Annotated in this window: 41 protein-coding genes; 31 read left to right on the top strand and 10 right to left on the bottom strand. The window is 65.1% G+C overall.

What is annotated here, in order from left to right; genetic code table 11:
* From GXY33_19945 to GXY33_19875, 15 genes are all read left to right on the top strand, one after another.
* The coding region (locus GXY33_19945; protein NLX07419.1) for a hypothetical protein at positions 1–826 on the top strand (826 nt) is incomplete at its 5' end.
* A gap of 220 nt (positions 827–1,046) precedes the next feature.
* Entirely contained in the window at positions 1,047–2,030 is a 984-nt protein-coding gene (locus tag GXY33_19940) for a hypothetical protein (protein ID NLX07418.1), read from the top strand.
* A 260-nt stretch (positions 2,031–2,290) separates the two neighbouring features.
* Positions 2,291–2,998: a FadR family transcriptional regulator gene (locus GXY33_19935; GenBank protein ID NLX07417.1), complete on the top strand. Its 708-nt coding sequence runs from the start codon at positions 2,291–2,293 to the stop codon at positions 2,996–2,998.
* 11 nt (positions 2,999–3,009) lie between these two features.
* Positions 3,010–3,771 carry a 3-oxoacyl-ACP reductase FabG gene (locus tag GXY33_19930; protein NLX07416.1) on the top strand — a complete coding sequence of 254 codons (762 nt, stop codon included), beginning with the start codon at positions 3,010–3,012 and terminating at the stop codon, positions 3,769–3,771.
* Positions 3,771–4,754, top strand: coding sequence for a branched-chain amino acid aminotransferase (locus GXY33_19925; GenBank protein ID NLX07415.1), 984 nt, complete (start codon positions 3,771–3,773; stop codon positions 4,752–4,754). The genes GXY33_19930 and GXY33_19925 overlap by 1 nt, the downstream gene beginning before the upstream one ends.
* A 5-nt stretch (positions 4,755–4,759) precedes the next feature.
* On the top strand, positions 4,760–5,287 hold the full coding sequence (locus GXY33_19920; protein NLX07414.1) for a D-lyxose/D-mannose family sugar isomerase: 528 nt from the start codon (positions 4,760–4,762) through the stop codon (positions 5,285–5,287).
* Positions 5,288–5,320: 33 nt separating this feature from the next.
* Positions 5,321–6,148, top strand: a complete 828-nt coding sequence (locus GXY33_19915) for a hypothetical protein (GenBank protein ID NLX07413.1) — start codon at positions 5,321–5,323, stop codon at positions 6,146–6,148.
* Between the two features lie 52 nt (positions 6,149–6,200).
* Entirely contained in the window at positions 6,201–7,241 is a 1,041-nt protein-coding gene (locus tag GXY33_19910) for an alcohol dehydrogenase catalytic domain-containing protein (protein NLX07412.1), read from the top strand.
* Positions 7,238–8,005: an SDR family oxidoreductase gene (locus tag GXY33_19905; protein NLX07411.1), complete on the top strand. Its 768-nt coding sequence runs from the start codon at positions 7,238–7,240 to the stop codon at positions 8,003–8,005. Before GXY33_19910 ends, GXY33_19905 begins: the two co-directional genes overlap by 4 nt.
* Positions 8,006–8,114: 109 nt before the next feature.
* The gene (locus GXY33_19900) at positions 8,115–9,680 is read left to right on the top strand and encodes a sugar ABC transporter ATP-binding protein (GenBank protein NLX07410.1); all 1,566 of its coding nucleotides are present in this window, start codon (positions 8,115–8,117) and stop codon (positions 9,678–9,680) included.
* A 10-nt stretch (positions 9,681–9,690) separates the two neighbouring features.
* Positions 9,691–10,758, top strand: coding sequence for an ABC transporter permease (locus GXY33_19895; protein NLX07409.1), 1,068 nt, complete (start codon positions 9,691–9,693; stop codon positions 10,756–10,758).
* Positions 10,759–10,894: 136 nt separating this feature from the next.
* Complete coding sequence (locus tag GXY33_19890) at positions 10,895–11,335, top strand: DUF2203 domain-containing protein (GenBank protein ID NLX07408.1); 441 nt, start codon at positions 10,895–10,897, stop codon at positions 11,333–11,335.
* A gap of 157 nt (positions 11,336–11,492) precedes the next feature.
* A complete protein-coding gene (locus GXY33_19885) occupies positions 11,493–13,142 on the top strand; it encodes a hypothetical protein (GenBank protein ID NLX07407.1) in 1,650 nt (549 codons plus the stop codon).
* Positions 13,143–13,340: 198 nt separating this feature from the next.
* Positions 13,341–14,636, top strand: coding sequence for a replication-associated recombination protein A (locus GXY33_19880; GenBank protein NLX07406.1), 1,296 nt, complete (start codon positions 13,341–13,343; stop codon positions 14,634–14,636).
* Positions 14,617–15,285 (top strand): 5-formyltetrahydrofolate cyclo-ligase, encoded by a 669-nt coding sequence (locus GXY33_19875; GenBank protein NLX07405.1) that lies wholly within the window; start codon positions 14,617–14,619, stop codon positions 15,283–15,285. Before GXY33_19880 ends, GXY33_19875 begins: the two co-directional genes overlap by 20 nt.
* 462 nt (positions 15,286–15,747) lie before the next feature.
* Here the strand turns inward: GXY33_19875 and GXY33_19870 are convergent, their stop codons facing one another.
* On the bottom strand, positions 15,748–16,884 hold the full coding sequence (locus tag GXY33_19870) for an alanine--glyoxylate aminotransferase family protein (GenBank protein NLX07404.1): 1,137 nt from the start codon (positions 16,882–16,884) through the stop codon (positions 15,748–15,750).
* Positions 16,885–17,202: 318 nt separating this feature from the next.
* Between GXY33_19870 and GXY33_19865 the strand changes: the two genes are divergently transcribed.
* Genes GXY33_19865 through GXY33_19850 form a run of 4 tightly spaced genes read left to right on the top strand, consistent with a single transcriptional unit; the run spans position 17,203 to position 22,891 of the window.
* Positions 17,203–19,386 (top strand): 4Fe-4S binding protein, encoded by a 2,184-nt coding sequence (locus GXY33_19865; GenBank protein ID NLX07403.1) that lies wholly within the window; start codon positions 17,203–17,205, stop codon positions 19,384–19,386.
* 7 nt (positions 19,387–19,393) lie between these two features.
* Positions 19,394–21,154: a 2Fe-2S iron-sulfur cluster binding domain-containing protein gene (locus tag GXY33_19860; protein ID NLX07402.1), complete on the top strand. Its 1,761-nt coding sequence runs from the start codon at positions 19,394–19,396 to the stop codon at positions 21,152–21,154.
* Positions 21,151–21,726, top strand: coding sequence for an NADH-quinone oxidoreductase subunit NuoE (nuoE, locus tag GXY33_19855; protein NLX07401.1), 576 nt, complete (start codon positions 21,151–21,153; stop codon positions 21,724–21,726). The genes GXY33_19860 and nuoE (GXY33_19855) overlap by 4 nt, the downstream gene beginning before the upstream one ends.
* Before the next feature lie 31 nt (positions 21,727–21,757).
* Positions 21,758–22,891 (top strand): Gfo/Idh/MocA family oxidoreductase, encoded by a 1,134-nt coding sequence (locus GXY33_19850; GenBank protein NLX07400.1) that lies wholly within the window; start codon positions 21,758–21,760, stop codon positions 22,889–22,891.
* 5 nt (positions 22,892–22,896) lie between these two features.
* Here the strand turns inward: GXY33_19850 and GXY33_19845 are convergent, their stop codons facing one another.
* Positions 22,897–23,685: an NAD-dependent protein deacylase gene (locus tag GXY33_19845; GenBank protein ID NLX07399.1), complete on the bottom strand. Its 789-nt coding sequence runs from the start codon at positions 23,683–23,685 to the stop codon at positions 22,897–22,899.
* Between the two features lie 171 nt (positions 23,686–23,856).
* Between GXY33_19845 and GXY33_19840 the strand changes: the two genes are divergently transcribed.
* Positions 23,857–25,665, top strand: a complete 1,809-nt coding sequence (locus tag GXY33_19840; protein ID NLX07398.1) for a HAMP domain-containing protein — start codon at positions 23,857–23,859, stop codon at positions 25,663–25,665.
* A gap of 9 nt (positions 25,666–25,674) precedes the next feature.
* On the opposite strand, the gene GXY33_19835 is transcribed toward GXY33_19840, so the two are convergent.
* The 3 genes from GXY33_19835 to GXY33_19825 all read right to left on the bottom strand — a co-directional run bounded on the left by GXY33_19835 (position 25,675) and on the right by GXY33_19825 (position 29,236).
* Positions 25,675–26,430: a thiazole biosynthesis protein gene (locus tag GXY33_19835; GenBank protein ID NLX07397.1), complete on the bottom strand. Its 756-nt coding sequence runs from the start codon at positions 26,428–26,430 to the stop codon at positions 25,675–25,677.
* A gap of 63 nt (positions 26,431–26,493) precedes the next feature.
* Entirely contained in the window at positions 26,494–28,845 is a 2,352-nt protein-coding gene (locus tag GXY33_19830) for a glucosamine-6-phosphate deaminase (protein NLX07396.1), read from the bottom strand.
* A 181-nt stretch (positions 28,846–29,026) separates the two neighbouring features.
* Positions 29,027–29,236 (bottom strand): hypothetical protein, encoded by a 210-nt coding sequence (locus GXY33_19825; GenBank protein ID NLX07395.1) that lies wholly within the window; start codon positions 29,234–29,236, stop codon positions 29,027–29,029.
* Between the two features lie 337 nt (positions 29,237–29,573).
* Between GXY33_19825 and GXY33_19820 the strand changes: the two genes are divergently transcribed.
* The 11 genes from GXY33_19820 (at position 29,574) to GXY33_19770 (ending at position 42,908) form a co-directional block, all read left to right on the top strand.
* Positions 29,574–30,209, top strand: a complete 636-nt coding sequence (locus tag GXY33_19820) for a redox-sensing transcriptional repressor Rex (protein NLX07394.1) — start codon at positions 29,574–29,576, stop codon at positions 30,207–30,209.
* A 2-nt stretch (positions 30,210–30,211) separates the two neighbouring features.
* Positions 30,212–30,688 (top strand): NADH-quinone oxidoreductase subunit NuoE, encoded by a 477-nt coding sequence (gene nuoE / locus GXY33_19815; protein ID NLX07393.1) that lies wholly within the window; start codon positions 30,212–30,214, stop codon positions 30,686–30,688.
* A gap of 46 nt (positions 30,689–30,734) precedes the next feature.
* Positions 30,735–33,953, top strand: a complete 3,219-nt coding sequence (locus tag GXY33_19810) for an FAD-dependent oxidoreductase (GenBank protein ID NLX07392.1) — start codon at positions 30,735–30,737, stop codon at positions 33,951–33,953.
* 35 nt (positions 33,954–33,988) lie between these two features.
* The gene (locus GXY33_19805) at positions 33,989–35,710 is read left to right on the top strand and encodes a 2Fe-2S iron-sulfur cluster binding domain-containing protein (protein NLX07391.1); all 1,722 of its coding nucleotides are present in this window, start codon (positions 33,989–33,991) and stop codon (positions 35,708–35,710) included.
* A gap of 42 nt (positions 35,711–35,752) precedes the next feature.
* The gene (locus GXY33_19800) at positions 35,753–36,175 is read left to right on the top strand and encodes a response regulator (protein ID NLX07390.1); all 423 of its coding nucleotides are present in this window, start codon (positions 35,753–35,755) and stop codon (positions 36,173–36,175) included.
* A gap of 10 nt (positions 36,176–36,185) precedes the next feature.
* Positions 36,186–38,183 carry a 4Fe-4S binding protein gene (locus GXY33_19795; GenBank protein NLX07389.1) on the top strand — a complete coding sequence of 666 codons (1,998 nt, stop codon included), beginning with the start codon at positions 36,186–36,188 and terminating at the stop codon, positions 38,181–38,183.
* A gap of 100 nt (positions 38,184–38,283) precedes the next feature.
* On the top strand, positions 38,284–38,658 hold the full coding sequence (locus GXY33_19790; protein NLX07388.1) for a response regulator: 375 nt from the start codon (positions 38,284–38,286) through the stop codon (positions 38,656–38,658).
* 21 nt (positions 38,659–38,679) lie between these two features.
* Positions 38,680–39,864, top strand: a complete 1,185-nt coding sequence (locus tag GXY33_19785) for a HAMP domain-containing histidine kinase (protein NLX07387.1) — start codon at positions 38,680–38,682, stop codon at positions 39,862–39,864.
* Entirely contained in the window at positions 39,821–40,897 is a 1,077-nt protein-coding gene (gene hydE / locus GXY33_19780) for a [FeFe] hydrogenase H-cluster radical SAM maturase HydE (protein ID NLX07386.1), read from the top strand. Before GXY33_19785 ends, hydE begins: the two co-directional genes overlap by 44 nt.
* 22 nt (positions 40,898–40,919) lie before the next feature.
* Positions 40,920–42,326 (top strand): [FeFe] hydrogenase H-cluster radical SAM maturase HydG, encoded by a 1,407-nt coding sequence (gene hydG, locus GXY33_19775; protein ID NLX07385.1) that lies wholly within the window; start codon positions 40,920–40,922, stop codon positions 42,324–42,326.
* A gap of 156 nt (positions 42,327–42,482) precedes the next feature.
* Positions 42,483–42,908 carry a hypothetical protein gene (locus tag GXY33_19770; protein ID NLX07384.1) on the top strand — a complete coding sequence of 142 codons (426 nt, stop codon included), beginning with the start codon at positions 42,483–42,485 and terminating at the stop codon, positions 42,906–42,908.
* Here GXY33_19770 and GXY33_19765 read toward each other — a convergent pair.
* The 5 genes from GXY33_19765 to GXY33_19745 form a co-directional block, all read right to left on the bottom strand.
* Positions 42,881–43,564, bottom strand: coding sequence for an HAD family hydrolase (locus GXY33_19765; GenBank protein ID NLX07383.1), 684 nt, complete (start codon positions 43,562–43,564; stop codon positions 42,881–42,883). The genes GXY33_19770 and GXY33_19765 overlap by 28 nt on opposite strands.
* Positions 43,565–43,596: 32 nt before the next feature.
* Complete coding sequence (locus GXY33_19760; protein ID NLX07382.1) at positions 43,597–44,811, bottom strand: YbfB/YjiJ family MFS transporter; 1,215 nt, start codon at positions 44,809–44,811, stop codon at positions 43,597–43,599.
* Positions 44,808–45,482 (bottom strand): HAD-IA family hydrolase, encoded by a 675-nt coding sequence (locus GXY33_19755; GenBank protein ID NLX07381.1) that lies wholly within the window; start codon positions 45,480–45,482, stop codon positions 44,808–44,810. The genes GXY33_19760 and GXY33_19755 overlap by 4 nt, the downstream gene beginning before the upstream one ends.
* Before the next feature lie 110 nt (positions 45,483–45,592).
* Positions 45,593–46,603 carry an anthranilate phosphoribosyltransferase gene (gene trpD, locus GXY33_19750; protein ID NLX07380.1) on the bottom strand — a complete coding sequence of 337 codons (1,011 nt, stop codon included), beginning with the start codon at positions 46,601–46,603 and terminating at the stop codon, positions 45,593–45,595.
* Positions 46,600–47,360, bottom strand: a 761-nt coding sequence (locus tag GXY33_19745) for a galactokinase (GenBank protein NLX07379.1), incomplete at its 5' end; no start/stop codon positions are given. The genes trpD and GXY33_19745, both read right to left, overlap by 4 nt.

Here is a 47,360-nt window from a genome sequence, read left to right as displayed (position 1 = left end):
CGCACCCGTCATCGCCACCGCCAAGAGCGGCGTGTACCGCCTGCAAAACGGCGAGTACCAGATGTTCATCTCCAGCTACGATAACCACCTTTTTAGCGTCGACCGGATCCGCTTCGTCAACGGCCACTACTACATCGGCCAGGATTCGAGCGGCAGTCCGGCCATCCAGCTCTTCGACGCCGATGGCGGGTTCGTCGCCGAACTGATCGACCCCAATGACCTCCGACGGCTCGGGGGCGGCGCGATCGAGGACATGGTCGTCGACGCCCAGGGCCGCGTGTACTTCGCCTTCGACCGCGGCCGACAAAGCCGAAGAGGCAGCGGTGGCCTTGTCTACCGGATCGACGCGGACGGGCTCAACGAGACGGTGATCGTCAGCGACGGCGAGGCCGGCGCCCCGGGCGCGGTTGGCCTGGAACTGGCCGCCAACGGCGACCTGTACGTGGCGACGCGGACCACCATCGAACGCTTCGGCCCCGATGGGAATTTCATCTCCACGGTGGTGGAAAGCGGCCAGTCGGGGTGCGAGTCTCCGGCGCGGCTGGCCGTCGACGTCGCGGGCAACCTCCACGTGTGGGACCAAGGGTCCGGGCTTCGAGGCGACATCGGTTCGTCAGTGCTGACGTTCGACTCGACCGGCGGCTTCATCGAAATGAGGCTTTCGCCGGAAACGATCGGCAACGGAAGGCTTGATCAGTACGCAGCCGACCTGGTGGTCGGACCAAATGACCGGCTCTACGTAATTGACCTGTACGGCGACGTCTTCGAGATCACTGACGACGGTCAACTCGCGATCTTCGCCGACTACGGTTCGGGCGGCCGCTAAGACGGAGACGGTCGATCCCGGACTCCGCCCCAGGACCGGCAACGATAGGCGACAGCGTTGCACTCCGACGGAAAGGTTGCAGCCGTCCGGCAACGCCGGTAGAATGGCAAAAAATCGGGGAACAACGCGGTCGCGGATGCCAGACGCAACACCGGCGAAGGAGGTTCCGGACCCGAGGCTGCGGTTCGGTCGTTCAGCACAGCCATACAGGAGGCTCTTCATGGTTCGCAGACCCTATCCGGTGTTTCTGACCGCGGCGATGCTGTGCGCTCTCGCCGGCTGTGGCGCAGCGCCGGCCGACCCCAACGCCGCCGCCACCTATCCGCCCGAATTCCCCTACAGCCTGACGTTCGACGCCGACGGCGAGCTGTACGCGCTGTCGGCGATGAAGGGAGTCTTCAAGCGGCAGTCCGACGGGACGTTCGTCCAGTTCATCGCCAACGACGACCAGCGGATTTCCGGCGCGAGCAAGATCCGTTTCGTTTCGGGCAGCTTCTTCATCTTCGGCAACGACTACGCCGTCCGCTACGACTCCGCGGGCGAGTTTCAGAACACCGTGTTCGATCCGAACGACCTCGACCGCCTCGGCGCCCTCTGGACGACGGACTTCGCCGTCGACTCCCAGGGCCGCGTGTACGTGAGCCTGGACTACCCCGCCGGAGTCGAGGACACGGTCGTCTACCGCTACGACGCCGACGGAGCCAACGAAACGGCGATCATCGACTACGATGAGGGCAGCGTCATCATCGGCGAGTTCCTGGCGATCGGTCCGGACGACTCGCTCTACGCGGCTGATCCGTTCAGCGTCCACAAGTTCGACGCCAACGGCAATTTTGTCGCCATGGTGGTGGAGCAGCCGGAGCACGGCCTGGACAGGACCGGGGGCCTGGCCGTCAACTCCGACGGCCAGGTATACGTCTGGAACGCCGACCAGACCGCCGACGGCGTCAACCGCAGCAGCCTCATGCAATTTGACGCCGCCGGCGAGTACCAGGACAATGCCCTGGAGGCCCAGGCGATCTTCGACGCCCAGGTCGGCGGCATCGTCTGGGACCTCGTCCCGGACCCTCAGAATCGCCTCTACCACATCGACGCCTACGGCAACATCTATCGCATCGTCAACGGCCAGTTCGAAATGGTGGCGGATTTCCCCGAGTTTGACACCAAGCAAATCGCCGAACCGGCGGAGCAATGGGTCGAATAGGGCTCACCCGCCATCCTCTTGGGCTGCCAACGTCAAGACGAACATCGCCTTCGCTTCGTCCGCCCCATCCCTGCCCTCACAGCCTCTGAACAAGACCGGTGAAGCAAAGATAGCGTAGCCGGCCTGCATTAACGTCCGGCAGTCATGGCTTGCAATTACTTTTTAGGTATATCATTACTCAATGCTGCCGAATAATGAGCCATTGACACCGACGCGTTCGATCTGTAGATTATCATGTCATGAAAAGTATTAAAGATGGCATGATAACGGCCAGTCGCGATCAACTGGCCGAACGGCTCCGTGCGTTGATCGACCAGGAGGGCCTGGGCCCCGGCGACCGACTGCCCACGCACGAGGAGCTCTCGCACCGGCTGGGGGTGGGAATCCGCCGTCTGCGAGAGGGTCTCAGCGTCCTGCGCCAGCAGGGGCTGATCGTGACCAAGCGAAAGGGCGGCACCGTCGTGGCCGCCCCCTCGATCGAACGGCTGGGCGACCCGATCGCCTGGCACCTGGAGCGGAAGGGCTACACCTTCCAGGACATGGTCGAGGCCCGGGCCAGCATCGAAAGTTCGATCGCCGGTATGGCCGCCGCCAGGCGCAGCGCCCGCGACCTGCTCGGGATGCTGGACGCCATCGAGCAGATGGAGAAATCGGAAGGGGACTGGCGGGCGGCCGAACAGGCCGACCAGCTCTTCCACCAGGCGCTGCTGCGGGCCACCGGCAATCCGATCATGCAGGTCTTCGGCCAGCTCATCGCCGCCCAGTTCCGTCGCAAGGCTCAAGAACCGATGATCCAGGGGCTCGACGTCGTCGCCAGGGGCGTCGCCGAACACCGGGCCATCTACCACGCCATCGAACGGGGCGACCGTCCACAAGCCCAGAAGCGGATGCACGACCACGTCGTCGGACAACTCGACGAGTGGCGCGCCGCCCGGATGCAAAACGCCGGCACAGGAGAATTCACGTGACGCAAGCGAAACTGACCGTCGATCTGACGGGAAAGACCGCCCTGGTGACCGGGGCGGGCACGGGCATCGGCGCGGCGATTGCCGACGCCCTTGCCCAGAACGGGGCGACGGTGATCGTGCACTACAACGCCAGCGCCGCTGCGGCCGACCAGGTGGTCCAGCGGATCGCCGCCGCCGGCGGCAGCGCCTGGTCCGTCCAGGCCGATCTGACCGAGCCGGCGCGGATCGAAGCGATGTTCCGCCAAATCGACGAGAAGGCCAGCCGAGTGGACATCCTCGTCAACAACGCGGGCACGCAGCTCGAACTGGTCGCCTGCGAAGACATGGACCTGGCGCTGTGGAACAAGGCGATCGCGCTCAATCTGACCAGCGCGATGCTCTGCGCCAAGCATGCGGTCGGGGGCATGAAGCGAAACGGCTGGGGCCGGATCGTCAACATCTCCTCGATCTCCGCCCGCTCCGGCGGCGGGCCCGGCGGCGTCTCCTACGCCACGCCCAAAGGCGGCGTCAACACGCTGACCAAGGCCCTGGCCAAAGAACTGGGCCCGTACGGAATCACCGTCAACGCGGTCTCGCCCGGCGTGATCCTGACCGCGATCCACGATAGGTTCTCGACCAAAGAGAGTCTGGAGAATCTCACGAAGATGACCGCCCTGGGCCGCCTGGGCCAGCCGCGCGACGTGGCGGGGGCTGTGCTGTTCCTGGCTTCGGACGCCGCGGCCTACATCACCGGCGACAACATCGCGGTCAACGGCGGATTGAGGATGGACTGATGAACGATCAACGATTGGTGTACTTCAACGGCGAATTCGTGCCCGAGCGCGAGGCGAAGGTCTCGATCTTCGACTCGGCCCTGATGTTCGGCGACATGGTCTTCGAAATGACCCGGTCGTTTGGCCGCGTGCAGTTCCGGCTCGAGGAGCACGTCGAGCGGCTCTACGCCGGCGTCCGGATGCTCAAAGTCCCGCTGGCGATGACGCCGCAGGAGATGATCGCCGCGGTGCACGAGACGATCGAGGCCAACGCCTCCGCCTTCGCGCCCAACGACGAGCACCGCGTGATGATCGACGTGACCCGCGGGCCGCTCTCGATGTACGCCCGCGTCTTTGACGGCAAGACCGGGCCGAACGTGATCATCAGCGTGTTTCCGTTCAAGTGGACGATCGCCCCGCTGGCCCCGCTGTACGAGACGGGCGTGCACGCGGTGATCCCGTCGCAGCGGGCCATTCCCGCCGATCTGCTGGAGCCCAAGATCAAGAACCGCAGCCGCATGCACTACCTGATGGCCAACCTGGAGGTCTCGCTGGTGGCCGACAAGACGGCCTGGGCGCTGCTGCTGGACCCGGATGGCTTCATCGCCGAAGGTACCGGTTCGAACTTCTTTATCGTCAAGGACGGCTGCGTGCTCACGCCCGAGCCGCGCAACATCCTCCGCGGCACCCGCCGCAAATACACCATCGAACTGGCCCGCCGGATAGGCCTGGAGGTCCGCGAGACCAACCTCAACGCCTACGACGCGATCACCGCCGACGAGGCGTTCTTCACCTCGACCGCCTTCACCCTCATGCCGTGCGTCAAGGTCAACGGAAACGTCCTGGGCGACGGCGCGACCGGCCCGATCACGCAAAAGATCATCGCCGCCTGGAACGAATTGATCGGCCTGGACTTTATCGCCCAGGCGCGGGATTATCTGGCCGAAATGGGCAGCGACGCCTACGAAGGCACCACCATGTACCGATTTGGAAAGAAGGACTGATCGCCATGCTCACTCCCGAACAACACGAACGGGCCCGCCGCCGGACGCTCGAATACTTCGCCCAAGCCGGCATCGTCGTCACCGACGAAGAGGCCCAGCGCATCGAAATTCTCGATTTTGAACTGAACGACTTCGAGCACGTCGGCTTGGAGATTCTCGTCTACGTCAACACCGACCGGGTCTGCGCCAAGGAGCTGGTGCTGTTTCCCGGCCAGACGTGCGTCGAGCACTGCCATCCGACCGTCGCCGGCGCACCGGGCAAGGAGGAGACGTTCCGCTGCCGATGGGGCAAGGTCTACCTCTATGTGCCCGGCCCGGCCACGCCGAGCATCCAGGCAACCGTGCCCGAGTCGATCCGCGACCACGTGACGATGTTCCACGAAATCGAACTGACGCCCGGCCGCCAGTACACGCTCTTGCCCGACACGCCACACTGGTTCCAAGCCGGCCCGGACGGCGCGGTGGTCTCCGAGTTCTCCACCACCAACACCGATCATCAGGACCGGTTTACCGACCCACGGGTCGTCCGCTAGAATATCCGCTCTTTCAACAAGGAAAACCGACGAATGAATGAGATCATGAGACAGGTCCTGGAGCGGACGATGCGGGTCTTCGAGAAGGATCCGCGGGTCCTGGCCGCCTACGCCAGCGGCTCGATGGGCACGTCCGATGAGGACCGCTGGTCGGACGTCGACCCGATGCTCGTGATCCGCGCCGAGGAATTCGCCGCCTTCGACGCTGACCTGCGCGGCCTCTTCGAACAGGCGGGCGTTCAGCCGATCCTCTGGTGGCCCGAACGGATCAACTGCGATACCTACAAGAACTACGCCGTCCTCTTCGAGTCCGACGGCCGCCTCAGCCAGTACGATATCAACTTCCTCGCCGCCCCGCGCGAACCGGTCCGCGTCGAGCCGGCCAAGGTCATCTTCGACAAGGCGGGCATCCTCCAGGCCCCGCCGGCCTCCAACGAACCTGCCTACCGCCCCGACCGGCTGGTCTGGACCGTCGAGATCTACTGGATCTACGCCTACATCCACGCCAAGTACCTTCGCCGCCGCGGACCATTCCACCTGATCGCAGCCCAGCATGAACTGTTCCAGGCCCACCTCGAGATCCTCCGGGCCCTTCGTGGCGATATCGGGCCCGATTGGTGGCCGATCGTCGCCAGAAGAATCCACCGCGACGGCGGCGGCCAAATCCTGCTCGACTACCTGCGCCACGTCGATGCGCCCGCAATCGCCCGCGCCCTGCCCGGCCAGCTCGCCCAATTCTCCCGCGACGCCCGCGCCGCCTGCGAAAAGTGGAGCGTCCCGTATCCCGAAATGCTGGCCGGCAAAATCGCGGCGGACCTCCAGAAGGCGATCGATGAGATCATTCAGGAGACCGCGCGATGAAACCGCCGCTCCGGACCGGCGCTCATTTCTGTTCCGCAATTCAGGGAGTGCCATGAAAGCGATCCGCTACTACGACAAGGGCGACCTTCGCCTCCAGGACGTCGCCGTGCCCACACCCGAGCCGGGCGGCCTGCTGGCGAAGGTCGAGGCGTGCGCGATCTGCGGGACCGACCTGAAGATGCTCCTTCGCGGCGACCCCCGGGTCAAACCCGGCCAGATCATCGGCCACGAGTTCGTCGGCAAGGTCGTCGAACTGGGCGCGGGAACGCAGGGCTTCGCCGTGGGCGACCGGGTGACCATGGCCACCAGCATCTCGTGCATGCGGTGCGAGGTCTGCCGCCGCGGCCACACCAACCGCTGCGAACACCTCACGCCGATCAGCCGCGAGTTTCCCGGGGCGTTCGCCGAGTACATCGCCGTGCCCCCAGCCGGCGTGGCGGGCGGTTTCGCCGTCAAAGTCCCGCCCGCCGTCGGCGATATCGCCGCCCTGGCCGAACCGCTGAGCTGCGCGATCAACGCCCAGTTGCTCTCCGGCGTCAGGTTCGGCGACACCGTGGTGGTGATCGGCTTCGGGCCGCTGGGCGCCCTGCACAGCCAGACCGCCAGGGCCTTCGGGGCGACGCGGGTGATCGTAACCCAGCGCTCGCCCGAGCGGATCGACCTGGCCCGGCAACTCGGCTTGGAGGTGATCGACGCCTCCGCCGGCGACGCGGTCGAGCGGGTGATGGAACTCACCGGCGGCGCGGGCGCCGACGTCGTCATCGCCACCGCCCCGGCCATCGAAGCCCAGCAGCAGGCCTTCGCCATGGCCCGCAAGGGCGGCATGGTCAACCTCTTCGCCGGCCTGCCGAGGGGCGGTTCGGAAATGCTCGTCGACTCTCGGCTGATCCACTACCGCGAGCTGATGGTCAGCGGCGCGTCCGACAGCACACCGCACCACGTCGAACTGGCAGTCAGGATGATCGAAGCCGGACAGGTCAGCGACAAGATCGTCACTCACCGCCTGGCCATCGACGACTTCTTCGACGGCTTGGAACTGATGCGGCAGGGCAGGGGACTTAAAATCCTCATCATGCCGGAGGGCAAGTCATGAGGCTCAAAGGACAGACCGCCATTGTGACCGGAGCGGCCCGCGGCATCGGCCGGGCCGTCGCCGAACGGCTGATGAGCGAAGGCGCCGCCGTCGCGATCGCCGACCTTGACCCAGCCGCCGCCAGACAGACCGCCGACGCACTGGGCCCACGCGCCCTGGCGGTCGGCGTGAACGTGGCCGATCGCGCCTCCGTCGAAGCCCTGGTCGCCGCCGTCGAGTCGAAGCTGGGCCCGGTCGATCTGCTGGTCAACAACGCCGGCGTCTCCGAGATCGTGCCCTTTCTCGAACTCGACGAGGCAACCTGGGATCGCCATCTGCAGGTCAACCTCAAGGGAACCTTCCTCTGCTGCCAGACCGTACTGAAAGGCATGGTCGAACGCCGCCGCGGCAAGATCATCAACCTCAGCTCGCAGTCCGGCAAGCAGGGGGCCAGCCAGTACCAAGCGTACTGCGCCTCGAAATTCGGCGTCATCGGCCTGACCCAGAGCCTGGCCCTCGAATTCGCCCCGTACGGCATCACCGTCAACGCGATCTGCCCCGGCTTCGTATTCACGCCGCTGTGGAACAAGATGCTGCCGCAATACGCCGCCAAACGCAACCTGCCGGTGGACAAGGTCAAGGACTACGTCATCAGCCGGATTCCGCTCGGGCGGCTCTGCACGCCGGAAGACGTCGCCGGCGTCGCCGCGTTCCTCGCCTCCGCCGACGCCGACTACCTGACCGGCCAGGCCATCAACGTCACCGGCGGAGCCTTGATGCATTAGGAGGGCGCAGCGTCTTCCTTTTCAGCCGTTCTCCCGCTGGACGGGGGCCTTCCAAAAACCGCCCCGATCCTCTACAATCGCTTCCGATGCGGAATCGGAAGCAGCGATCATGACGGCCGCTCTGCTCGAAATGCACGGCATCCACAAGTCCTTCGGCCCGACCACGGCCCTGGCCGGCGTCGATCTGCTCGTCGCGCCGGGTCAGGTCCACGTTCTGGCCGGCGAGAACGGGGCGGGCAAGAGCACGCTGGTCAAGGTGCTGACCGGCGTGGTGGCGCCGGATGCCGGACACGTGACCTTCCGCGGCCAACCCTTCGCGCCCGCTGGCCCGCAGGAGGCGCTGCGGGCGGGCGTGGCGATGATCTACCAGGAATTCAACCTCGCCCCGCACCTGCCCGTCCACGCCAACGTGTTCCTCGGCCATCAGATCGCCCGGTTCGGCATCGTCCGGGCCGACCGCCAGCGGCAAATCTGCCGCCACATCTTCGCCCGCCTGGGAGCGGTGATCGATCCGGATGCGCTGGTGTCCGATCTGGGCGTCGCGTCGCGCCAGCTCGTCGAGATCGCCCGCGCCCTGAGCCTCGACGCCCGCCTGATCGTCATGGACGAACCGACCGCCGCCCTCTCCGAACACGAGGCCGAGCAGCTCTTCGCCGTCATCCGCAGCCTGCGCGACGACGGCGTCGGCGTCATCTACATCTCGCACCACCTCGAGGAGTTCGGCCGCATCGGCGACGCCTACACCGTCCTCCGCGACGGCCGCCGGGTCGGCCACGGACGCATGGCCGAGGTGACGGCTGAGCAGATCATCCGCATGATGGTCGGCCGCGATATCGACCAGCTCTACCCGCCGCGCCGCCACGACATCGGCGAGCCGGTCCTGACCATCGGCAATCTTCGCGGTCAAAAGGGCCTGACCGTCCCGCGGATCGAGGTCCGGGCCGGCGAGATCGTCGGGATCGCCGGCTTGGTCGGGGCCGGACGCACCGAAACCCTTCGGGCCGTTTTCGGCCTAGACGACGCGAAGATGGATGAACTCGCCGTCTGCGGCGCCGCCGTCCTGCCACCCTCGCCGCACCGCATGATCCGGCACCGCCTCGGCCTGCTCAGCGAGGACCGGGCGGCTGAGGGACTCGCCCAAAGCCTCTCGATCGCCGACAACCTGGCCCTCGCCGTCCCGCGAAAGGTCAGCCGACTGGGCGTCCTCTCGCTGCGACGACGCCGCGAACTGGCCCGCACCCTCATCGCCGCGGTCAACGTCAAAGCCCACTCGCCCGATCAGCGGATCGACCAGCTCTCCGGCGGCAATCAGCAGAAAGTCGCCCTGGCCCGCCTGCTCGGCGCCGACTGCCGCGTCCTCCTGCTCGACGAACCGACCCGCGGCATCGACATCGGCGCCAAAGCCGACATCTACCGCCTCATCGAATCCCTCGCCCGCGAGGGCAAGGGCATCGTCATCGTCTCCAGCTATCTGCCCGAACTGATGGGCCTCTGCGACTCGCTCTACGTCATGGCCCGCGGACGCCTCAGCCGAAAGTTCCCCATCGATCGGATCGACCCCGACCGCGTCATGGCCCTGGCCACCGGCCTGGCCGACGCCGCCGATTGTCAACCGTTAACAGAACCGGACCGACCAGCCGCGCCTGCGCCATCACCGTCAGACCCTCTTGCCTAAGTGGTGAACCATGAGAACAGCCGCTGATACCCCGCTTCCAACCCCGACAACCAACTGGCCGGCACGCCTCAAAGAGCTGGCCTTCGAGACCTCCGACCGGGCCGGACCCCTCTTCGTCCTGCTCCTGGTCGTCGCCGTCTTCGGCATCGCCGAACCGCAACGCTTCCTGACCGCCCTGAACCTCGGCAACGTCGCCGGTCAGACCGCCGTCCTCGCCGTCGCCGCGGTGGGAATGACCTTCATCATCATCAGCGGCGGCATCGACCTCTCCGTCGGCTCCGTGGTGGCTCTGGCCGGCGTCTACGCCGCGATGGTCCTGGCCGAGGGCTACGGCCTGGTCCTGGGCCTGACCGCCGGACTGGCCACCGGGGCGGTCTGCGGCCTGGTCAACGGCCTGATCATCACCCGCGGCCACCTGCCCCCCTTCATCGTCACCCTCGGCATGATGGAGATCGTCCGCGGCCTGGCCCTCGAATCCGCCAACGGCATGCCGGTCACCAATCTGCCGCGCGCGTTCTCGCGGATCGGCAACGCCGTCCTCGAAATCCCCTTGGGCGCCAGTGCCATCTACATCCCATACTCCCTGTTCATCCTGCTGCCGGTGGCCCTGGGTGCCGCCTTCGTCCTGCGCTATACCGTGTTCGGAACCCACGTCTACGCCGTCGGTTCCAACGAGCAGACGGCCCGTCTCTGCGGGGTCAACGTCGGTCGGGTCAAGACATTGGTATATGTTATTTCCGGATTGCTGACCGGACTGGCCGGAATCATGTACGCCTCGCGCTTAAATACCGGACAGCCGTCCGAAGGGGTCGGCATGGAACTGGAGGTCATCGCCGCCGTCGTCGTCGGCGGGGGCAGCCTCATGGGCGGTAAGGGCTCCATCCTTGGCTCGGTGGTAGGGGCCTTTATCATCAAATTCCTACGCAACGGTTGCGTCGTCGCCGGCGTCTCCCCCTTCATTCAACGGATCATTATCGGACTGATTATCATCGCCGCCGTCTGGGCCGATCACCACCGACGGCAGTTCCTCATGAAAAGAATCAAGTCCCGGCAACCAGCCGCGCAAAAGCCCATATAATGGAGTGACTTACCATCGGGCCCGAACCCTCGCCAGGAGGCTTGAATCGGGCTGGGTTGACTTAAGAGGTACTTGACGCTAAGCTAAAAATAGAAAGACAAGCCCAAGAGGCCGATCTTCTGGGAAAGGGACGAAAATGGGCGAGTTCGACAGCGTGGTGCTCTCAAGCCTGCGCGAAGGAAAACGCAAGCCAAAGTACTTTTCCGTCAACGAGGCCAACCGGTCCCTGGTCCTGGTCTCGATGGTGGTCAAGGACATCCTCGCCCTCTACTGCCGGGCCAAAGTCCTCGAAGAACGCTATTCCGTCCTCGACCGCGAAACCGAACGCGGCCCGCGCAAGCAGATCAAACGCCAGTACGAAGCCCTGCTCAAGCAGCTCCAGTGCTTCAACCAGGAACTGACCGAGGTCGGCTGTCGCCTCCGCGACTGGCAGACCGGCGCCGTCGACTGGCCCGCCATCTATCAGGACCGCGAAGTCTACCTCTGCTGGCGGATGGGCGAAGAGACGGTCGAGTACTACCACGAAGCCTACGAGAGCTTCGCCGCCCGTCGCCGTCTGCCGGAAGACATCAAGTAATCGCCTGACGTGAGGAAACAACGGACCCGAAGCCGCCGGCATGGTACGGCGGCTTCGCTTGCTTTTACCCGCGCCACACGTACAATCCCACGGTAACCGGACGGTGAATTACCGGCGGTGAGTTTCGCGAACCGACGCCTATCGGAGACATTGCGGCATGGACACCCTCTGCCAGCGAGCCGAACACGGCCTGAACTACCTCAACAACAACGTGGACCGGCGACGCGGCTGTCTGCCCTTCTTTTCCACCATGTTCAAACGCGACCCAGCCGAGAACCGACACGACTGGCCCGACTTCGGCGACCTGACCGGACGCTACGTCGAGTCCTTTGTCCTCGCCCGACGGATGCTGAACCTCGCCCAACCAGGCGAGGTCGAAAACGCCGTCCGCAAACTCCTGATCTCCTACTTCAACGAGGGCGACGGCCTCAGCTATCGGCCCAAACCCGACAAACCCTACTACTCGACCATCCTGCGCCAACCCTATGACGCCCACGTGGCTGAGGGGTTCGACCAGGCCCGCGTGTTGTGGGCGCTGCTGACCTGGTACGAGGATACCCGCGACCCCGCCGTCCTGCGACGACTCCAGGAACTGGTCGACGGCCTCTACCGCGTCATGGTCAAACGCGACGGCTACGGCTACTACGACCGTCCGACCTTCACGCCGGGACTGGTCGTCGACCAGGACGCTCCGCCCATGCCGCACCAGTTCTACTTCAGCGGCACCCAGATCCACCCGCTGATCGAATGCGCCAAGCGCCTCGGCCTCGAGCGGGCCCGCGAAATGGCCGTCCGCCTGACCAACTACATCGTCGACCACAGCACCTACTTCCGCCCGGACGGCGAGTGGCACTGCCCGGGCAAGGAGGGCCAGGAGTGGGAATCGGGCCTCCTCGACGGCCACACCCATTCGCGGTTCGCCACCATCGCGGGCATCGCCACGCTGGGCGTCGCCGAAAACCGCAGCGACCTCGTCGCGTTCGCCAAACGGGCCTACGACTGGTTTGCCGCCAACCATTGTAGCTCGTTCGGCTGGAGTCCCGAATTCCTCGGCCGCTACGGCGACGACAACGAGGGCTGCGAAACCTGCGCGGTCATGGACCAGATCAACTCCGCGTTGGCCCTCGCCGAGGCGGGGCACCTGGAGTACTACGAGAAGGCCGAGCGGATCGCCCGCAATCAGCTCATGGCCAATCAGCTTCTGGACACCCGGCTGGTCCGCAACACCGTCGAGCGGGAGGACACCGAGCTTTCGTGCTTCCACAACGTGGCCGACATGGTCCGCGGCGGTTTCGCCGGATGGGCCGGCCCGAACGACTTTATCGGCAACTGCGACCTGCACTACTGCCTGATGAACTGCTGCGGGCCCGCGGGCGTCCGGGCCCTGCACGATATCTGGGCCAACGTCTGCCGCCGCGACGGCGACCAGCTCCGCCTGCACATCCTGATGGACCGCGACGATCCGACCCTGACCCTCCATCACGCCCAGCCGGCGGCGGGACAACTGACCGTCACCGCCAAAACCAACTGCTCGCTGAGCCTCCTGCCGCGCTCGTGGTGGCGGATCGAAACCCTCCGCTGCGCCATCGACGGCAAGCCGCGAACCGTCGCCACCGACGGTCCATACCTGGACCTGGGCCGCCTCGCCGCCGGCGATCAACTGACCCTGCAATACGATCTGCCCGAAACCGACGAGCCGGTGCACGTCAACGGCCGCGACTACACCGTCACCTGGCGAGGCGAAACCGTCGTCGCCATCGACCCGCCGGGAACGATCATGCCCTTCTACACCGACCGCCGCGTCTGAAACCTGTGGGTCCGCCGCCCCCGGCGGACTCTTCCTTTTTATTCAGGCTTCTGACTTCTCCTCTCTGTTCCCTAACGCCGCCTCAGCGGATAGAATTGGGGATGACCTGATAAACCCGGTTGGAGCAGTACGGTGACGGACCTGTTCAGTGCCCAGCGACAGGCGAAACTGGCCGAAGCGGCCCCGCTGGCCCACCGCATGCGCCCGCGGACCCTCGACGAGTTCGTCGGCCAGGAGCATTTCATCGGGCCGGGCAAGCTCCTGCGGCGGATGCTCGAAGCCGACCGCCTCTCCAGCATCATCTTCTACGGCCCGCCCGGCACCGGCAAGACCTCGCTCGCCCAGGCCATCGCCGCCACCACCTCAACCGAATTCGAACAGCTCAACGCCACCGGCGCCGGCGTCAAGGACGTCCGCGAAATCCTCGAACGGGCCGAACGCCGACTCGCCGACGACGGCAAACGCACCGTCCTGTTCATCGACGAAATCCACCGCTTTAACCGCGCCCAGCAGGACGTCCTCCTGCGCGACGTCGAGCGCGGCGTCGTGATCCTGATCGGCGCGACCACCGAAAACCCCTTCTTCGCCGTCAACTCGCCGCTGGTCTCGCGCTCCCAGATCTTCCGCTTCGAGCCGCTCACCGACCGGCACGTGTTGGGCCTGCTCGAACGGGCCGTCGCGGACAAGGAGCGCGGCTTCGGCAACCTCGACCTGCGGGTGGCGCCCGACGCCCTCCGCTACCTCGTCGGCGCCTCCGACGGCGACGCCCGCCGCGCCCTGACCGGCCTGGAGGTCGCCGTCCTCTCGCAGATCAAATCAGCCGAGAAGGGCGGCCCGCTCGTCGTCACCCTCGACGTCGCCCGCGAGTCCATCCAGGAAAAGGCCCTCGTCTACGACCGCGAAGGCGACATGCACTACGACCACGCCAGCGCGTTCATCAAGTCCATGCGCGGCACCGATCCCGACGCCGCCGTCTACTGGCTGGCCCGGATGCTCGAAAGCGGCGAGGACATCCGCTTCATCGCCCGCCGCATCGCCATCTGCGCGGCGGAGGACGTCGGCAACGCCGATCCGATGGCCCTCGTCGTGGCCAACGCCGCCGTCCAGATCGTCGAGTTCATCGGCCTGCCCGAAGCCCAGCTTCCCCTCTCGCAGGCCGCCATCTACGTCGCCTGCGCACCGAAGTCCAACGCCTCGGCCATGGCGATCTGGACCGCCATGGACGACGTGAAGAACAACCGCACCGTCCCCGTCCCGCGCCACCTGCGCGACACCCACTATCGCGGGGCCAAGCGCCTCGGCCACGGCGAGGGCTACCAGTACGACCACGACGCACCCGAGGGCCTGGCCATCCAGGACTACCTGGGAGTGGATAAGATCTACTACGAACCGACGCAGCGGGGCCGCGAGGCGAGGGTCAAGGAATACCTCGAAAAGGTCCGCGAACTCCGCGGCCAAGCCAAGGGAGACGCCGATGACGGGTCCGGATCCTAAAACCGAAAAGGCCGATCTGCGAAAGAGAATGCGCGAGGCCCTCAAGCAGACGCCGGCCGCTCAGATCGCCCAGTGGTCCGCCCGCATCACCGAAAAACTCATCGAACTGCCGGAGTTCCAGCAGGCCGCCTCGCTGATGGTCTACCTCTCCTTCGCCACCGAATACCAGACCGCCGACCTGATCGGCCGCGCCCTGGCCGCCGGCAAAACCGTCTGCGCCCCAAAGGTCGCCTGGGACCGATGGCAGATGCACCCGGTCGTCCTCCGGTCAGCCGACGACTTCGTCAAGGACGACCACGGAATCAATGAACCCAAATCCAACCAGCGATTCAGCCTCGGCGAACTGGCCCTGGTGCTCGTGCCCGGTCTGGCCTTCGACCGACGCGGGCGACGCCTCGGACGCGGCGGAGGGTTCTACGACCAACTCCTGAGCCGCACCGACCTCCAAGCCGCCAAAATCGCCGCCGCCTTCGACCTCCAACTCGTCCCCCGCGTTCCGGTCGCCGATCACGACCAACCCGTCGACACCATCGTCACCCCCCATAAACTCCTCCGCTTCGTCCGCAAATCCTCCACCCGCCCCGCCTCCGAACCCACCGGCGAAGACGAACCCGACGAACGCCGCCAGTTCTGGGAAGTGAACTTCTAGAGGAAAAGGGGACATTCTGCTTTTCCGCAACGGCCCTGACGGCGGCAAAAACCCGGGAAAAGCGAAAAAGTAGAATGTCCCCTTTTTCAGTTCGGGCCAATAAACAGTCGTCGCACCAGTGCGTGTCTTTCCCTCAGCGTCACTGGTGCGACAACTACTGCTAGGGGTCTTAGCGGCCCCAGGTACCGGGCGGCCCGGACCTTCCAGGCGCTTCTACGGAGCCCAGGCACCCCAGGGCTGGCCAAAGCCACGTGTGGGGTTGTTCCAAAAGATCATCCAGAGCGCCCAAAACCAGTGTCTCTCTCGCCTCATCGAGGCTTCCCTCCCAAGCGTCCCAAATCCACTGCCTTATCCGTAATAAATCTACGATACAACCGCCCGGCCGGCAAAACCGGCGCAGCAAAAGGCCCCGCCACAAGGACGGGGCCGTTCTTATCGGACCCTTGATCGGGATCAGGCCGCCTAGCTCGCGGTCAGCACCTTCTGGGCGGCCGTCAGACCCGCCCCGGGCGTCAGCTTGTGGCCCATCCGCAGCAGCACCGCCTCGATCGCCGCCAATGCGCCCATCGTATCGACCGAGTCCACGTAGCCCATGTGCGTCATGCGGAAAATCTTGCCCGACAGTTCCGCTTGCCCGCCCGCCACGTTCACGCCGTACTCCTTCTGCAGGGTCTTGCGGAAGGCGCTCTCATCCACGCCCTCGGGCAGCCACACGCCGGTGACCGCGTCGGCCGGATCAGCGGCGTAAATCTTCAGGTTCATCGCCACGAACGCCTGACGGCACGCCTCCGCCAGCGTCGCGCAGCGTTTCCAGACGTTCTCGATCCCCGCCTCCTGGATCATCTGCAGCGACTTGTGCAGCCCGCGGACCAGCGTCAGGGCCGGCGTGTACGGCGCATCGTTCTTCTTGAGGGCCTTGCGGTACGCCCGGTAGTCAAAGTAGAACGCCTTCGGCTTGTTCGACTCGATCACCTTCCAGGCCTTCTCCGAGACCGACGCGAACGCCAATCCCGGCGGCAGCATCAACGCCTTCTGCGAACCGGTCACCACGATGTCGATTCCCCACTCGTCCACCTTGATCGGCATCGCCCCAGCCGAACTGATCGCATCGACCATGAACAGCGCCGGCGTCTTGGCCACCACCTTGGCGATGGCTTCGATATCGCTGCCCGCCGCCGTCGAGGTCTCGGAGTGGACCGCGATGACCATGTTGATGTCCTTGTCCTGGCTCAGGTGCTTTTCGATCACCTTCGGGTCCACGCCGTGGCCCCATTCGACGTCGACGGCGACGTAGTCGATGCCGAAAGCCTCGCACACCTCGCCCCACCGCTCGCCGAACTTCCCGCCGCGGGCCACCAGGGCCTTCTTGCCAGGCTGGGCGCAGCAGACGATCGCCCCTTCCATCGCCCCGGTGCCGCTCGAGGTGAACGTCAGCACGTCATTCTGCGTCCGAAACAGGTACTGCAACCCCTTCGTCGCCTCCGCCAATAGATTCTGGTACTCCTTGGTCCGATGGTGGATCATCGGCTGGGCGATCTCCAGTTGAACCTGCTCCGGAACCGGGGTCGGACCCGGCGTGTATAGCCTCACCTTGGCCATGGTCATATCTCCTTAAGAACAGCCACTGTATCTGGTGCGAACCGCGCCGTCACGACAATCGGCAGCCCAAAGTCTAACGCCCACCGCCCAACCCGTCAACGGGCATGAAATGACTCCGGCCTCTGTCGGCCAACCCCTACTGAAGCCGAAATCCCCAATCCGCTGCCTGAGCATATGCGCCCGCATCGGCCTGTCAAACCGCCGACACCGTTCTCAAGCCGCCGTGAGGCGATTTTTTCGTTGAAAAGGCCCCATCAATCCGTAATCATGAGGGCTCAGCAGGGGGTGCTCCCCAATGTCTCAATTGGTGGGATTGATATGGCATCAACCGTGATGGAGAACTACCGCAGGCTCCGCCAGCAGGCCAAGGACTACCTCGCCCAGCGCAAGGAGCAGGAGAAGATCCGAATCCAGATCGGATCGGCCACGTGCGAGAACGCCGCGGGGGCCAACGACGTCCGCGACGAGTTCCGCAAGCACATCGAGGCCTCCGGCCGCGATAACGTGGTCCTGCGGCGGGTCGGATGCACCGGCCGCTGCAGCCGCGAACCCATCGTCGATGTCCTGGTCCCCGGTAAACTCCCGACCAAATACCAGAACGTCGATCGCGAAGCCGTCCACCAGATCTTCACCCAACACGTCCTCGGCGGCCAACCGGTGGCCGACCTGGTGCTTGACGGCGGCGTCGAACCCTTCCGCCAGTACGAATTCCTGTTCTGCTACGGTACGCGGTGCGGCAAGCTCCTCGACAAGGACTTCCGGGCCATCTTCAAACAGAAACTCGATGCGGCCGGTGTCGACGAAGGCCGCGCCGTGGTCAGCACGGCCAACTGCTTCGGCCTCTGCCGCGACGAAGCCGTCGGCAAGGCCACCCACGTCCTGGTCCGCCCGAGCAAGGTCATCTACCGCGTCTCCTCCGAACAGGATCTCGACGAAATCGTCGAACAGCACGTCAAAAACGGCCAGATCGTCGAACGCCTGAAGGTCCAGGAGCAGCCGATCAGCCAGCGGTTCTTCGAACTCTACGGCGACGTCTCGTTCTTCAGCCGCCAAAGCCGAATCGCCCTGCGCAACAGCGGCATCATCGACCCGGAGAACATCCACGAATACGTCCACTACAACGGCTTCGAAGCCCTCGCCCGCGCCCTGGACAAGAACGAACCGGCCGACGTGATCGAGCGGATCACCCGCTCCAAACTCCGCGGCCGCGGCGGAGCCGGATACCCGACCGGCAAAAAATGGGCCGACTGCATCAAGAGCACCGAGCCCGTCCGCTACATCATCTGCAACGCCGATGAGGGCGACCCCGGCGCCTTTATGGACCGCGATATGCTCGAGGGCGACCCGTTCTCCGTCATCGAAGGCATGATCATCGGGGCGTTCGCGGTAGGGGCCCATCGCGGCTTCCTCTACATCCGGGCTGAGTACCCGATGGCGATCAAACGGGTCGAGACGGCCCTCGCCCTCGCCCGCGAACATGGCGTGCTCGGCGACGACATCCTGGGCTCCGGCTTTGACTTCGACCTCGAGATCCGCCTGGGCGCCGGCGCGTTCGTCTGCGGCGAGGAGACCGCGCTGATCAACTCCATCGAAGGGGCGCGGGGCCAGCCGCGAATCCGCCCGCCCTATCCGACCCAGAGCGGCCTGTGGGGCAAACCCACCGTCATCAACAACGTCGAAACCTGGGCCAACGTGCCCGCCGTCCTCCACTACGGTCCCGACTGGTTCCGCCAGATCGGCACGGACAAAAGCGGCGGGACCAAGGTCTTCGCCCTCGCCGGCAAGGTCAACCACACCGGACTGGTCGAAGTGCCCATGGGCACCACCCTCCGCGAGATCGTCTTCGACATCGGCGGCGGCGTGCCCGACGGCCGTCAACTCAAAGCCGTTCAGACCGGCGGGCCCGCCGGCGGCTGCATCCCCGCCAAGTGGATCGATACCCCGGTCGACTACGACACCCTCACCGCCGCCGGGTCGATCATGGGCTCCGGCGGGATGATCGTGATGGACGAAAGCGACTGCATGGTCGATATCGCCCGGTTCTACATGCAGTTCTCGCAGGATGAATCCTGCGGCAAGTGCACGCCCTGCCGCGAAGGCACCAAGCGCATGCTCGAAATCCTCGAACGGATCACCGCCGGCAAGGGTGAACTGGCCGATCTGGACAACCTCGAACGCCTCGGCCGCCTGATGCGCCGATCGTCGCTGTGCGGACTGGGACGGGCCGCCGCCAACCCGGTGCTCTCGACCCTCACGCACTTCCGCGACGAGTACATGGCCCACGTGGTCGAAAAACGCTGCCCGGCCCACCGCTGCACCGCGCTGACCCACTACGAGATCAGCGCCGAAAAATGCGTCGGCTGCACCGCCTGCGCCCGCGCCTGCCCCGTCCAGTGCATCATCGGCAAGCCCCGCGAGACCCACATCATCGAACAGGCCCGCTGCATCCACTGCGGCCGATGCTTCCAGGTCTGCCGCTTCGCCGCGGTCGATCGAACATAGGTGAACCATGGCCCAACAAATGATCAATCTGACCATCGACCAGACGCCGATTTCCGTGCCCGAGCATACCACCATCATGCAGGCGGCTGAGACCCTCGGCATCCGCATCCCGCGATTATGCTACCATCCCAATCTCAGCATCGCCGGCTCGTGCCGCGTCTGCATCGTCGAGGTCAAGGAGATGCCCTACTTCATGGCCTCCTGCTCCGTCCAGGTCTGGGAGGGCATGGAGGTGCGGACCAACTCCCCCGAAATCCGCCAGGCCCGCCGCGACATCGTCGAACTGCTGCTCGAAAACCATCCGATGGACTGTCAGACCTGCGAGCGCGACGGCCACTGCGAACTGCAGAACCTCGCCTACTCGCTGGGCGTGCGCGAGCGGCTCTTCGCGGGCGAACGCAAGGAATTCCCCTTCGAGAACTCCAGCCGATCGGTGATCCGCAACTCCAACAAGTGCATCAAGTGCGGCCGGTGCATCCGCGTCTGCGCCGAGGTCCAGGGTGTCTACAACCTCGGCCAGCAGTACCGCGGCTTTGACGTCGTGGTCAGCCCCGCCCACCAGGCCAACATGGACGACTCGGTCTGCATCCAGTGCGGCCAGTGCATCAACGCCTGCCCGGTCGCCGCGTTCCTCGAACAGTCGCACACCGACCTGGTCTGGAAGGCCCTGGCCGATCCGGACAAGCACGTGGTGGTCCAGACCGCCCCCTCCATCCGGGCCGCCATCGGCGAAGGCTTCGGCCTCGAACCGGGCACGCCGGCCACCGGCCGGATGATCACCGCCCTGCGCCGCCTCGGGTTCGACAAGGTCTTCGACACCGACCTCGGAGCCGACATGACCATCGTCGAGGAGGCCAACGAGCTGATCGACCGTCTGAACGGCAAGGGCCCGCTGCCCATGTTCACCTCCTGCTCGCCCGCGTGGATCAACTTCCTGGAAAAGTTCTATCCCGAACTGATCCCGCACGCCTCGAGCTGCAAGTCGCCGATGATGATGCTCTCGGTCCTGGCCAAGACCTACTACGCCCAGAAGGCCGGCATCGACCCGGAAAAGATCTTCATGGTCGCCGTGATGCCGTGCGTGGCCAAAAAATTCGAAGCCGGACGCGCCGAACACTTCTTCCGCGAAGGCATTCCGTACACCGACGCGGTGATCACCACCCGCGAGGCGATCTGGATGATCAAATCCTACGGCATCGACTTCCTCGACCTGCCCGACGGCCAATTCGACGACCCCCTGGGCATTGCCACCGGCGCCGCCGACATCTTCGGCGTCACCGGCGGCGTCATGGAAGCCACGCTGAGGACCGCGGCTGAGAAGATCACCGGCAAGACCGGCGGTAAACTCGACTTTACCGAAGTCCGCATGGCCGCCGGAATTCGCGAAGCCGCCGTCGAAATCGACGGCCGGACCCTCAATGTCGGCGTCGCCGACGGCCTGGTCAACGCCAAAACGCTGCTCGATAAGGTCATCACCGGCGAGAAGCAGTTCCACGTGATCGAAATCATGGCCTGCCCCTCCGGCTGCAGCGGCGGCGGCGGACAGCCCTACCCGCCCCGCGGTTTCGAGGTTCTCGACCCCGAACTGCTCCGACGCCGCGGCCAGGCCCTCCACACGATCGACCAGGGCAAGCAGCTCCGCCGGTCGCACGAGAACCCGGCCGTCAAACGTATCTACGAGGAATTCCTGGACCATCCGGGCAGCCCCAAAGCCCACGAACTGCTGCACACCGCCTACGCGCCGGTGCTGCCGAGGGGAATACGATGAAACAGCCCATCAAATCCATAGATAAGAGTCAGACCGACAACTGGAAGAGCGTCTCGAAGGTCGCCAAGGCCGCCCTGCCCGACCACGTGGTCAAGTTCATCGAGGAGTGCCGGGCCAAAGAGCACCCCGACAGCCACCTGATCGCCGTCCTGCACAAGGTCCAGGAGCATTTCGGCTACCTCGGCGCCAGCCACCTCGACGCGGTCGCCCAGCTCATGCAGATCCCCGCCGCCAAGGTCACCGGAGTCGCCACCTTCTACCACTACTTCCGCCTCCAGCCCAAGGGCCAGTTCGTCATCAGCGTGTGCATGGGCACCGCCTGCTACGTCAAGGGGGCCGAGCAGATCGTCCAGCGGCTCCGCGACGAACTCGGCATCGACTTCGGCCAGACCACCTCCGACGGCCTCTTCACCCTCGAAGGCACCCGCTGCCTGGGCACCTGCGGCCTCGCCCCGGTGGTCATGATCAACGACCAGGTCCACGCCAAGGTCACGCCCGACCAGGTCCCAGCCCTGCTGGAACGCTACGCCAAACAGGTCCACCGCCAGTCGGTGGAGCCCAAAGGCCGCTAGACAACCGACAATATCAGAGGGGGGTACGACGATGAACGACGATAAGGTTCGTCTCGGAGTCATCGGCTGCGGGGGATTCGGACTCTTCGCCCTGCAGCACTTCACCCAGATTCCCGACGTGGAGCTGGTCGGCATGGCCGGCACCCATCGCGAAGCCGCCTACGCCGCCGCCCGCCGCTACGGCGTGCCCGACATTGTCGACGTCGAAAAACTCGTCGCTCAGAACGACGTCGACGTCATCTACATCTCCACGCCGCCCTTCCTGCACCACCAGCAGGCCGCCGCCGCCCTCCGCCACGGCAAGCACGTGCTGGTCGAAAAACCGCTCGCCATGAACCTCCAACAGGCCGACGAGATGCTCGCCCTGGCCAGGGAAAAGGACCGCTTCTGCGTGGCCAACCTCATGCAGCGGTACAACCCGCTCTACGAAAAGATCGGCACGCTGATCCGCGAAAAAATCCTCGGCGAGCTGCTGCACGCCTACTTCGAAAACTATGCCGCCGACGAGGGACTCGCCCCCGAACACTGGTTCTGGGACCCCGAAAAAAGCGGCGGCATCTTCATCGAACACGGCGTGCACTTCTTCGACATGTTCGCCGGGTGGCTGGGCGAGGGCAACGTGGTCGCCGCCCAGAGGACCATCCGCCCGACCACCGGCGTCGAAGAGCAGGTCCAATGCACCGTCCGATACGGCCCGACCGTCCTGGTCAACTACTACCATGGGTTCACCCAGCCCAACCGCATGGACCGCCAGGAGATGCGATTCCTCTTCGAACGCGGCGACGTCACCCTGCACGAGTGGATCCCCACCCGCGTCCGCATCCACGCCATCGCCGACGAAAAGGGCACCCGCGACCTCTGCGAACTCTTTCCCGGCGTCGCCCTCGACGTGCGCCAGTGGTACCACGGCGCCGAACGCTCCGCCAAAGCCCGCCACCAGTCGCTCGACGTCTACCAGCAGCTCGACCTGCGCTACGGCGACGAAACGTTCAAAATGCACAACTACGGCCTGATCCTGCGAAACCTCTTCGCCGACCAGATCGCCTGGACCAAAGACCACAGCCGCCAACGCAAAATCACCGAGGAAAACGGCCGAACCTCCCTCGCCACCGCCCTCGAAGCCACCCGCCTCGCCCGCCAGGAAACGCCGACCCCAAACCGGTAGGGCGGTCACGTGCCCCGATCGACGCGGCGATACCCGCTCCAGATCGCCTCCAGCGTCTCCGCCGCCCTGGCTGCGATCTTGATCGCCACGTACGGCGTCACGCTCGTCTCGTCGGGATTGATCTCGACGCTCGGAACCCCCAGCCGGGCCGCCTCCAGAACCGGCTCGGCAATGTACGGAAACACGCTCGTCGTCCCCACCGAAAACACCACGTCGAACCCGCGGGCCAGCTCCGCCGAAAGCCGCTGGGCCTTCTCGTACGGCAGCATCTCCCCGAACAGCACCACGTCCGGACGAAGGATCGCTCCGCACTCCGGACACCGGGGCGGAATCTCAAGCCGGCTGTAGTCGTCCACCCGCCGCCCGTAGCGGCAGCCGGTGCAGCACAGGCCATGCACGTCGCCGTGAATGTCGATCACGTTCCGCGACCCAGCCGCCCGGTGAAACCCGTCCACGTTCTGCGTCAGCACCCAGACCCGCTCGAACCGACCCTCCATCTCCGCGATCACCTCGTGCCCGCGATTAAACGACGCCCCGCGGCACGCCCGCTCGATCTGCGCGATGTATCGCCAGCTCACCTCCGGCCGCCGCTCCATCATCCAGCCGGACAGCGCCTCCTCGATCGGAATCCCCTCGTCCGTCATCTTCTCCTGATACAGCCCGCCGATCCCGCGGTACGTCGGCAGACCCGAATCCGCCGACAGCCCCGCCCCCGTGACAAACAGCAGGCTACGCCCCCGCCTCAGCAGTTCGACCACCCGCCTGACTTGTTCCTGGCTTTCCTGCGAGAGCATTATGATTTCCGAACCGGACAGCCTTCAGACAACGACGGCGTCCCCCTCCGCTCAAGAGCGCGGGTCCGACAAGGCAATTATAGTGACGACAAGCCGAGCTTGCTACAAATGGATACGCCCTTCCTCGGAGCATATAATAAACCTCATGGGTCCACCTTAAGGGAGGCGGCGATGACTTTTCGCGGGAGTACGCGAATACATCTGTTTCTGCTCTTGTTCGTGGCGTTGGTCCCGATGCTGACCACGCAGGCCATCGTGTTCCAACGATGGTTCGCAGCGGCCCAGCGCGAGGAACGCCAGGCGAACCTGGAGTTCGCGCGGGCGGTGGCTTTCTCCTTCCAGGGCTACATCAAAGACGTTCTGGCCCAGGAGCTGGCAACCGGGTCGGCTCTGACGTTCCTGGAGCCGTACACGCCGGAGCAGGCCCAGCGGATCCTGGCCAAGGGAATCGCGGATCATCCGGCGGTGACCTATTTCGCGTGGCTGGACCCGGAGGGCCGGGTGCAAGCCGCCAACCGGGCCCAGGAGTTCCCGTTTGACATCAACGGCAGTGACTTCTACGAACGAATCCTGCATGGCCGCGAGTGGGTCGTAACCGACGTCCTGCCCGCCTCCAACGAGAGCGGCGAGGTCATCGTTGCCCGGGCCATTCGGGAGGAAGATGACCTCAAGGGGGTCATGGTCGCGGTGCTCGACCTGGACCGGTTTGATGAACTGGCCCGTCTGGAAAGGGAACACGGGGGACGCACCCTCATCTTCGACGGCGCCGGTTTCCTGGTCCACGCCTATCCGCCTGAATCCTACACCTACCACCAACGGAACTGGATCGGCGTCGACCCGTTGCTCCCCGAAGCCCTCGCGGGGCGGGAGAATACCGGAACCCTCGTCTATCCCAACGAGACGGAAACGCGGATATCCGCCCGAGTGCCCATTCCGGATATCGGGTGGGTGGCTGGAGTCAGCCGGCCGGAGTCGGTTGCCCTGGGACCGGTCCGCCGAACTTTGATGCTGAACGCGGCGGCGGTGACTGCCGTCAGCGCGATCGGGATGCTGCTGGCCGTGCTTATCGCCTGGCGGATCACCCGAGGCATCCGCCAGTTGACCGAATACGCCACCGTCCTGGCCCGGGGCGGACGCCCGCGCCGCAACGGCGTGACCGGGGTAACGGAATTGGAGGACCTGGCCGACGAATTCGATCTTATGGCCGGGCAAATCCGCGAACGCCAGGAAGCCCTCCAACACGAACGCGATGAGCTGGATACCAGGGTCCAGTGCCGGACCGCCGAACTCCTCCGTTCCAACGCCGATCTGGCCCGATACGCCGAACTGGCCTCCCATGACCTCCAGGAGCCGCTCCGAATGGTCGGCAACTTCGTCCAGTTACTCAAAATCCGCTACAAAGGCAAGCTTGACGAGGAGGCCGACGTCTACATCGACCACGCGGTCGAAGGGGCCACCCGAATGCACCAGCTCCTGCGAGACCTCCTGGACTACTCCCAGATCGACGCGCGGGGCGGGCCCTTTGAACCCATCGACAGCGGCAAGGCAGCCGAAGAGGCCGCCGAACAACTGGGCGATATGATCGACCAGACCGGAACTCGCGTCGCCATCGAGCCTCTGCCGCGGGTGGCGGCGGACCGACGGCAGTTGGTCGAAGTGTTTCGCCGCCTGATCGAAAACGGAATCAAGTTCCGACGCGAGGGCGTGGTTCCGGAGGTCCATCTGCGCGCCGAACTACGCGACGACCACTGGGTCTTCTCGGTTCGCGACAACGGAATCGGCATCGAGCCGGAATACTTCGATCAGATTTTCGTAATCTTCAAACGCCTCAACTCACGGCTCAGGTATCCGGGCACGGGCGTGGGTCTGGCGATGACCCAGCGGATCGTGGCCCGCCACGGCGGACGAATCTGGGTCGAATCCGAGTTCGGCAAAGGCTCGACGTTCTTCTTCTCGCTTCCGATCCGATACGAACCGTGACCACTTGCCTCACTCGGCCAGCGACGCCCCGATCATCTCGGCGATCCGCCGGCCCGATAACAGCATCCCGCCGAAAATCGGACCCATCCGCGGTCCGCCGAACGTCGCGCACACGCCCATCCCCGAAACCCACAGGCCCGGAAACACCTGGCCCGCCCGATCCACCACGAACGCCTCGCCCGCCATCGCGTCCATCGGCCCTTCGCCCGCGTCGCTCTTGAACAACCCCTTCTTCTTCAGCGTGGCCACCAGGATCGCCTCGTGACCCGTCGCGTCCAGCACCGCCCCCGCTGAGAACGTGATCGGATCGACGTGCAGCGTCGGATACACCCCCGTCCGGTTCACCACCACGCCGTTCACCTTGCCCTGCTGAACCCGGATGTCCTCGACCGTCAGCAAATTCAGCACCGCCGCCCCGGCCTGAAGGGCCTTGAGGCACAACGCGCACGCCAACTCCACCGAGTCCGCGGTGTGCAGGCCCTCCGCCGTCCGAACGTGGCGGATGCCGAACTCGTCGGCAATCTGGAGCGCCTCCTCCTGAAGGACCACCTCATTCATCGCCATCCCGCCGCCCCAGATCCCGCCGCCCGGCGACAGACGCTTCTCCATCACCGTCACCTTCAACCCCGACCGCGCCAGATAGTACGCCGCCGTCAACCCCGACGGACCGGCCCCCACGATGATCACGTCGCTCGCCAGGTGGTTCAACACCTTCCGGTGGTACGCCTCGGCGATCGCCTTGGATATCTGAATCTCGTCAAACATCGTCATGTCTCGGCTCCTGTCTAATCCTATAAAGCGGACCGCTCGTCGTCCGCCGAAAAACATCTACTGCGGCTGGCTCTCCATCAGCTTCTTGAGCGACTGGGCCTGCTCGAAGAACTCATCCGGACTCATCGCCTTGATGAAGTTCAGCCCGCGGGACGCCCGCAGACGCGGCGACGCATTGTTATAGAAGAAATCACGCCCCACGCACGTCTTGAGCACCGAAAACTGCTCCACCCAGATCTTCTGGGCCAGATCGCAGAACGGACCGTCGTACTCGTAGCTCGGGAACGAGGCGCTCCGCTGCGACCCGAAACAGATGTGGAACGCGCTGCGGGTGATCGCCAGCGAGTTCATCGACACCGGAACGATCAGGTTCGCCTCCGACGGGTGGAAGCGGTACCAGACGTTCCGGTAGCCCCAGATCGTCACCCGCTTCTTGCGGCGGCTCTTCAGGTACGCCTTCAGCGCCTCCGAAATCGTCTGGAGTACCTTGTAGTGCGTGTCCGGCCCGCTGGCCTCCGGGTCCAGGGCGACCGTGATGATATCCGGATCCAGCCTCTCCAGCAGCGCCAGCACGGGCTTCACGTCACGCTCCCATTCCGGCTGCGGCGTGAAAATGTCGCCCGTGTAGAACCCCAGCCGCAGGTGGAAAATGTGATCGCAGTTGAACCCCAGATGGCTCCAGAGCAGCTCCTCCTCCCACTCCCGAATCATCCCCTTGAGCATCTGCACGAACGGCGGATCCTTCTTGCCCGGATACGCCGAATCGAAGTAGTCGCGGTACTTCTTGATCTCCTTGCGGATCGTCCGCACGTCCGTCTCGTTCGTCAACTCGACCAGGTTGCGCAGCATCCGCCGCGCCTCGCCCTCGATCTGCATCTCCGGACTGTTCGCCGCCACCCCGTCCAGGTACTGGTACACGTCGCGGTTGCGGGCCACCGGGTCGTGGGGAGCGAAGTACCCCTCCTCCAGCAGGCCCGCGAAGTCCCCGCGATCCAGATATCCGTCGAGGTTCTGCAAATGCCCCATCGTGTACCCGTTGGTCACCGAGGTGAACCCGCTGGTGAGGGTCGCGAAAAAATGCGAACTCTGCGGCTCGCGGACCAGGTGCAGCATGTACGGCAGATACCCGAGCATGATGTCGTCGTGGTGCGGCGCCGTGTGCAGAAACCGGCAGTCGCGAAGCGGCTCAAGCCCCCGGGCGATCCGATCCGAAAGGTCCACGTAGGCCTCGCTGATCAGGTTCGTCGGCTTCCCGCGCTGCCCGACCAACAGGCTCCCCAGCCGGTCGGCCGCCAGATCCTCGTCGCGCAACTGCGCCATCGGCTTCTTCTGCTGGAACGCCACGTCGATCAGAATCTGCTCCGCCGCCTCGTATGGCAGTTGCGGCAGGGCCGCCAGCTCCTGGTATCGCCGCTCGACCAGCAGCTTCGCCGCCCCTTGCGTCAGGTAGAACCGCGCCCCGTCCAGCTCCTGCAGGCTCGTCGCCGGATACAGCACCGACGGCCCGCTCTCCACCGCGTCCTTGACCACCTTCGCCTTGCTTTCGCCCGCCGCCGTCACGATCGCCACCGCGTCCGGATTGCACGTGATCGTCCGCAGGCCGATCGTGATCACCGCCTTCTGACGCGCGATCTCGATCCCGCCCAGGTCCGTCGCCGCCGCCGCCGCCGTCTCGTAGTTGATCTGCGTCAGGCTCGTCGTCACGTAGTGGTCCGAACCGCGGATGTTAAAGCCGATGTGACCGTCCGGGCCGATCCCGCCCAGGAAAAAACCGATCCCGCCCAGCTCCCGGACCTTCGCCTCGTACTCCATCGCCTGCTGGTCGGCCGCCGTGATCGCCGCGTACTGAAGCTGCTCCAGCTCGCTGGACGGACTGCGGTACCGAAGCGAAAGGTCCACCTCCCCGCTGGGAAAAACGAAACCCAGATCGCGGCCCGCCGGTGCCCCCACCTTCCACGTGTCCAGCAGCAGCGCCTTGCGGCGGTCGAAACCGAACTGCTTGATGTAAAACCGCTGAATGTAGTGCGCGAAGCTGTTCTCCTGCGCCGGGTTCATCGGGTAGAACTCGTCGATCTGCACGAAGACGTACGAATTCATCTTCGGCTTGTGGCCCGGCTCAATGCCCCAGCCGCCCAGCTCCTTCTGGACCGCCCGCTTCTCCCAGTTCTCCAGAAAGTGGATCGTCCATTTGATAAAGTGCTCCGGCGTCTTGCCCGTCGGCAGCGAAACCACGCCCTCCGGATTACGCCCGAGCCACTCGATGAACCGCAATGCGGTCAGCTTGCCGAGACTCGGAAAGTCCGGCACCTCAACCACCTTCATCTTCTCGGTCGGGCCATAGCAAAACGGCTTGCCCGATCGCTCCAGGGCGATCTGCTCGACCCGCGAACTGTTGTCGTACCGTCTCATCAGTCCATCCTTCGCATGCGTGTGCGGCCGGCGGCCGGTCAAAGCGGAAAAAGACTATACCATGCCGCATCCCGCCCCGATTCGCAAACGAATTTTTGCCCCCGCCTCCCCGCCCCCAAGCGCAGAGCCTTGGATCGAAGCCACTTAGGACGATTCAAGCCGCCGCCGGCGACGGATGTGCCTACCCCGCTGACGAGATCTCCACCGGCTCGCAGAGGTTCTCCGCCCGGGCCGCCGCCCGACCGCAAATGTGGCAGACGTACCGGGCGCCCCGCGCCAGTTGACCGATCCGGGCCATCTCCCGCTGTCGCGCCAGTTCGCACAGGTGATTCCGGTGGTCCGGGTGGTCGTTCATCAGCTTCCGTTCCACCTCTTCGATTGGCTGGGCCATGGGTCTCCCCCGCTCTGGATCATCGACTCTCCCCACTGCATTATAGCACCACCCGCCGCCCCATGGCAATGAAACGCCCCACGCGGCGGAAACCCGCCCCAGCGGAACCCGAAAGACCCTAAAAAATGCATTTTTTTATCATTGCTATAAACTGCTGTTGATAAAGTAGTTACAGGCAGCATGGGCGACCGCCCCCGCTCTTCCTCCGTTTTTTTTTTGCCCGAAGGCCTTGAAAAAAGCCGATGGATTTGCTACTGTGAATAATGTAACGATGTGACAATTTTCACACACCACCGTGTGATGCCCGAGACGCATAAGCTGAGCTTGCAGTGGCGTGATGTCCGACAGAGTTATAGGTCGTCTAAGTGTCTACCGCCGTCTTTTGCACGGCCTGCGCGATAGCGGCGTCCAGAGCGTCTACTCGCACCAGTTGGCCTCCATGGCCGGATGCACAGCCGCCCAGGTCCGCCGCGACCTGATGGCCGTCGGATACTCCGGTACCCCCACCCGCGGCTACGACGTCTCCGCCCTCCTCGCCAGTATCGGCGCCCACCTCGACGCCCCCGAAGGACAAAACGCCGCCCTCGTCGGCGTCGGAAACCTCGGACGGGCCATCCTCGCCTTCTTCGCCGGCCGACGACCGCGACTCTCCATCGTCGCCGCCTTCGACAGCGATCACTACAAGACCAACCGGGTCATCCAGGGCTGCCGATGCTATCCCGTCGAAGATATTGCCCAAGTGGTCCGCAATAATCGAATCGAAGTGGGAATCATTACCGTCCCCGCCACCGAGGCACAGGAAGTCGCCGACCGACTCGTCGGCGCCGGCGTCCGCGGAATCCTCAATTTCGCCCCCGCCGCCCTCCGCGTCCGACCCGATATCTACGTGGAAACTATGGACATCACCGTGTCCCTTGAAAAAGTGGCATTCTTTGCCCGTCGTGGTGCACCGAAGAAGGAGATGGCAAGGTGAGTATGACCGAGGTCGAAAGCATTTTGGAAAAGTACCCGTCGGCGAAACGGGAGATGCTGATCCCCATCCTGCAGGAAGTCCAGGAAGCGGAAGGGTTTCTCTCGCGGGAAACGGTCCAGCGGATCGGACGCCATTTGGGTCTGCCGACCAGCAAGATCTACGGGGTGGCGACGTTCTACAACCAGTTCCGCTTCAATCAGCCGGGACGCTTCCACGTCCAGGTCTGCCGCGGCACCGCCTGCCACGTCAAAGGCTCCCTCAAGAACCTCGAAATGGTCATGAAGGTGCTCAAGATCAAGCCCGGCCAGACCACCCGCGACGGACTGTTCAGCCTCGAAGTCGTCGCCTGCATGGGGGCCTGCGGACTGGCCCCGGTCGTCAACATCAACGGTGAGTTCTACGCCAAAGTCACGCCGCAGAAACTGGCGAAGGTCATCCAGGAGTATCGGAGTAAGGTGTCCAATCATGCCCAAGTCTAACGCAAGCAATTCCACACTGACGAATCGTTGTTGGGAAGAACCGAGGATGCCGTGGCCCGAACTGATCGCGGGCCTCAAAAGCGGACCCTTCGGCAAGGCGCAGTCGGCCGGAGAACAGGCCCTTGCCGACCTCCTGGCCGGCCTCCGCCGTCAGCGGGTCGCCCGCCCGGTCCTCTACGTCGGTACCGGCACCTGCGGCCTCGGCGCCGGAGCCGGCAAAACCCTGGCCGCCATCCGCGAATACCTCGCGTCCGCCTCGCTCAACGTCGAAGTGGTCGAGGTCGGCTGCGTCGGCCTCTGCTCCGAAGAGCCCATCGTCGACGTCCAGCTCCCCGGCAAGGCCCGAGTCAGCTTCCGCAACGTCACCGCCGAAAACGTCTCGGCGATCCTCGACGCCATGCTCAAAAAGGGCCAGGTCCCGACCGCCGCGGTGCTCGGACAGTTCCGAGACCCCGGACTCCAGGTCTGGGACGACGTCCCCTTCCTCGACGAGCATCCGTTCCTCTCCGCCCAGCGGCGGGTCGTCCTGGCCGCCAGCGGCATCATCGACCCGACCAACATCGACGAGTACATCGCCCGCGGCGGGTACTCAGCCGCCGCTCAGACCCTCCGCACCATGACCCGCGATGAGGTCTGCGACCTCGTCGAAGCCAGCGGCCTGCGCGGCCGCGGCGGCGGCGGTTTCCCCACCGGCAAAAAGTGGAAGTTCGCCCTCGCCGCACAGGGCGGCCAGAAGTACCTCATCTGCAACGCCGATGAAGGCGACCCCGGCGCATTCATGGACCGCGCCGTCGGCGAGAGCGACCCGCACCGCCTCCTCGAAGGCATGCTGATCGCCGCCTACGCCATCGGGGCCACCAAGGCCTACATCTACATCCGCGCCGAATACCCCCTGGCCATCCGCCGACTCAAGGAGGCCATCGCCCAGGCCCGGGCCTACGGCCTGCTCGGCGAGAACATCCTCGAAAGCGGCACGAACCTAGAAATCATCATCAAGATGGGCGCCGGCGCGTTCGTCTGCGGCGAGGAAACCGCCCTGATCCACTCGATCGAGGGCAAACGCGGCATGCCGCGACCCCGTCCGCCGTTCCCCGCCGTCCAGGGCCTCTTCGGCAAGCCGACCGTCATCAACAACGTCGAGACCCTCTCCAACCTCCCGCTGATCCTCGAGCGCGGAGCCGAGTGGTTCGCCTCCATGGGCACCCCGGGCAGCAAGGGCACCAAGGTCTTCGCCCTCTCCGGCATGGTCCGACGCACCGGCCTGGTCGAAGTCCCCATGGGCACCACCCTCCGCCAGGTCGTCTTCGACATCGGCGGCGGCATCGCCAACAACAAGCGGTGCAAAGCCGTCCAGATCGGCGGCCCCTCCGGCGGCTGCGTCCCGGAGGCCCACCTCGACATCCCGACCGACTACGAAGCCCTCAAGAAGTTCGGCACCATCATGGGCTCCGGCGGCCTGGTCGTCGTCGATGAGTCGACCTGCATGGTCGACTTCGCCAAGTACTTCATGGAGTTCATCCAGAGCGAGAGCTGCGGCAAGTGCATCCCCTGCCGCGAAGGCACCCGCCGCATGCTCGGCATCCTGCGGGCCATCTGCCGACCGCGCCGACAGGAGGACGACACCGACGCCCTCCTCCGCATGCAGGGCGTGATGTACCTCAAGAAACTCGCCGAGACCATCAAGGCCACCAGCCTCTGCGGACTCGGCCAGACCGCGCCGAACCCGGTGCTCAGCACCCTCCAGTGGTTCCGCGACGAGTACGAAGCCCACATCTACGAACGCCGCTGCCCCGCCGGCTCCTGCCGCGAACTCGTCGGCGCTCCGTGCGAAAACGCCTGCCCGGTCGGCACCGAGGTCTGGCGATACGTCGCCCACATCGGCCGCGGCGAATACGAAGACGCCTACCGCGTCATCCGCCAGGCCAACCCCTTCCCGTCCGCCTGCGCCCGCGTCTGCCATCATCCCTGCGAGCAGGCGTGCCGGTCGGGAGTCACCGGCGGCGATCCGGTGGCGGTCCGGGCCCTGAAGCGCTTCGTCGTCGATCGCGTCGATCCCAGCGCCGCCCCGCCCGCCGTCGTCCGCGAGCGCTCCGACGCGGCCAAGGTCGCGGTGATCGGCGGTGGACCGGCCGGACTGACCGCCGCCCACTACCTCTCGCTGCTCGGACACAAGGTCACCATCTTCGAACGCGAAGCCCAACTCGGCGGCATGCTCGTCGGGGCCATCCCGGCCTACCGCCTGCCTCGCGAGATCCTCAAGAAGGAAATCGACGCCCTCCTCAACGAGAACATCGAGGTCCGCCACGGCCTGGCCCTCGGCCGCGAACTGACCATCGACGGCCTCATGGAAAACGAGTTCAAAGCCGTCTTCATCGCCGCCGGCTCCCACCAGAGCAAACGCCTCGAACTCGACGGCGAGGATGCCGAAGGAATCATCCCCGGCATCAAGTTCCTCAAGGCCCACAACCTTGAAGGCAAGGCCCTCGGTCGCGGACGCGTCGGAATCATCGGCGGCGGCAACTCCGCCATGGACGCCGCACGCGTCGCCTTCCGTCAGCCGGGTGTCCAGAGCGTCGCCATGTTCTACCGACGCACGCGGCAGGAAATGCCCGCCTACGCCGAGGAAATCGAAGCCGGACTCGCCGAAGGCATCACCATCGACGAGCTCGTCGCCCCGGTCGCCCTCCGCGTCGAAAACGGCAAGCTCCGCGGCGTCCGCTTCATCCGCAACAAGCTCGGCGAACGCGACGCCTCCGGCCGGCAGAAACCCGTCCCGATCCCCGGCAGCGAGTTCGACGTCGAACTCGACACCCTCATCGTGGCCATCAGCGAAGAGCCCGAAAAAGAGGCGATCGAAGGACTCGACCAGACCCGCTGGGGCACCCTCGCCATCAGCGCCGAATCCTGGTCCACCAAAAGGCCCGGCGTCTTCGGCGGCGGCGATATCGTCACCGGACCCAGCACCGTCATCGCCGCGGTCGCCGCCGGCAAGAAGGCGGCCCTCATGATCGACCGCTACCTCTCGGGCAAACTGCTCAAGACGCTCACCAAGGTCAAACTCCCCTCGGTCTACGTGCCGCCGACCGAAATGCAGCAGGAAGAGGACGACGGGTCCACCGCGGCCCGCGTCGAAATCCCACACCTGCCGGTCGAACGACGCTGCAAGTGCTTCACCGAGGTCGAACTCTCCTTGGACGAGCCGTCGGCCGTCGGCGAGGCCCGGCGCTGCCTGCGGTGCGACCTGGAATTCACCCAACCCCAGTGACGTGCGGATAATCACAGACTAGTCGAGGTGCTTGAATGATTACGCTTGAAGTTGACGGTCGAACGATCGAAGCCAATGAGGGTGAAACCATCCTCAGCGCGGTCAAACGCCAGGGAATCCACGTGCCCACCCTGTGCCATGTCGAGGGCCTGCCCCCGACCGGAGCCTGCCGGATGTGCGTGGTCGAGCTCGAAGGCAACCCCAACCTGGTGCCCTCCTGCTCCTTCCCGGTCTCGCCGAACATGAAGATCAAAACCCGCAGTCCGAAGGTGCTCGACGCCCGAAAAACCATCGTCGAACTGCTTCTGAGCAACCACCCGGACGACTGCCTCTACTGTGCCCGCAACGGCAAGTGCGAGCTCCAGAGCCTCGCCCAGGAACTCGGCGTCCGCCAGCGGACCTACCAGGGAGTCAAGAGCCGCGAAACCATGGACGTCTCCAGTCCCTCCATCATCCGCGACCCGGCCAAATGCATCCTCTGCGGCCGCTGCGTCCGCGTCTGTGAGGAAATCCAGGGAGTTTCCGCCATCGACTTCGTCGGCCGCGGAAGCCGCGCCTTCGTCGGCACCGCCTTCGATGACGGCCTGAACCTCTCCACCTGCGTCAACTGCGGACAGTGCATCCTCGTCTGCCCCACCGGCGCCCTCAGCGAGCACTCCTACCTCAACGAGGTCGTCGCCGCCCTCTCCGACCCGACCAAAACGGTCGTCGTCCAGCACGCCCCCGCCGTCTCCGTCTCCCTCGGCGAGGAATTCGGCGTCAAGCCGGGCAAGGACGTCGACGGCATGATGGTCGCCGCCCTCCGCCGACTCGGCTTCGACCGCGTCTTCGACACCAGCTTCACCGCCGACCTGACCATCATGGAGGAAGGCTCCGAGCTGGTCCACCGCATCCAGACCGGCGGCGTACTGCCCATGCTCACCAGCTGCTCGCCCGGATGGATCAAGTTCCTCGAACAGTTCTATCCCGACTTCATCCCCAACGTCTCGAGCTGCAAGAGCCCCCAGCAGATGATGGGCGCGGTCATCAAGAGCTTCTTCGCCCAACGCGAAGGCCTCGATCCCGACCGCATCGTCAGCGTCTCCATCATGCCCTGCACCGCCAAAAAGTTCGAGTGCAGCCGGCCCGAAATGGCCCCCAACCACGTCCCGGACGTCGACTACGTCCTGACCACCCGCGAACTGGGCCAACTCATCCGCATGTTCGGCCTCGACATCACCGCCCTCGAACCCGAAACCCCCGACACCCCCTTCGGCGAACGAACCACCGCCGGCAAGATCTTCGGGGCCTCCGGCGGCGTCATGGAGGCCGCCGTCCGCTCCGCCCACTTCTTGATCACCGGCAAGGAAATGGACGAACTCAAGATCCAGCCGCTGCGCGGCATGAAGGGATGCAAGGAACTGCGGGCTAAGATCGGCGACCTCGAAGTCGGAGCCGCCGTCGTCAGCGGACTCCAGAACGCCCGCAACATCCTCGACCAGGTCCGCGCCGGACGAAACGACCTGCACTTCATCGAGGTCATGACCTGCCCGGGCGGATGCATCAACGGCGGCGGCCAGCCCCTCGGCGCCGACCCCGAAGCCATCGCGGCACGCATGCGGGGCCTCTACCGCATCGACCAGGCCGAGTCCGTGCGGGTCAGCCACCGCAACCAGTGGGTCACCCGGCTCTACGACGAATTCCTCGGCAAGCCTCTCGGCGAGGTCAGCCATCGCCTGCTGCACACCCACTACACCAAAAGGGACGATCTGGTCTAGGCCCACACCGGCCGGCCGAACAACATCAACCAAGGAGCGGTCATGAGCGATAAAAAAACTATCTTCGTGGTGGACGACGACCCCGATTTCGTCGAACAGATGCGACTCACCCTCAACGCCGCCGGCTACGACGTCGTCACCGCCGTCGGAACCGAAGACGCTGAGGAAAAACTCCTGAGCGTCCGGCCCGACCTGGCCGTCTTCGACCTCATGATGGAGCAGATGGACTCGGGATTCGTCCTCAGCCATTCCTTCAAACAGCTTTACCCCCAAACCCCGATCATCCTGCTGACCGCCGTCGCCGCCAGTACGGGAATCAACTTCGCCACCCCCTCCGCCGAGTCCCAGGCCTGGCTGAAGGTCGACAAGGTCCTCGACAAGCCGGTCCGGCCCGACCAGCTTCGCGCCGAAATCCGACGCCTGCTCAAGGAACCCGCAGGTCAGACGGAGCATCATCACCCGTGAGGCAGGAGCCATGCAGTCAGGCCGTTTCATCGAGACCGTGCCGGAACGATGCCGTGTCTGCTACACGTGCGTCCGCGAATGCCCGGCCAAGGCCATCCGAATCGCCAACGGACAGGCCGAAATCCTCCCCGAACGGTGCATCGGTTGCGGCAACTGCGTAAGGGTCTGCAGCCAGGACGCCAAGCAGGTCGTCTCCTCCATCCCGCAAGTCCGGCAACTGCTCGACTCCGGAGCGAAGGTGGCCGCCTGCCTGGCCCCCAGCTTCCCCGCTGAGTTCGTCGACCTCGGACCCTTCCGCGTGGTCGGCATGCTCCGCAAGCTCGGCTTCGGCCTCGTCGCCGAGGTCGCCTTCGGAGCCGACCTCGTCGCCGACCGATACCGCCGACTCCTGAACGCCAGGGACGGCCGACGCTACATCTCCACGCCCTGCCCGGCCGTCGTCGCCTACGTCGAACGCTACCACCCCGACCTCGTCCCGAACCTCGCCCCCATCGTCTCGCCCGCCGTCGCCATCTCACGATGCCTCAAACGCCTCCACGGCCCGGACCTCCGAATCGTCTTCATCGGACCATGCGTCTCTAAAAAACAGGAGGCCGCCAGCCCCCACGTCCCCGGCGAAATCGACGCCGTCCTGACCTTCCAGGAACTCCGCAGCCTCCTCGAAACCGAGGGTGTCACACCCGACCAGGTCCAGGATTCCGACTTCGACCCGCCGCACTCCGGCCTTGGCGCCCTCTTCCCCATCAGCCGCGGACTCCTCCAGGCCGCCGACCTCCGCGAAGACCTCATGGCCGGCCAGATCATCACCGCCGACGGACGACAGGACTTCGTCGAAGCCATCAAGGAGTTCGCCTCCGGAGCCTTCGAGGCCAAACTCCTCGAAATCCTCTGCTGCAACGGCTGCATCATGGGGCCCGGCATGTCCGCCCCGCTCCCCCTCTACGCCCGACGCGCCCGCGTCAGCGAATTCGTCCGACAACGCGCCGAATCCATCGACCCGCGAGAATTCCGCCAAACCCTCGAAAGCTTCGACGACCTCGACCTCACCCGACGCTATTCGCCCGACGATCAGCGGATCCCCGCCCCCTCCGACCACGACATCGGCGAAATCCTCGCCCGAATGGGCAAGTTCGCCCCCGAAGAGGAACTCAACTGCGGGGCCTGCGGCTACGACTCCTGCCGCGAACACGCCATCGCCATCTACAAGGGCCTCGCCGAAAGCGAAATGTGCCTGCCCTACACCATCGACCAGCTCCGTCGAACCATCAAGGAACTCGCCGTCTCCAACGAACAGCTCGCCAGCGTCCAGGAGGCCCTCATGCACTCCGAAAAACTCGCCAGCATGGGCCAACTCGCCGCCGGAATCGCCCACGAAATCAACAACCCCCTCGGCGTCGTCCTCATGTACTCCCACCTCCTGCTCGACGAAGCAAACGCCGACCACCGCCTCAAGGACGACCTCTCCATGATCGTCGACCAGGCCGACCGATGCAAAAAAATCGTCCAGGGACTCCTCCACTTCGCCCGACAAAACAAGGTCGTACTCCAGCCGACCGACGTCACCGAACTGGTCGACCGCAGCCTGCGAACCGTCCCGCCCCCCGAGAACATCATGGTCTGGTCCGAGCACGAACTCGATGACCCAACCGCCGAACTCGACCGCGACCAGGTCATCCAGGTCCTCACCAACCTCATCACCAACGCCTACGCCGCCATGCCCAACGGCGGAACCCTGCGAATCGTCACCCGCGGCGACGCCGACAAAGTCTCCGTCGCCGTCACCGACACCGGCGTGGGCATTGCCAAAGACAGGCTCTCGAAAATATTCGAACCGTTTTACACCACCAAGCAGATCGGAAAAGGCACCGGACTCGGACTCGCCGTCGCCTACGGCGTGATCAAGATGCACCGCGGCGACATCACCGTGGAGTCCAACGCCGACCCCGCCGACGGACCCACCGGCACCACCTTCACCGTCATTCTGCCCCGAAAAGGCCAGCAGGAGTAGTATCCGGTTGCGGTGGCGACGCCGATCGGCTAGAAACAAGGGTTTTCAAGCGGTCCGGTCGCCCGATCCGGGGGCGACGCGAGCGAAAGGCAGGAGTTCGATGGCCAATATTCTTCTGGTGGATGACGACGTGGACATCATCGCCATGAACAAGGCGGTGTTGGAGAGCCGTGGACATGCGGTGACCGGGGCCTACTCCGCCGACGAGGCCCGCGCGATCCTGAACCGGCAGCGGCCGGACCTGGTGGTCCTGGACATCATGATGGAGTCCCAGACCGCCGGCCTCGAACTCGCCCGCGAAATCCACGAACATGCCCCCGACCTCCCCTTGGTCATGCTCTCCGCCATCCACGAAAAAACTGGCGCCCCCTTCCGATTCGTCCCCGACGAGGCGTGGATGCCCGTCCAGAAGTTCCTGGACAAACCCGTCGATCCGGTCAGGCTGGCCGAGGAAATCGAAGGGCTGTTGCCGTAACCGACGGCCCAAGGAGCGAACATGGACACCCTCAACGTGCTGGTCGTCGACGATGAGATGGGAATGCGCCTCGGCGTTGCCCGCGCCCTGGGCGACTACGCCGTCGCCGTCCCCGACATCAATGGCCAGGTCCGCTTCGACGTCGCCCAGGCCGAAACCGCCGAACAGGCCCGCGACATGATCGAACAGGCCCGCCCCGACATCCTCCTGCTCGACTACAAGCTGCCGGGCATGAGCGGCCTCGATCTCCTCCAAGCTATCGCCTCCAAAGAGGAAAAACCCCTCACCGTCATGATCACCGCCTACGCCTCCCTTGAAACCGCCGTCACCGCCATCAAACGCGGAGCCTACGACTTCCTCGCCAAACCCTTCACCCCCAACGAACTCAAAAACACCGTCCGCAAAGCCGCCGAGCACCTGATCCTCCAGCAGCAGGCCCGGCGACTCGCTGAGGAAAAACGACAGGTCCGCTTCCAGTTCATCTCCGTCCTCGCCCACGAACTCAAAGCCCCCCTCGGCGCCATCGAAGGCTACCTGCGAATCGTCCGCGACAAGGCCGCCGGCAACGACCAAGCCGTCTACGACAACATGCTCGAACGATCCATCGTCAGACTCGACGGCATGCGGAAGCTCATCGTCGACCTGCTCGACCTGACCCGCATCGAATCCGGCAAAAAACAACGCGAACTGCTCGACCTGAACCTGACCGAAATCGCCCGCACCGCCATCGACACCGCCACGCCCGCCGCCGCCCAGCGAAACATCGCCATCCACCTCGACGCCCCCGACCCCCTCCCCATGAAGGCCGATCGGGGCGAGATCGAAATTATTCTTAATAACCTCGTCTCCAATGCGGTAAAATATAATAAGGACGGTGGCCGGGTCGATGTGTGCCTCCAGCCGCGGGATGACCGGGTGGCCATCGCCGTCTCCGATACCGGGATCGGCATGACCCACGAAGAGGCCGACCGCCTCTTCCAGGATTTCGTCCGGATCAAAAACGAAAAAACCCGAAACATCCTGGGCAGCGGATTGGGCCTCTCGATTGTCCGCAAGCTCGCCGCCCTCTACGGCGGCGAAGCGGCGGTGGTCAGCCAGCCCGGCGAGGGAAGCACCTTCACCGTCACCCTCAACCGCAGCCCGCGACGCGAAAACGCAAACGATGGACCGAAACGAGATACTCTACTGGCTCCGCGAGACGAATGAACAGCGCCTCGAAGAACTCTGGCGCCGTGCGGACAATGTGCGCCGTCGCGCCGTCGGCGACCAGGTCCACCTTCGCGGACTGATCGAAATCTCCAACGTCTGCGCCCGATCCTGCCTCTACTGCGGCCTGCGCGCTCCCAACGCCAAAATCGAACGCTACCGCCTCACCGACCGGGAAATCCTCGACTGCGCCGCCCACGCCGTCCAACTCGGCTACGGCACCGTCGTCATGCAGGCCGGCGAAGACTACGGCGTCGAAACCGACCGCCTGGCCCGCCTGATCCGCCAGATCAAATCCGACACCCCCCTGGCCGTGACCCTCAGCCTCGGCGAACGCCCCGACCAGGACCTGGTCGCCTGGCGCCAGGCCGGGGCCGACCGCTACCTCCTGCGGTTCGAAACCTCCAATCCCAAACTCTACAAAATCATCCACCCCGACCTGAACAACCGCCCCTCCGACCGCATCGCCATCCTCCGACGGCTCGACCAGCTCGGCTACGAGGTCGGCAGCGGCGTGATGGTCGGCATCCCCGGCCAGTCCTACGACGACCTCGCCGACGATATCGCGATGTTCCGCGAACTTCGCCTGCACATGATCGGCGTCGGACCGTGGCTCCCGCATCCGGACACCCCGCTCGCCCAGATGGCGTCGCAACTGCGCCTGCCGCCGGACCGGCAGGTGCCCAACGACGAGATCACCACCTACAAGGCCGTCGCCCTCGCACGCCTCGCCTGCCCGTGGGCCAACATCCCAAGCACCACCGCTCTGGCCACCGTCAACCAGGCCAACGGCCGCGAACTGGGCCTCGTCCGCGGAGCCAACGTCGTCATGCCCAACCTCACCCCCCTCCGCTACCGCCCGCTCTACGAAATCTACCCGGCCAAGGCCTGCCTGCAGGAAAGTCCCGATGACTTCCACCTGCGACTGCGAAGCCGGATCCACGACATCGGCCGCACCGTCGGCGCCGGACGCGGCGACTCCAAACGACAAACCAACGCTTCATCGGCCCGCCAGGCCGAGACAGGAGGATAATCCCGTGGCCGCTCTACCCGCTATGACCTTCAGTAAAACCGCTGCCGACTTCATCGACGACGACGCTCTCGCCGCAATGCTCCAGGCCGGCCCGCCCGATCCAACCCAGGTCCGCGACGTCCTGGCCAAAAGCCTCGACAAGCAGGCCCTGAACCCCGATGACACTGCCGTCCTGCTCCGCGCCGACGACCCGCAAACCATCGAACAGATCTTCGAAGCCGCCCGACAGCTCAAACGAAACGTCTACGGCAACCGCATCGTCCTCTTCGCCCCACTCTACATCGGAAACGAGTGCGTCAACGACTGCGCCTACTGCGGATTCCGCGTCTCCAACCGCGATGCCCTCCGCCGAACCCTCAGCCTCGACGACCTGAGAAACCAGGTCCTCGCCCTCATCCGCCGCGGACACAAACGCCTCATCCTCGTCTGGGGCGAACACCCCAAATACGACGCACGCTTCATCGCCGACTGCGTCCGAACCGTCTACCAGACCAAGGAAGGCCACGGCGAAATCCGCCGCGTCAACATCAACGCCGCCCCCCAGGACCACGAAGGCTTCCGCATCGTCAAGGAATCCGGCATCGGAACCTACCAGATCTTCCAGGAAACCTACCACCACGCCGCCTACGCCGCCCTCCATCCCGCCAAAACCCGCAAGGGCGACTACCTCTGGCGACTCGACGCCCTCAGCCGCGCCATGGAAGCCGGAATCGACGACGTCGGACTCGGCGCCCTCTTCGGCCTCGCCGACTGGCGCTTCGAAACCCTCGCCCTCGTCACCCACGCCCTCCACCTCCAGAAACACTACGGCGTCGGCCCGCACACCATCAGCTTCCCGCGACTCCAGCCGGCCTCCGGAGTCTCCCTCGACGGCCTGCCCCTCGTCAACGACCACGACTTCAAGCGCCTCATCGCCGTCCTCCGCCTCTCCGTCCCCTACACCGGCCTGATCCTCACCGCCCGCGAAAACGCCAGACTCCGCCGCGAGGTCATGGCCTTCGGCGTCTCCCAGATCGATGCCGGAAGCCGAATCGAACTCGCCGGTTACACCGAAGCCGGCGACGCCCAGCAGATGGACCGCGAACAGTTCTCCCTCGGCGACATCCGCCCCCTCGACACCGTCATGCGCGAACTCGTCTCCGACGGCTACATCCCAAGCTTCTGCACCGCCTGCTACCGCGTCGGACGTACCGGCGAACACTTCATGGAGTTCGCCATCCCAGGCTTCATCAAACGCTTCTGCACCCCAAACGCCCTGACCACCCTCATGGAGTACCTCGTCGACTACTCATCCCCCGAAACCCGCGCAGCCGGCGAAAAACTCATCGCCGAGGAAATCGAAAAACTCGACGACGAAAACATCAAAGCCAAACTCAAGGAACGCCTCCACCAGATCAAATCCTCCGACCAACGCGACCTGTACTTCTAGGAGATGCAATCTCCAATCGTGCGGGAGCGGCGTCCACCGTCGCGTTACTCAGCGCCGGTGATAGGGCTGCAAATACGCTCATGCTCCGCCTCTTTTCCTTTGACGAGACCCGTAAAATCCCGGTAGAGTGATCCGGCGCGAACGCTGAGGTGACCGATGCGGAACGATACCGATGACAATCTGCAAATCTCCCCCCGACGGCGGCTCTGCGGCTGGTCCCTGATCGGCCTCGGGCTGATCCTCCTGGCCGTGCCGCTGTGGCTCTACCTGCGCCAGCCGGCCCCCACCCGCCCGGAAGTCCAAGCCCCCGCCTCCGTTACGACGCAACCCGCCGTCAGTCCCGAACAGGCCAAGGCCCGCGCCCTCGGACTCTTCTGGGTCACTGTCCTGATCCTGCTGGGACTCTTCGGCACCGTGGTCTTCCTCCTCGCCGCCCGACGCTTCGCCATGCGCTACCGCCAGATCGCCGACGTCAAGCCATCCGAGACCCCATTCTACGACCCGTGGGCCGAATCCGGCCGCCGCGTCAAAGTCCCCCCCGACGATGACCTCGATCAGCCCTCCGACCCCCGCGACGACTGATCCAACAGCGCCTCAAGCGTCCTGATCCGCGGCGCATCCGCCTCCGGCCACTCCCCCAGCCGATCGATCAAGACCGCCTCGATCCCCACCGCCCGCGGTCCCGCAACGTCCCACCGCGGATCGTCCCCCACAAACAAACACGCCTCCGGCCCGACCCCAAGCCGCTCCAGCGCATAGTGAAAAATTGCCGGGTGCGGCTTGCGATACCCCACCTCCCCGCAAAACACCGCCCGATCCACCAGATCGGTAAGCCCATGCCGCCCCAACTCCTCCCGCCAAAGCCGCGCCGGACTGCCCCACGGTGTGTTCGAAATGATGGCCGTCCGAACGCGTCGCTCCTTAAGCTTGCTAAGTACCGGTACTACATCCTCGTAACGATGCGCGAGAGCGAACGTCTCCGCCAGAAACGCCCGCGCCGCCCGATCCACCAGTTCCGCCTCCACCCGCGCCGGATCGAACCCGAACACCCGCCCCAGCCGCCCCTCCAGCGGCCGAACCGCGTGGTCGATCGACTCGTAACGCTCCGCATCCGCCCGACGCCCCAGCTCCTCCCCCGCCGCCACCGGCAATCCCGCCTCCGACAAAACGTCCGCCACCGCTGCGATCGACCGCCCCAGAATCCCCGCGAACTCGCTCCGCCGGTAGTACCGCACCAGCGTATTGCCCAGATCGAACAGGATCACCGGCTTCACCGTTTTGAACCCTCCGCAAAACGCGGCAGCGTCAGCGATCCCACCGCGCCCGCCAACGCCACGCCCGCCGCCAGCCAGAACGCCGGCATCAACGAACCCGCCGCGTCCGCCATCGCCCCCGCCACTCCGGGCGCCGCCGTCTGACCGATCCCGAAAAACAGCGTCATAAACCCCAACCCCGCCGGCGCCAATCGCCCGCCCAGCAAATCCCCGCATCCCGCCGCCATGATCGCCGGAATGCTCCACGCCGACACCCCGAACAGCACCGCTGAGATCGTAAAGCCCGCTGGGCTCGGCCACGCGGGAAACAACGCGAACGCCACCGCGTGGATCAGGTACACCGCCGCCAACGCAAACTTCCGTCCGATCCGGTCCGACACCGTCCCCCAGATCAGTCCGCACAACAGACTGAACCACCCGATCACCGCGTACAGGTCCCCCGCCTCCGACGGACGGTACCCGCCCTCCGCCATCAGAAACTTGACGAAAAACGTCAGATAGATAATGTACGAAAAACCGAACGCCACGTACACCAGCCCAAGCCGCCACACCGCCCCCGACCGGTACACGCTGCCCCACGCCACCGGCGAAACCGCTGCCTTCGCCGCCGACGTGCTTGAAGGCCGATTCCGAAGCAGCGCCACCGACACCGCCGCCAATCCCAGCGTGATCGCCCCGAACACGAACCAGCACGCCCGCCAGCCCGCCTCGCCATACGCCTCCAGAATCGGCGGCGCAGCCCAGCCGACAAAGATCAGCCCGATCGACGACCCGGACACCCCGATCCCCGCCGCCAGCCCCCGCCGCTGCGGCGCGAACCACGCCGCCAGCAACCCCATCACCGGCACGTTGCTCGCCCCGCTTCCCACACCCGCCATCGCCCGCCACACCGCCGCCGAAACAAATCCATCTGCAAAACCCGTCAGCACCATCGCCGCCCCGGCCACCGCCAATCCCGTCGCGATCACCGCCCGCGGCCCGAACCGCACCGCCAGCGCCCCGCCGACCGCCGACAACGCCAGATACCCCGCCAGGTTCGCCGTCGCCAGCGTCCCAGCCTGCGTCGAATCCATCGCCAGCCCCGCCTGCATCGCCGGCAGCACCGCCGTGTAGCTGAACCGCCCCAACCCCAGCGACCCAAACACCACAAACGTCCCGACCGCCAATATCACCCACGCGTAACGGGTCGCTCCCGCCGTCTCATCCCTCATCGCTCCGCGACCTCAAGCCTCTCCGGCAGTTCCTCAAGACTCGCCATGATCCACGTCGCGCCAGCCGACTCGAGCGCCGAACGCTCCGTCACCCCGCTGAGCACCGCCGCGAACGCCACACCCGCGTTCCTCGCCGTCCGAACGTCCACCACGCTGTCGCCCACGTACAAACACGCCCGCTCCGCCACCTCCAGCCGCGCCATCGCCGCCAACAGACCCTCCGGATCCGGCTTGCTCCGCTTGACCTGATCCCCGCCGATCACCAGATCGAACTGATCCGCCAGCTTCTCCCGCGCCAGCACCGCCTCGATCCGACGCCGATACTTCGTCGACACCACCGCCAGCTTCAACCCCGCCCGCCTCAGCCGCCCGACCACCGCCGGCACGCACGGATACACCCGCGTCAAATCCACCATCACCTGCTCCGATCGCTCCAGAAACAACTTCCCAAACGCCTCCACCGCCCGCGGATCGCACCGATTCGTCAATATCGCGAACGCATCCGCCAGACTGTACCCGATCGTCGCCCGAATATGCTCCGCCGCCGCCGCCGCCAACCCCATCTCACGCAGCGCGAAATTGACGCACTCAATCACCCCAGGCGAAGAATCCGCCAACGTATAATCAAAATCAAACAAAACCCCCCGCCACCGCCCGGCTGTGCTAGACATGCTTTCCATACCACCACCCATCATGACAGAACAACTGTGCCAACCGCCAGCCGGTCATCCACAAGAGACCAATCCGTTCGTACCAGCCCGAACGGTCTCGCCGGCAGTGTTCAACCAGCATTCGAAATCTCAACCTGCCTCGCCAGCGCCGCCCTCGCCGCGCCGGAGTCGATGCTCTCAACCGCCAGCCTCAAACCCGTCTTCAGATCATCCGCCAACCCGGCCACCACCAGCGCCGCCGCCGCGTTGACCGCCGCGATATCGCGGCACGGACCCTTCTTGCCCGCCAGAATCTCGCCGATCCGCTCCGCGCTCTGCTGGGGACTCTCGACCATGATCGCATCAAGACTCGACGCCGAAAGCCCTAGCTCCTCCGGCCGCGTCACGTACGTCCGCACCGTCCCGTCGCGAAGCTCGCTGATCCGCGTCGGCCCGGCAATCGAAATGTCGCACAGCCGCTCCATCGCGTGCACCACCATCGCACGCTCCGCCCCAAGCCGCCGCAACGCGTCGCACACCAGCTCCGTCTCGTCCGCGTTCGGCACCCCGATCACCTGACGCTTCACGTGCGCCGGATTCGTCAGCGGACCCAGAAAATTGAAAATCGTCTTGATCGCCATCGCACGCCGCACCGGCGCCGCGTACTTCATCGCCGGATGCAGCTTGATCGCGAAACAAAAACCCACGTGCGCCTCCTCGATGCACCGCGCGACGACCGGCACCTCGGCGTCGATGTTCACCCCCAGCGCCGCAAACGCCTCCGCGCTGCCCGAAACCCGCGTGTTCGTCTTGTTCCCGTGCTTGGCCACGTACGCCCCCGCCCCCGCCGCGATGATCGCTGCGCACGTCGAAACGTTGAACGTGCTCCGCGCGTCGCCGCCCGTCCCGCACGTGTCGATCGCGTCCACGCCCACCGGCACCGTCGTTACCTTCTCGCGCATCACCGCCGCCGCCGCCGCCAACTCCTCCGAACTCGGCCGCTTGCACGCCAGCGCCGCCAGAAACGCCGCGATCTGCGCATCGGTCAACTCGCCCGCCATGAGCTGCTCGAACACCGCACGCATCCGCTCGCCCGACAGATCCTCGCCGCGCACCAACTGTTCCAGAACGGCTCGCATCATGACTGAAGCACCTCCGCGCCGCCTGCCGCAGCCGTCACAAAAATACCGGGGCTGATGTTGAACCGCTTCTCGTACGTCTCGGTCAGACGGGCCTCGATCGCCTCGCCCCGCGCCGTGTCGATCAGCGCCACGATGCAGCCGCCGAACCCGCCGCCCGACATCCGCGCCCCGTACACGCCCTCGCACTCGCGAACCCGATCGACCAGAAAGTTCAGCTCCTCGCACGAAATCTCGTAATCGTCGCGCGCCGATTCGTGTGACCGGTTCATCGCGTCGCCCGCCGCCGCCAGATCCCCGCTGCGGAATCCCGCCGCCGCCTCCATCACCCGCTGGTCCTCGCCCACCACGTGCCGCGCCCGCCGATACAACAGCGGATCAAGCCTGCCCTTATACTTCTCCAGCATCGCCGCGTCCACGTCGCGCAGCGCCGCAACGCCACGCTCGTGTCTCCCGATGATCGCCGCCGCCTTCTCGCACTGGGCTCGCCGAACCGGATACTCGCTGTTGCCCAGATCGTGCTTCACCCGCGTATCGGCGATCAGCAAAGCCGCGTGATCGAACGCCATCGCCACGTGCTCGAACTCCTGCGACCGGCAGTCCAGCAGCAGCGCGTGACCCGCTCGGCCGAGAACGCAGATGAACTGGTCCATGATCCCGCACGGCGCGCCCGCCCAGTCGTGCTCCGCCTTCTGCGCGAGCAACCCGAGTTGCACCGGATCCATCGTCTCGCCTGCCGCCGCCAGCATCGTCCGCCCGT

The organism is Phycisphaerae bacterium (assembly GCA_012729815.1).
Taxonomy (GTDB): domain Bacteria; phylum Planctomycetota; class Phycisphaerae; order JAAYCJ01; family JAAYCJ01; genus JAAYCJ01.
Note: the sequence above shows the minus strand (reverse complement) of the source record. Positions and strands in the feature narration are given on the sequence as shown.

Bases quoted from the DNA above. Each gene is read 5' to 3' on its own strand.
- GXY33_19940 (NLX07418.1), top strand. From the start codon at position 1,047: ATGGTTCGCAGACCCTATCCGGTGTTTCTGACCGCGGCGATGCTGTGC.
- GXY33_19935 (NLX07417.1), top strand. From the start codon at position 2,291: ATGATAACGGCCAGTCGCGATCAACTGGCCGAACGGCTCCGTGCGTTG.
- GXY33_19925 (NLX07415.1), top strand. From the start codon at position 3,771: ATGAACGATCAACGATTGGTGTACTTCAACGGCGAATTCGTGCCCGAG.
- GXY33_19920 (NLX07414.1), top strand. From the start codon at position 4,760: ATGCTCACTCCCGAACAACACGAACGGGCCCGCCGCCGGACGCTCGAA.
- GXY33_19915 (NLX07413.1), top strand. From the start codon at position 5,321: ATGAATGAGATCATGAGACAGGTCCTGGAGCGGACGATGCGGGTCTTC.
- GXY33_19910 (NLX07412.1), top strand. From the start codon at position 6,201: ATGAAAGCGATCCGCTACTACGACAAGGGCGACCTTCGCCTCCAGGAC.
- GXY33_19905 (NLX07411.1), top strand. From the start codon at position 7,238: ATGAGGCTCAAAGGACAGACCGCCATTGTGACCGGAGCGGCCCGCGGC.
- GXY33_19900 (NLX07410.1), top strand. From the start codon at position 8,115: ATGACGGCCGCTCTGCTCGAAATGCACGGCATCCACAAGTCCTTCGGC.
- GXY33_19895 (NLX07409.1), top strand. From the start codon at position 9,691: ATGAGAACAGCCGCTGATACCCCGCTTCCAACCCCGACAACCAACTGG.
- GXY33_19890 (NLX07408.1), top strand. From the start codon at position 10,895: ATGGGCGAGTTCGACAGCGTGGTGCTCTCAAGCCTGCGCGAAGGAAAA.
- GXY33_19885 (NLX07407.1), top strand. From the start codon at position 11,493: ATGGACACCCTCTGCCAGCGAGCCGAACACGGCCTGAACTACCTCAAC.
- GXY33_19880 (NLX07406.1), top strand. From the start codon at position 13,341: ATGCGCCCGCGGACCCTCGACGAGTTCGTCGGCCAGGAGCATTTCATC.
- GXY33_19875 (NLX07405.1), top strand. From the start codon at position 14,617: ATGACGGGTCCGGATCCTAAAACCGAAAAGGCCGATCTGCGAAAGAGA.
- GXY33_19870 (NLX07404.1), bottom strand. From the start codon at position 16,884: ATGGCCAAGGTGAGGCTATACACGCCGGGTCCGACCCCGGTTCCGGAG.
- GXY33_19865 (NLX07403.1), top strand. From the start codon at position 17,203: ATGGCATCAACCGTGATGGAGAACTACCGCAGGCTCCGCCAGCAGGCC.
- GXY33_19860 (NLX07402.1), top strand. From the start codon at position 19,394: ATGGCCCAACAAATGATCAATCTGACCATCGACCAGACGCCGATTTCC.
- nuoE (NLX07401.1), top strand. From the start codon at position 21,151: ATGAAACAGCCCATCAAATCCATAGATAAGAGTCAGACCGACAACTGG.
- GXY33_19850 (NLX07400.1), top strand. From the start codon at position 21,758: ATGAACGACGATAAGGTTCGTCTCGGAGTCATCGGCTGCGGGGGATTC.
- GXY33_19845 (NLX07399.1), bottom strand. From the start codon at position 23,685: ATGCTCTCGCAGGAAAGCCAGGAACAAGTCAGGCGGGTGGTCGAACTG.
- GXY33_19840 (NLX07398.1), top strand. From the start codon at position 23,857: ATGACTTTTCGCGGGAGTACGCGAATACATCTGTTTCTGCTCTTGTTC.
- GXY33_19835 (NLX07397.1), bottom strand. From the start codon at position 26,430: ATGTTTGACGAGATTCAGATATCCAAGGCGATCGCCGAGGCGTACCAC.
- GXY33_19830 (NLX07396.1), bottom strand. From the start codon at position 28,845: ATGAGACGGTACGACAACAGTTCGCGGGTCGAGCAGATCGCCCTGGAG.
- GXY33_19825 (NLX07395.1), bottom strand. From the start codon at position 29,236: ATGGCCCAGCCAATCGAAGAGGTGGAACGGAAGCTGATGAACGACCAC.
- GXY33_19820 (NLX07394.1), top strand. From the start codon at position 29,574: ATGTCCGACAGAGTTATAGGTCGTCTAAGTGTCTACCGCCGTCTTTTG.
- nuoE (NLX07393.1), top strand. From the start codon at position 30,212: ATGACCGAGGTCGAAAGCATTTTGGAAAAGTACCCGTCGGCGAAACGG.
- GXY33_19810 (NLX07392.1), top strand. From the start codon at position 30,735: ATGCCGTGGCCCGAACTGATCGCGGGCCTCAAAAGCGGACCCTTCGGC.
- GXY33_19805 (NLX07391.1), top strand. From the start codon at position 33,989: ATGATTACGCTTGAAGTTGACGGTCGAACGATCGAAGCCAATGAGGGT.
- GXY33_19800 (NLX07390.1), top strand. From the start codon at position 35,753: ATGAGCGATAAAAAAACTATCTTCGTGGTGGACGACGACCCCGATTTC.
- GXY33_19795 (NLX07389.1), top strand. From the start codon at position 36,186: ATGCAGTCAGGCCGTTTCATCGAGACCGTGCCGGAACGATGCCGTGTC.
- GXY33_19790 (NLX07388.1), top strand. From the start codon at position 38,284: ATGGCCAATATTCTTCTGGTGGATGACGACGTGGACATCATCGCCATG.
- GXY33_19785 (NLX07387.1), top strand. From the start codon at position 38,680: ATGGACACCCTCAACGTGCTGGTCGTCGACGATGAGATGGGAATGCGC.
- hydE (NLX07386.1), top strand. From the start codon at position 39,821: ATGGACCGAAACGAGATACTCTACTGGCTCCGCGAGACGAATGAACAG.
- hydG (NLX07385.1), top strand. From the start codon at position 40,920: ATGACCTTCAGTAAAACCGCTGCCGACTTCATCGACGACGACGCTCTC.
- GXY33_19770 (NLX07384.1), top strand. From the start codon at position 42,483: ATGCGGAACGATACCGATGACAATCTGCAAATCTCCCCCCGACGGCGG.
- GXY33_19760 (NLX07382.1), bottom strand. From the start codon at position 44,811: ATGAGGGATGAGACGGCGGGAGCGACCCGTTACGCGTGGGTGATATTG.
- GXY33_19755 (NLX07381.1), bottom strand. From the start codon at position 45,482: ATGTCTAGCACAGCCGGGCGGTGGCGGGGGGTTTTGTTTGATTTTGAT.
- trpD (NLX07380.1), bottom strand. From the start codon at position 46,603: ATGATGCGAGCCGTTCTGGAACAGTTGGTGCGCGGCGAGGATCTGTCG.